General features: G+C 41.1%; 46 protein-coding genes and 1 pseudogene (1 of these 47 only partly in view). 9 read left to right on the forward strand and 38 right to left on the reverse strand.

Annotated elements, in window-relative coordinates; translation table 11 throughout:
* The 17 genes from N3A72_00220 to N3A72_00300 form a co-directional block, all read right to left on the reverse strand.
* Positions 1-1,450, reverse strand: the 5' portion of a protein-coding gene (locus N3A72_00220; protein MCX7918036.1) for a phosphodiester glycosidase family protein. The gene continues 329 nt to the left of window position 1, outside the view; the window shows 1,450 of its 1,779 coding nt (coding positions 1-1,450); its start codon is at positions 1,448-1,450; its stop codon lies off the left edge, out of view.
* Between the two features lie 170 nt (positions 1,451-1,620).
* The gene (locus N3A72_00225; protein MCX7918037.1) at positions 1,621-3,174 is read right to left on the reverse strand and encodes a phosphodiester glycosidase family protein; all 1,554 of its coding nucleotides are present in this window, start codon (positions 3,172-3,174) and stop codon (positions 1,621-1,623) included.
* Positions 3,175-3,334: 160 nt separating this feature from the next.
* Positions 3,335-5,608 carry a type II secretion system secretin GspD gene (gspD, locus tag N3A72_00230; protein ID MCX7918038.1) on the reverse strand — a complete coding sequence of 758 codons (2,274 nt, stop codon included), beginning with the start codon at positions 5,606-5,608 and terminating at the stop codon, positions 3,335-3,337.
* Positions 5,605-6,267 (reverse strand): hypothetical protein, encoded by a 663-nt coding sequence (locus N3A72_00235; protein ID MCX7918039.1) that lies wholly within the window; start codon positions 6,265-6,267, stop codon positions 5,605-5,607. Before N3A72_00235 ends, gspD begins: the two co-directional genes overlap by 4 nt.
* Positions 6,257-6,814, reverse strand: coding sequence for a type 4a pilus biogenesis protein PilO (pilO, locus tag N3A72_00240; protein ID MCX7918040.1), 558 nt, complete (start codon positions 6,812-6,814; stop codon positions 6,257-6,259). The genes N3A72_00235 and pilO overlap by 11 nt, the downstream gene beginning before the upstream one ends.
* Positions 6,815-6,834: 20 nt before the next feature.
* Entirely contained in the window at positions 6,835-8,367 is a 1,533-nt protein-coding gene (gene pilM / locus N3A72_00245) for a pilus assembly protein PilM (protein ID MCX7918041.1), read from the reverse strand.
* A gap of 113 nt (positions 8,368-8,480) precedes the next feature.
* Positions 8,481-9,755 (reverse strand): helix-hairpin-helix domain-containing protein, encoded by a 1,275-nt coding sequence (locus N3A72_00250; protein ID MCX7918042.1) that lies wholly within the window; start codon positions 9,753-9,755, stop codon positions 8,481-8,483.
* A gap of 137 nt (positions 9,756-9,892) precedes the next feature.
* Positions 9,893-10,522 (reverse strand): prepilin-type N-terminal cleavage/methylation domain-containing protein, encoded by a 630-nt coding sequence (locus tag N3A72_00255; GenBank protein ID MCX7918043.1) that lies wholly within the window; start codon positions 10,520-10,522, stop codon positions 9,893-9,895.
* Entirely contained in the window at positions 10,519-10,956 is a 438-nt protein-coding gene (locus tag N3A72_00260) for a prepilin-type N-terminal cleavage/methylation domain-containing protein (protein MCX7918044.1), read from the reverse strand. The genes N3A72_00255 and N3A72_00260 overlap by 4 nt, the downstream gene beginning before the upstream one ends.
* Positions 10,953-11,579 (reverse strand): GspH/FimT family pseudopilin, encoded by a 627-nt coding sequence (locus N3A72_00265; GenBank protein MCX7918045.1) that lies wholly within the window; start codon positions 11,577-11,579, stop codon positions 10,953-10,955. The genes N3A72_00260 and N3A72_00265 overlap by 4 nt, the downstream gene beginning before the upstream one ends.
* Positions 11,542-11,973 (reverse strand): type II secretion system major pseudopilin GspG, encoded by a 432-nt coding sequence (gspG, locus tag N3A72_00270; GenBank protein MCX7918046.1) that lies wholly within the window; start codon positions 11,971-11,973, stop codon positions 11,542-11,544. The genes N3A72_00265 and gspG overlap by 38 nt, the downstream gene beginning before the upstream one ends.
* 68 nt (positions 11,974-12,041) lie before the next feature.
* On the reverse strand, positions 12,042-13,253 hold the full coding sequence (locus tag N3A72_00275) for a type II secretion system F family protein (protein ID MCX7918047.1): 1,212 nt from the start codon (positions 13,251-13,253) through the stop codon (positions 12,042-12,044).
* A gap of 105 nt (positions 13,254-13,358) precedes the next feature.
* Positions 13,359-15,035 (reverse strand): type II secretion system ATPase GspE, encoded by a 1,677-nt coding sequence (gene gspE, locus N3A72_00280; protein ID MCX7918048.1) that lies wholly within the window; start codon positions 15,033-15,035, stop codon positions 13,359-13,361.
* 309 nt (positions 15,036-15,344) lie between these two features.
* Entirely contained in the window at positions 15,345-15,911 is a 567-nt protein-coding gene (locus tag N3A72_00285; GenBank protein MCX7918049.1) for a hypothetical protein, read from the reverse strand.
* 91 nt (positions 15,912-16,002) lie between these two features.
* A complete protein-coding gene (locus tag N3A72_00290; protein MCX7918050.1) occupies positions 16,003-16,482 on the reverse strand; it encodes a hypothetical protein in 480 nt (159 codons plus the stop codon).
* Positions 16,483-16,950 carry a zf-HC2 domain-containing protein gene (locus tag N3A72_00295; protein ID MCX7918051.1) on the reverse strand — a complete coding sequence of 156 codons (468 nt, stop codon included), beginning with the start codon at positions 16,948-16,950 and terminating at the stop codon, positions 16,483-16,485.
* Between the two features lie 15 nt (positions 16,951-16,965).
* Positions 16,966-17,556: a sigma-70 family RNA polymerase sigma factor gene (locus tag N3A72_00300; protein MCX7918052.1), complete on the reverse strand. Its 591-nt coding sequence runs from the start codon at positions 17,554-17,556 to the stop codon at positions 16,966-16,968.
* Positions 17,557-17,801: 245 nt separating this feature from the next.
* Between N3A72_00300 and N3A72_00305 the strand changes: the two genes are divergently transcribed.
* The 4 genes from N3A72_00305 (at position 17,802) to N3A72_00320 (ending at position 22,652) form a co-directional block, all read left to right on the forward strand.
* Positions 17,802-19,052 carry a TolC family protein gene (locus N3A72_00305; protein ID MCX7918053.1) on the forward strand — a complete coding sequence of 417 codons (1,251 nt, stop codon included), beginning with the start codon at positions 17,802-17,804 and terminating at the stop codon, positions 19,050-19,052.
* Between the two features lie 41 nt (positions 19,053-19,093).
* Positions 19,094-20,464, forward strand: coding sequence for an efflux RND transporter periplasmic adaptor subunit (locus N3A72_00310; protein MCX7918054.1), 1,371 nt, complete (start codon positions 19,094-19,096; stop codon positions 20,462-20,464).
* A 103-nt stretch (positions 20,465-20,567) separates the two neighbouring features.
* On the forward strand, positions 20,568-21,338 hold the full coding sequence (locus tag N3A72_00315) for an ABC transporter ATP-binding protein (GenBank protein MCX7918055.1): 771 nt from the start codon (positions 20,568-20,570) through the stop codon (positions 21,336-21,338).
* Between the two features lie 96 nt (positions 21,339-21,434).
* Entirely contained in the window at positions 21,435-22,652 is a 1,218-nt protein-coding gene (locus N3A72_00320) for an ABC transporter permease (GenBank protein ID MCX7918056.1), read from the forward strand.
* Positions 22,653-22,971: 319 nt separating this feature from the next.
* Here the strand turns inward: N3A72_00320 and N3A72_00325 are convergent, their stop codons facing one another.
* The gene (locus N3A72_00325) at positions 22,972-23,997 is read right to left on the reverse strand and encodes a hypothetical protein (protein ID MCX7918057.1); all 1,026 of its coding nucleotides are present in this window, start codon (positions 23,995-23,997) and stop codon (positions 22,972-22,974) included.
* A gap of 492 nt (positions 23,998-24,489) precedes the next feature.
* Here N3A72_00325 and N3A72_00330 point away from each other — a divergent pair, with 492 nt between their 5' ends.
* The 5 genes from N3A72_00330 to N3A72_00350 all read left to right on the forward strand — a co-directional run bounded on the left by N3A72_00330 (position 24,490) and on the right by N3A72_00350 (position 31,175).
* Positions 24,490-24,969, forward strand: coding sequence for a helix-turn-helix domain-containing protein (locus N3A72_00330; protein ID MCX7918058.1), 480 nt, complete (start codon positions 24,490-24,492; stop codon positions 24,967-24,969).
* A gap of 262 nt (positions 24,970-25,231) precedes the next feature.
* Entirely contained in the window at positions 25,232-26,560 is a 1,329-nt protein-coding gene (locus tag N3A72_00335) for a tetratricopeptide repeat protein (GenBank protein ID MCX7918059.1), read from the forward strand.
* Between the two features lie 290 nt (positions 26,561-26,850).
* On the forward strand, positions 26,851-27,441 hold the full coding sequence (locus tag N3A72_00340) for a hypothetical protein (protein ID MCX7918060.1): 591 nt from the start codon (positions 26,851-26,853) through the stop codon (positions 27,439-27,441).
* Between the two features lie 32 nt (positions 27,442-27,473).
* The gene (locus N3A72_00345; GenBank protein MCX7918061.1) at positions 27,474-28,430 is read left to right on the forward strand and encodes a hypothetical protein; all 957 of its coding nucleotides are present in this window, start codon (positions 27,474-27,476) and stop codon (positions 28,428-28,430) included.
* 78 nt (positions 28,431-28,508) lie between these two features.
* Positions 28,509-31,175, forward strand: coding sequence for a DUF1573 domain-containing protein (locus N3A72_00350; protein MCX7918062.1), 2,667 nt, complete (start codon positions 28,509-28,511; stop codon positions 31,173-31,175).
* A gap of 84 nt (positions 31,176-31,259) precedes the next feature.
* Here the strand turns inward: N3A72_00350 and glmM are convergent, their stop codons facing one another.
* The 20 genes and pseudogenes from glmM to N3A72_00450 all read right to left on the reverse strand — a co-directional run bounded on the left by glmM (position 31,260) and on the right by N3A72_00450 (position 57,550).
* Positions 31,260-32,633, reverse strand: coding sequence for a phosphoglucosamine mutase (gene glmM / locus N3A72_00355; GenBank protein MCX7918063.1), 1,374 nt, complete (start codon positions 32,631-32,633; stop codon positions 31,260-31,262).
* 61 nt (positions 32,634-32,694) lie between these two features.
* The gene (gene cimA / locus N3A72_00360; protein ID MCX7918064.1) at positions 32,695-34,305 is read right to left on the reverse strand and encodes a citramalate synthase; all 1,611 of its coding nucleotides are present in this window, start codon (positions 34,303-34,305) and stop codon (positions 32,695-32,697) included.
* A gap of 184 nt (positions 34,306-34,489) precedes the next feature.
* Positions 34,490-34,966, reverse strand: a complete 477-nt coding sequence (gene nrdR / locus N3A72_00365) for a transcriptional regulator NrdR (GenBank protein ID MCX7918065.1) — start codon at positions 34,964-34,966, stop codon at positions 34,490-34,492.
* Positions 34,967-35,008: 42 nt separating this feature from the next.
* Positions 35,009-35,797, reverse strand: coding sequence for a segregation/condensation protein A (locus N3A72_00370; protein ID MCX7918066.1), 789 nt, complete (start codon positions 35,795-35,797; stop codon positions 35,009-35,011).
* A gap of 107 nt (positions 35,798-35,904) precedes the next feature.
* Positions 35,905-36,891, reverse strand: a complete 987-nt coding sequence (trpS, locus tag N3A72_00375) for a tryptophan--tRNA ligase (GenBank protein ID MCX7918067.1) — start codon at positions 36,889-36,891, stop codon at positions 35,905-35,907.
* Positions 36,892-37,029: 138 nt separating this feature from the next.
* Positions 37,030-37,686, reverse strand: coding sequence for a site-2 protease family protein (locus N3A72_00380; GenBank protein MCX7918068.1), 657 nt, complete (start codon positions 37,684-37,686; stop codon positions 37,030-37,032).
* A gap of 201 nt (positions 37,687-37,887) precedes the next feature.
* On the reverse strand, positions 37,888-39,201 hold the full coding sequence (locus N3A72_00385; GenBank protein ID MCX7918069.1) for a sugar ABC transporter substrate-binding protein: 1,314 nt from the start codon (positions 39,199-39,201) through the stop codon (positions 37,888-37,890).
* Between the two features lie 56 nt (positions 39,202-39,257).
* Positions 39,258-40,343 carry a CehA/McbA family metallohydrolase gene (locus tag N3A72_00390; GenBank protein ID MCX7918070.1) on the reverse strand — a complete coding sequence of 362 codons (1,086 nt, stop codon included), beginning with the start codon at positions 40,341-40,343 and terminating at the stop codon, positions 39,258-39,260.
* A gap of 635 nt (positions 40,344-40,978) precedes the next feature.
* A pseudogene (locus tag N3A72_00395) lies at positions 40,979-41,068 on the reverse strand (prepilin-type N-terminal cleavage/methylation domain-containing protein).
* 89 nt (positions 41,069-41,157) lie between these two features.
* Complete coding sequence (locus N3A72_00400; protein MCX7918071.1) at positions 41,158-42,996, reverse strand: Na+:solute symporter; 1,839 nt, start codon at positions 42,994-42,996, stop codon at positions 41,158-41,160.
* Positions 42,997-43,050: 54 nt separating this feature from the next.
* Positions 43,051-46,071 carry an endonuclease/exonuclease/phosphatase family protein gene (locus N3A72_00405; protein ID MCX7918072.1) on the reverse strand — a complete coding sequence of 1,007 codons (3,021 nt, stop codon included), beginning with the start codon at positions 46,069-46,071 and terminating at the stop codon, positions 43,051-43,053.
* Positions 46,072-46,085: 14 nt separating this feature from the next.
* A complete protein-coding gene (locus tag N3A72_00410) occupies positions 46,086-47,201 on the reverse strand; it encodes a hypothetical protein (protein ID MCX7918073.1) in 1,116 nt (371 codons plus the stop codon).
* Between the two features lie 17 nt (positions 47,202-47,218).
* Positions 47,219-48,535 carry a hypothetical protein gene (locus N3A72_00415; protein MCX7918074.1) on the reverse strand — a complete coding sequence of 439 codons (1,317 nt, stop codon included), beginning with the start codon at positions 48,533-48,535 and terminating at the stop codon, positions 47,219-47,221.
* A gap of 58 nt (positions 48,536-48,593) precedes the next feature.
* Positions 48,594-49,796 (reverse strand): glycogen debranching protein, encoded by a 1,203-nt coding sequence (locus N3A72_00420; protein ID MCX7918075.1) that lies wholly within the window; start codon positions 49,794-49,796, stop codon positions 48,594-48,596.
* A gap of 79 nt (positions 49,797-49,875) precedes the next feature.
* Positions 49,876-51,084 (reverse strand): alkaline phosphatase family protein, encoded by a 1,209-nt coding sequence (locus N3A72_00425; protein MCX7918076.1) that lies wholly within the window; start codon positions 51,082-51,084, stop codon positions 49,876-49,878.
* 159 nt (positions 51,085-51,243) lie between these two features.
* Positions 51,244-52,680 (reverse strand): Ig-like domain-containing protein, encoded by a 1,437-nt coding sequence (locus N3A72_00430; protein ID MCX7918077.1) that lies wholly within the window; start codon positions 52,678-52,680, stop codon positions 51,244-51,246.
* A 98-nt stretch (positions 52,681-52,778) separates the two neighbouring features.
* Positions 52,779-54,170 carry a hypothetical protein gene (locus N3A72_00435; GenBank protein ID MCX7918078.1) on the reverse strand — a complete coding sequence of 464 codons (1,392 nt, stop codon included), beginning with the start codon at positions 54,168-54,170 and terminating at the stop codon, positions 52,779-52,781.
* A gap of 277 nt (positions 54,171-54,447) precedes the next feature.
* The gene (locus tag N3A72_00440; GenBank protein ID MCX7918079.1) at positions 54,448-56,685 is read right to left on the reverse strand and encodes an extracellular solute-binding protein; all 2,238 of its coding nucleotides are present in this window, start codon (positions 56,683-56,685) and stop codon (positions 54,448-54,450) included.
* Positions 56,686-56,704: 19 nt separating this feature from the next.
* The gene (locus N3A72_00445) at positions 56,705-57,076 is read right to left on the reverse strand and encodes a hypothetical protein (GenBank protein MCX7918080.1); all 372 of its coding nucleotides are present in this window, start codon (positions 57,074-57,076) and stop codon (positions 56,705-56,707) included.
* A gap of 66 nt (positions 57,077-57,142) precedes the next feature.
* Positions 57,143-57,550, reverse strand: a complete 408-nt coding sequence (locus tag N3A72_00450; GenBank protein ID MCX7918081.1) for a bifunctional nuclease family protein — start codon at positions 57,548-57,550, stop codon at positions 57,143-57,145.
* Positions 57,551-57,671 lie beyond the last annotated feature (121 nt).

The raw sequence follows: 57,671 nt of genomic DNA on the forward strand, positions 1-57,671 counted from the left end.
TGGAACCGAATAAACATTTCCACCAATTCTGTCCTTTTGCAAAGACGCCGTTAAGTGAATGCGAAACGACGGTGCCAACTTGCACACCCGGATATGAGCTTACAATTCCGTAATTAGTTCCCGGACCTAAATGTGCAGCAGTCGAAGCAATCGTCATAACCGTTGCGCTTGAATAAAATGTACTAGTTTTACTCATCGGTAATACATTCACCATAACCAATCCATTAGCTACATATCGTTCCGAACTATCTGACGGATAATTTACTACCCCTAATCCTTTAACCCAAAGGGTTGAAGAACCGCCTCCGTCTTGATTAACCGCAAACTGTGCTCCGAGCGAATCTCGACAGAAATAACCGAGTTGATCATAGGTCATCCCAACACTATTACTCGTTCTACCATCAACGACAACAAAATAAATATATGTTGAATTAAACGCAACTGCAGTTCTCGGATGGACATCAATGTTACCAGCCCAATCCGCTGACGGAACCTGACTGCTTACCACACAATATACGCCTCCACCAATACCTGCATAAGCTTTCCCCCAATCTTGATCAGCAGGTAATGGATATTGTCTAGTAGTCGGAGTTCCATAATCTTTAACATGCATATAGACCCGCACTTCCTGACCAACCGTACATTGGCTTAGCAGCGTGGTTTTATTTCCATGTCCGGAAAAAACTACACTATCAAACGGTATCGGAGTGGAACCCAGGAATTTCCGAACTTGCACAACATTACCTCTGGCATACGATGTTCCTTGCGGAAACGGTAAATTCGGTCGATCCATTTTAACCACTACCTCAACACCACTATTATCAGTATACGTATGCGGTCCATAGAGCGGTGTATAGAGAACCAAATCGTTTGTACCTCGAGTCCAGTTCAACCGAGTTATGGTCGCAGTACTCTGAGCAAACGCAACTAATTGCGGGAAAACATTTGGTACATCACCGTTTCGAACATCACCACCCAGAAAACAAGTTCGATTCAATTTCCACACGAACCCGCTGCCACCGTATTCGATATACCGTTTTGCAAACCAGCCACCTTCGATTGTCCCACCGAATGCAGTGCCTGCACTATAATTATAAAAATCACCATTAATCGCCGCAACCACTTGTGACCGATTCCCCCAATAATTTACAGTTCCTTCACCCCAATAATTAATCGTGTCATCGTAGCGGTTTGCCATTAAGCTTACACTTTCACGACCGTTATATGGTAATCCGGTTTTGTTCAACCGGCCGCACGCAGTTACACTATCAATGATACAATTCGTTGAAGCGCGACTCAACCGGGTAATAAAAATCCGATTTGGTCCTGCAATGGTTAATGATGAATACTCTATTCCTGGAGCTATCGGAATCCAATTTGCAAATACCATACTGCTTAATATCGAAAATAGCCCAAGTATAGTTCCTAAAATAATAAAGTTTTTTCTCATAGCAATTACTCCTTCTATATTTGAATTTGAAAGTATTTTATTTTTGCAATTATAATATACCTAAAAAGATGATTGTCGCAATATAAAACTGTATATTTGCCTTCCATAGGCGGGATCCTATCTCTTCTGCTCTTTGTTTCTTTCGTTCCTTGGTTTTTCGGTTCGCTGATTTAATATTTCTTCCAATCGTTTATTTTCCCCGCAGGAACATATTCCAGATTCTCTTCTGCCGTCCATCCCTCAGTATCCGCAAATTTCCATTTCCACCAGTTTTTCCCGGTTGCATAGATGCCGTTAATCGAATGCGAAACGATTCTGCCGGTTATTCCACTCGGTGCAGTTGCAATAACGGCATAATTCGTTCCAGGACCAAGGCGAACTTCAGCATTCGTTTTCGCCATAACCTTGTCACCGGTTGAGTAAGTAGAAGTTTTACTCATTGGGAGGATGATTGCCATAACATACCCATTAGCTACTGCTCGTTCAGTTCCATCAGACGGATTATTTTTAACCTGCCCGTTTACCCAGAGCTCGGATGACCCGCCGCCATCTTGCGCAATTGCAAATTCCGCTTGTAGCGTATCAACACAGAACTTCGCTAATTCGGTAAACAACATCCCTTCATTCGTTCCCGGTCTATCACCGTCAACAACAACAAAATAAAGATAACTACTATTGAATGCAACCGCGGTTCGTGGTCGGCGAATCGTGTACTGAGTTTCACTCCAATTATCAAACCATGGTTTACTGCTCACCACGATATAAACCGCTCCGCCAATACTTGCATATACTTTACCCCAATCTTGGTCGTATGGTAACGGAGCTGGGATGTTCCATTTTTCTGACGTTGAAATCCCCCAATCTTTTATATGCATATAGACTCGCACTTCCTGACCGACCGTACACTGACTATTGAGATAACTTGCTGCGGTTCCGTGACCGGAAAAAACTACACTATCGAACGGAATCGGCGTTGACCCTGCATTTGGTCGAATCTGGCTGACCGTTCCCAGCGCAAACCACGTCCGTTGCGGAAACGATAAATTTGGTTGAACCATCTGGACTAAAACTTCTGTTCCATTGTTATCGGTATAAGTATAAGGACCGTATTGTGGCGTATATAAAACCAAATCGTTCGTGCTTCGGGTCGTATTCAGTTTTGTTATTGTTGCTGAGTTCCCGCCAAATGAAACTAATTGTTCAAACACGCTTGGCGCATCGCCATTGCGAACATTTCCGCCTAGATAACAGGTTCGGTTTAATTTCCAGAAGAATCCGCTATTTCCGCCATATTCCGGAAAACGTTTCGCAAACCATCCGCCGATAATCTGACCGCCGGAAGGAACCCCAGTCGTCGGATTGAAATAATCACCGTTAATTGCTGCAACAATTTGCGTGCGTGGTCCCCAATATTGCACATACGAAGTTGTACTACCCCAATAGTTGATTGTATCCTGATATCGGTTAACCATACTACTTAGCACTTCGCGACCGGAAGCTAATCCGGTTTTATTTAATCTCCCTTGGGCAAGTATAGTATCAATCACGCAGTTGGTTGAATCGCGATGCATCCGAGTTACATAGACATTAGTCGGTCCGGGCGGCACATACGTTAGAAACTGCTGATAATCTATTCCTGGAGCAACTGAAGTCCAATCAGCGAAAACCAAATTGAATTGCGTTAATAGGAGACATACCATGATATAAGTTAACCGTCTTTTCATATCTCACACCCCATTCGTTGATTTCAAATAAATATTATATCACTAAGTGAAGTTAACAATTTATGTTTAGTGGTATGGAAAAAATGAAGGGCGAACTATTCATGCGTCGTTCGCCCTTATCGCTAGGCTGGAAAAATGTGGGAGATAACAAGCGTTACATTTACTTAATGTTTTTCATCTTTTCTGAATTCAGTTTCGAAATATCCTTCGCTGATAGAGAATTCAGTTCATCGGCGGTGCGAACCACATGCGGGGTTAGAAACACCAAGAGTTCAGTTTTCTCTTTTATGTTATTAGTGCTTTTAAATAAATGACCGAGTATCGGCAAGCTGCCTAGAATTGGTATCTTATGCACGGTTTCAGTCCAATCATCTTTCATTAACCCGCCGATGATTACCGTTTCACCGGTTTTCACCATAACTTCAGTACTCGCTTCGCGATTTGCAATCACAGGCGCATCGAAATAAGTGGTTTCTTCAATTTTGGATATAATCGGATGGATGGTCATGGTAACAAATCCATCTGGATTAATATGCGGAGTAACGGTCAGCGTTATCCCGACATCACGGTATTGATAGCTATAATAGATTGAGCCGGTATCGGTTACCTGTCGGCTGGTTAAAAACGGTACTTGTTCCCCGACTTTTATTGTTGCCGCAGCATTATCACTGGTTAAAATTCGTGGTGTAGATAAAATATTCAATTTACTATCTTTTTTCAACGCTTTAATAATCCCTTGAATATTTTTATTTGTTATGGAATAGGTTAATCCTTGGGTAATTGAACCAAGGTTGAACGACGTTGATGCCACGCTACTCACCCACTCACCAAGTATTTCGCCGGATGGAAATATCGTCCATTCAGCACCAAGTTGCGTCTGGTCATTCAGTGTTTTTTCAGCTATCAATACTTCAATCAAAACTTGCGGTCGAGCAAAATCGAGTGAAGAAACTAATTCGCGCAATCGAGCAAAATTTCGTGGAGAAGTAATAAAAATCAACGAATTAGTATCTTTATCCGCAGCAATTCGCACCTGACCGAGCAATGTATCTCCTTTAGCCACCGCTGCGGTTTGTGTAACGCGAGTAGTTGTTATATTTCTCAAATTGGTACCACCAGTCCCGGATGTTTGCGCCTGGGTTCCACTCGCTTGTAACAAATTAGTTAACATTGTAGCTAACGTTGCGGCATCACCATGTTGCAAGTGGATGACAAGCGTTCCTTCCGGTTCAGTTTCGTCTTGGTCGAGCTTAGCAATCAAACCTTCAATTACCGCCATATCCGCTGCAGGCGCTGAAACTACTAAAGAATTCGTCCGGGTATCAACCGCTATTTTTACGGTTACCCGCGCTCGCGCCATTGCCGCTTCTGCTGCGGTTGGTTGGCTGGCTCCAGCTGTTCCTGTTTGCCCAGCAGACGTTCCCGGTGCGCCCGGTGGTCCGCCCATAAACTGTCGGAAAAATTGACCGGGACCACCACCTAGTGCGCCAGTACCGGTTGTTGTCGTAAGTGTATCCGATTTAAACAAATCATTGAGTATGGTAGCGAGTGCCTGCGCATCCGCATTAACCAATGGGAAAACCCGAATCTGGGTTACACTCGTTTGGGGAGCATCAAGTTGTTTGATAATTTCGGCAAATCGCCGAACATTCGAAGCGATGTCGGTGACAATTAACGTATTGCTACGTGCATTTGCTGATAAATCGCCTCGTTTCGGCATCAGATTTGCTAAATCGCGTTTTAATTCTGCGGCATCAGCATAGGATAACGGGATAACCTGAGTGATAAACTCATCACTCGGTTCGATAGTATTTGGGTCTGAGCCAACTCGAACTTTTACTTCCGCTTGTTTCGCGGCATCGATAGGAACAATTTTTAAAACGTTATTTACCCGAATCGAAGTGTATCCTTTTACTGCCAGTGCTGAATTTAATGCAGATAATGCATCTTCAACCGAAATATCCTTTTCGCTTAAAATTGTTATATCGCCGGAAACTTCGGCATCTTTAACCACAGTGCATCCGGTAATATTACTGATATAGCGCAAAACCTGTTCCAGACTTGCGCGTGTAAACCGAAACGAAACCTTTTTCACCATTTCAGATTCTCGGTCTGGAACTCCGCTCATTTTATTACTGGTCGAAGTGTCAAGGTTCGAAGACTCAAGTTTAGGCGACTCTGCTTCTGAAGAAAATTGGCTATACGTTGATTCTAGCGCCAGGGTGTTTTCGGATGTCGGGTTCATTTTAGATTCAACGACTACTGGCGGTGCAGATTGAGTATTCACCTCAGGCTCTGCCGCGAATATACCGGCTGCACATAAAGTTAATAATGAAATGCAGATACAATTTTTTACCCCACGACGAAAGGCAACGCGTAGGTTAAAATTCAATGTCCGCGCGCAGGGATTCGTTTTGTGTAATATTCGTTTCATTTTAATTCCTCCTCTTGTTGTAGCCGCCGTTTACGTAACCGTTCTTCTAGACTATCGCCTGGCGGTAAAGGCATAGTTACAGCACCGGAAGATACGGTTTCAGTAGTAGGTGTAATAGTTTGATTCTCTATATCTGATGTATCTCCTTTTTCTGGGACTTCAGTGCGTATAGTACCGGTTCCGGGAATAGGAATTTGGTCTCCGATATAATAAGTTTTAGTCTGATTTTTCTTTTCCAGAACCACTTTATCGAAATCAATCGTGGTAATTGAATAATCAAGGAGTTGGTCGTTTACTTTCAGATAATTGGCATCACCGGAGTTCAAATTTTCAACTAAAACTAGATATTGTGTTCCATCGTAAACGATACCGGTTATGGTTAATTTCTCCGGTTCGATAACCCGTTCGATAATTGGAATCGCCGGTTGGATACTTCTGCGCATATCTGGCGGTGTGAAAATATCGGATTCAATTATCTCGGCCATGAGGTCTGGTTCGGTTTTTACTTCTGCTGGAATCACACTCGTTCCACTTGGTGTCGAGCGAGACAAATGTTTGTTCGCATCCGATGCTGTTGCCGATGTCGACTTGTTTGCGCACCCGAAATAGAATAGTGTATATCCTAACAGTATAATCAGAGAATATTTTTTATAATTCATTATTACCACTCGTTGTCGTTGATTTTTGTTTCGGAGCTGATTCCGCACGACTTAATGTAGCTACGGTAATATTCGCAGTAATTTCTTTCAAAAGGTCTTTAGGTTTAGCAATCCGGATTCTATTAATTCGCGCGATTGCGCTCGGCTGTTCTATTTGTGCAATAAACCGACAAACGGTTTCGAGATCGCCGGTAATTTCAACTTCATAGTTCAACTCTGAATGAACGCCCCGATTCTGAATAGCACCCGGTCTGACTGAAGTCATGATAACCCCAGCGTCACTTGCCCAGGATTCCAGGTTCTCTAAAAAATAAGCAGTAGCATCAGTCTGATTCAAGATTGTTCCTTGCGCATATACCATTAATCCGGGATTCGATTTCAACTGTTTAGCTTGGTTAATCCGGGTTTCTAAAGTTCGAATTTGACTGGTAATTAAGTTCCATCGTTCAATATAAGGTATGACGAAATAGCGATACATTAAGACAATAGAAATAAACAAAACCATCACCAACACCATTTTCTTTTCACGAGATGATAAAGTTAGCATAGTGGGTTCAGTTCCTTATCTTACTTCTTTCGTTCTTCCGTTTTGATATATTTCAACGATAACCCGAATTCTATCGGATACGTTGGGTTTCGTTTTGAAATCCGGCAATACAATAATCTAATACTGGCAAATCGGTTGGATTCATTGAGTCGTTTTAACAAGTTCGATACCGCTTGCGTCGAGCTTGCTAATCCGGATAAGGTAATATCTTTCGTGCGGTCATAGGTCATAACCTGCAGATAAGCGTCATCCGACCAATTGACAGATATGCTGTGCAATATTTCAAGAACGCTCGCTGCTTCCTGCTTCCACGTTTTAATCGTTGAGAGATTAATATTACTTTGCTCCGATTGGATAATAAGAGGCCGATATACCGCATATTCGGATTGCAATCGAACCAGTTGTTTTTGCTTATGCAAGAGCAATCCTAATAGGATAACAATAATTATTGCAGCTAGTCCAAAACCTATCGCTACCTGGCGAATGTAAACCGGTACATGGAACGGTTCAACGGCAAACAATCGCGGTTGGTTTAAATCACAATATTGGTCGGTAACCCCTTCTGGAAGGATACTACCAAACGCTGTGATTGCACTTTGTTGTTTTTCCAACAGACCATTGGTTCCTCGTGATATCGTAAGACAATGAACCGTACAATGTAATTGTTCGGTTACTGCTTGTGCTACCTGTGGCAAATAATTTCCTGCTCCACAAAATAGAACTTGTTTCGGACTCGGTTTCCCCCAGGCTAGTGCGTATGATTCCAAGTTACGTCTTAATTCAAATATCAACTGATTAACCCAGTTTATCGCTTCCGGATTCGTATAATCAATTAGGGTCAGGGGATGTACCGTTTTTCGTTCATCCGATTCCGTCTGAAACCGCTGTCCTAAATCAGGCATAGATTCTAATAAGGCTTTGAATCCAAAAGATGCACTTCTAGTATAAATAACCCGTTTATTTTCGATGACCATTATTTCCGTTTCTGTAGAACCAATATTGACCACTAACCACAAATCAGGTCGTGGTTGTTCATATTGGATAGCCCGATTTAATGATAATGAACTCAATTCAATCCGATTGAGTTTTAATCCGGCAACCTTGCATACGTTCCGATAAAACGCAATATCGGTTTGTTTTGCAGTGATAACCATGATTTTCTGTTCGCCGGGTTCCGTTTTCTGAAGAATAAAATAATCAGAAGCAACCGAATCAAGTGATGCCGGAAGTTCTCGTTCTAATTGCAGCTCGAGCATTTTGGTGGTTTCCAACTCGCTACCAAGAGGAAGCGTGAATTCCGTGGTTAAAACGTCAGCTCGGGGTAAGGTGAAGCGAACCATTCGCGTTTTAATTTGTTCTTTTTTCCAGAGTGCTGCTAGCCATTTCCCAAACGATTCCGGTTCAGTCCGGTTTAGCGTTGGAGGTATCGGAACAATCAAATGTTTCTCAATTACCGGCTGGTCATGTTCATATCTAACTTCAACCAAGGTTAATTCATGGCGACTGATATCTACACCAACTAGACGTCGAAATTGTTTTTTCTGGTTAAACATAATATTTACCAATCAACGAAAGAATAGCATATCCACTGAACAGAAAATCTAAACAACATTGACAATTGTATCCTGTGTTTCCTGCCGTTGTTCAGTGCATCAAATTCAACTCATTATATTCCCGGTCCTAAATCAGAAATATCCCGATAATAGAGAATTCTAATAGGAACCACAGCTCGGTCTATTACTGCAATTAACCTCGTATACCCGGATTTATTCGTTAATCGGCCTAGCGATTGAACCGTAAATTGTGACGACCGAACAGTAACATAATCACTTATCTGCTGAAACGATGTTTTCCCAATGGTTTCCGCCAACTCACCGAGATTCTTAAACGCACCACTGGTTCCATTCCGTCGTTCAATGATTTTTTCCGCAATCTCAGCGGTTATTCCGGGTAGAAATTGTAACGTTTCTTTCGATGCAGTATTGATATTAATTAATCCAGGTAATTTCTCGCGTTCTACTACCGTTATATAATCTACAATCGCACCGAACTTCTGGTTATTAATTCCGGTAACATTTAACAGGTCACCGAGACTACGAAACCCGTTTCTTCTCCGGTAACTGATAATATTCGCAATATCGGCATTCGATAATCCATATTGGGTCAATTGCCGTAACTGTGACCCGGAAGCTTGATTGATATTAATCCGTTGCGTTCCATCCAGCGCTACATTCATATCATACGAATATATGGTTATATAGGGATACCATCCGCGATCGAGTTTCCCATCGGCATTATCCGGTGGAAAATTCGTATCGCCATCATTTTCGTTCGCATCTAATAGTCCGTTCAAATTCGCATCTTCACCAAAAAGGATTTGTGGTGTTATCCCTTTAACCAGCAACAACTCTTCAAGGGTATCGAACGGTCCATTCTTACACTTATACGGCGGATTCAATTGCGTATAATATTCATCTTTTGCACCATAAGGAGACGCTTTTGCGGTTGCTGATCGCCAATCAATAATCGAATCTGCAATGATTTCATCCGCTTGTGGTAACCGTAATAGCATTTCTTTCGGCGCTGAATTGATGTTCAATTTCGAATTTTCATCGGTTAACCCAAACCCTTGCTTAGCTTCAGGGGAGGTAATGTCCGGGAAAAAAAGTGTATAGGTTCCTTCTCCTACCACGATGTTCTGAAATCCATCGGAATTCACACGCCATCGGCTGGTTAAAGTTCCGATTGCAGTCGAATCTAGCGCTACTTCGGCAATCGCTCGTTCAATTCCGGATTTGGCTATTTCGAACGTTTTGAGTTTATCAATTCCATTCGCAGCAATTCGATATTCGACCACCATCGAACGACTAAACGACATCGCTACGACCGTTAAAATGACCATAATCCATAACACGACAATTAAGATTATTCCGCGCGCCATACGTATCCTGTTCGGTAGTATTCAAAAGTTCTCCTTGACTTCGAGCCAGCTTTTGCCAAGAATTCCTCAGATTTATCTGTGGCGTTTTTCAGTTGTATAATCTCGGCTATACTTTGGACAATCTTTCTTTATATCGGCTATCCTTTTGGTAATCGTATCGCGGTTGTAAACCAGTTTAGCATCTGCGGGGTTTCAATATCTGGTGTCGCAATTGTTATCATTACCGCTTTTGGTAATATTGTGGTATCAGTCCATTCCGATACCCAGGTGGTATCATTGGCAAATTGAAACCGGAGACTTTTCACCTCGGTTGAAATTAACTGATAATTTATATCGGTTGATTCAGGGTCTGTAATATGCCGATTAACGATGCGCAATAACCCGACTGTATTCGTATTCGGAACAGTATCAATCGCATACTTGATGATCGCTTCATCGGAAATGCCCGATACCGTCCAATCAATGGGTTGATTGGTGCTGATAAATTGGATACTATCTTGATAAATACTTCCATCTGAATAGGTAGTTGCGGTAAATTGCCAGCTTGGTGTTGTGCTCGAAACGCTCGCGGTTAATAAGTCATTACGGATGGTATCAAGAATCACCCGCGCTCTCTGATTTTTTTCTGCAATAACCATTCCTTTTTGTTTCGATTTCAAACCTGCAGCAAGGGTGCCATAAATTGCGCTCCCTACAATCACCGCTATCGTAATCGCTAGCAGCAACTCGATTAACGTGAATCCTTTCGAATTAATCCGAAATTTCATGATGATATTTCACCACGGTCGGCAATAAGTTTTGTTATCGTTAATGTTCGTGTCGTATTATCTTCAATCCAAGAAATCGTTAGGTTAATTTGTAGTAAATTATCGAGTTGAGTTGTAGCCACGTTCATTTGCCAAGTGAAATCCGGATAATCTGGTCCGAAATCACCAGTTCCGGATTGTAAAGCCAAAAAAGATTGCAATTCTATTTCTGTTATTTTTTGTTCCGCTAAAAATCGGGCTATCGTAGCTTTATCCGAGACACGAACCGCTCGTAATCCAATTGAAAATGCCTGAGATATCAATACCAATCCGACAACAACTATTACCAGCGCTATGACCACTTCTAATAGGGTAAACCCGAATTCAGATTTCGGATTTTTACCCAACGAAATTTTAACGAAATCTGGGCGAATTCCAGCTATTGACTTTTTCATATCGCGGTATCTGTAGCTTGGATGGTTGCTAATCCGGTAATTCCGGATATTGTTATTTGCCGTTGTTCATTATCACGGGTGCTGAATATAACCATCACATCGTTTGAAGTGCCGCGCGGGGTAAACGAAATAGTAACAACCCCTGATTCTTGCGGTTGATTTTGGTCGAGTTGAATCGAAACGAACCGCACCGTTGAATCAAGCGAAACCGGTTGTCCCCACCTATCTCCAGAAGATGTATATTGCCCGGCAATTCCGGTCGATACATTTTCATATGTTAGCCAATACCTTTGCTGGTCTAAATCGCAAGTTAATCGATAATTTACTCCTTGCATAACCGCCTGCGACCGTGCATAATTCGCATACGCAACCCAATCTCGACATGCACTATCTAATCGCGTCCGATTCGTGAACCCACCAAAATACGGGACCGTAAAAATTGCAATTACACCGATAACCACCAAAACCACCGCAAGTTCAATTAAGGTAAAACCTTGAAGCGATGGCCATGCAATGCCCCTAGTGTTTTGTCGAATCAGATGGCGCTGTTCTACCGTTGCATTGTGTCCGGAGAAATTACCGTATTTATTTCGTTTCCGTCGTTGCCCAATTCGTAATATCATCGGAAGTCCCATCCTGTCCATCCGGACCAAATGAATATAAATCGTATCCATTAACATTATGGGTTCCAGGAAAAACATAGACATACGCATTCCCCCAGGGGTCAAGCGGAACATCCTTTTTTAGATACGGTCCCTTCCAATTTTTAGGCACTGGCTCAGTCGTTGGTTGAACTCGCAATGCTTGCAATCCTTGTTCCGTAGAAGGATAGGTTCCGTTATCCGCTTCATACATATCTAGTGCCGTGCTGAATAGCGAATCGATCTGCGTCCTAGCAGCTGCGATACGCGCTTGTTCGGTTCGGCCACCAAACCGTGGGATAACCAGCGCAGCTAACACTGCTAGAATAATCACCACCACCATAATCTCGATGAGGGTAAATCCTTTTTGATTCATACCTTCTCCTTTAGGTTTTCGAATGGGAGCAACTACGAACGAGATAATATCTCGTTCGTAGTTGCTCTCTATTTAATCATACTATTCAATGAAAAAATCGGTAGTAACATCGAAATAACAATAAATCCTATAATACATGCCATACAAATTATCATAACTGGTTCGAGTAATGAAACTAAAACTCGAACGGTATTATCGACTTCAGTATCATACGATTCTGCAATTCTTATCAACACCTCTTCGAGATTGCCGGCTTCTTCTCCGACCGCAATCATTTCTACTACAGAAGGCGGAAATATTCTGCTTAACCGCAACGGTTCAGCTAGCGATTGGCCTTCGCGAATACTGCCTGCGACTTCACCAATTTCCCGCGCAATAATTTCGTTTCCGGTAGCGTCTTTAACTGATTGTAATGCGGTTAATAACGGTATTCCACTTCGCAGTAAGGTACCAAGTGTCCGACAGAATCTAGAAACCGCGATTTTAACCACTATATCTCTAACGATCGGCAGAACCAACTTAAATTCATCAAATCGATATTTACCGGATTTTGTTTTCACCCAACGACGAAATAATATAATACTTCCACTGATAACCAATAGGAGCAGAATCCACCATGACCGTAGCCAGCCGCTGATTGACAACAAGATGAGCGTTGGAATCGGTAAACTTTGCCCTAAATCAGCAAATAAAACGGCAAATTTGGGAATAAAAAACGTTAATAAAAACGCTACGGACGCCGTGCCAACAATGAATAATAATATTGGATACGCTAATGCTGCTTTAACCCGAGCGATTAAGTTCTGTTCTTTTTCTAAAAATTCTGCTATCCGACTTAATACCGATTCTAAACTACCTGAAATTTCTCCGGCTTTAACCAGATTAACCTGCAATTCAGAAAAAATTTTTGGATATTCCGCTAATGCATTCGCTAAACTACTCCCAGCAACAACAGAATTTTTAATCTGCTGGATGATCGTTTTCCAATATGGGTTCGATTGCTGGTTAGTTAACGTAGTGAGTGATTTGGTTAAAGGCACACCAGCATTCAACAAATCCGCTAGTTGTTTCATAAACCTGGATACATCTGCTTTTCGAACTCGTTTTCTCAATAAATACTTCGAACTCCGTTGATCAATAGCTTCCTGAGTGGTTAACTCCAGCGGAGTTAATCCCATTCCCGATAGCCGTTCGATAACCGCGGCTCGACTATCTCCAACCAACACTCCGGTAACAATTTGTCCAGTTCGATTTTTTGCTCGGTATAGAAAGTTCGCCATAACAATTCAACCTACATCAGAATATCGAACATCGTACTCCGCAATACACTTCGCTAGAGTATATTTGTTTGATATTAGGATTTTGGGATTTCGTTGTATCGCAGTTTATTCTTCTTTAGTTACACGGAGTACCTCTTCAATAGTAGTTAATCCCGCACAAACTTTTTGCCAACCGTCATCTCGTAACGTTTTCATATTTTTAGTTAATGCCTGCCGTTTGATTTGGCCCGCCGTCGCATGGTGTACAATCATATCTCGAATATCATCATCTACCAATAATAACTCAAATATCCCCATTCGCCCGCGATACCCGGTTTTTTTGCAAAATTCACACCCTTTCCCGCGATATACCCGGTTGGTCTGGTATTGGGCAAAATATTCTTCAATATCTTTTCGGTCAACAATCTGTTCTTCTTTACAATGCTCACAAATACGGCGGACTAACCGTTGCGCCATAATTCCTTCTACTGACGAAGCGACTAAATACGGTTCAATTCCCATATCAATCAAGCGGGTTATTGAACTCGCCGCATCGTTGGTATGTAAGGTGCTAAATACGAGATGACCGGTTAACGCTGACCGAATTGCGATATCTGCCGTATCCCGGTCGCGAATTTCTCCAACCATAATAATATCCGGATCGTGTCGAAGTATTGAACGAAGCCCTTGTGCGAAATCAAACCCTATTTTCGGTTTTGTTGGAATTTGAAGTATCCCTTTTAATTGATATTCAACCGGATCTTCAATCGTAATAATTTTTTTATCATCTGAATTGATTTCCGCTAATGCCGCATATAGCGTGGTTGATTTTCCACTGCCGGTCGGACCAGTAACAAGAATTATTCCATGCGGCCGGTCAATTAACTTCCGGAATCCGGCATAGGACTGTTCATCCATGCCCAAATCTTCCAAACCGAGAAAAATCGCACTCCGGTCTAACAAACGCAGAACAACACTTTCACCGTGAATTCCCGGAATTATCGAAACGCGAACATCAATTTCTTTATCGCCAGCCCGTAATTTAATTCTACCGTCTTGTGGCAACCGTTTTTCGGCAATATTAAGTTCTGCCATAATCTTGATGCGCGAGATAATCGCATGCTGAAATAACTTTATTTTCGGCGGCGTTACCGCAGAATGCAGTATCCCATCTATTCGATAGCGAACGCGAAGTTCATCTTCAAACGGTTCGATATGGATATCACTTGCTCGGTCGCGAACAGCTTCTAAAATAATCTGGTTAACAAATTGTACCAACGATGCATCTTCAACCATTTCCAACGATTCTCCGTTTTCCTCTCCAGCGCCCGGTAATACTTCAAGATTCTGCCCGCTTTCTTGCAGCAGTTGGTCCATACTTTCCGCACCAATACCATAGTATTTCTTTAATAACCGGTCGATTTCATTCGAATTACCTACAACAGGCTGGACATCGCAATCTAAGAGAACGCGGAGTTCATCTACTGCTTTCAGATTAAGTGGATCAGAAGTCGCTATAACGAGGGTGCCATTAGTTCGTTTTATAGGAAGCAGCTTTTTCCGCATGGCAATTTTTGCCGGCACGGAATTGATAGTATTCTGGTCAATACTTATTTGACTTAAATCTACATATTCTAATCCTAAAAATTCTGCTACCGCACGTAATAACGTTGATTCAGAAATCAGTCCAAGTCGGAGTAACGCTTGACTAATATGTTCTCCTGAAGACTTCGCAGCATTTTGTGCGATGGACAACTGTTCCTGGGTGATTAATTTTTTTTCGAGCAACGTTTGTTCTAGCATATGTTAATATATACGGTATTTTGACCCAGCTATAGCTATTCGACGGAACAAATTTCTACCGAATGGTTAGTTCAATTTTAGTCGTAAGCTAAGAGGAAACAAATATCTCTTAATTCGTTCATTCCGCTTTGCTTCTACCCGTCTTCAGTTGAGGTTTCTTTCCGATTTATCAGGAGTATTCACTAACCATGACATCGAAGACTTCGCCCCCGGTTAACCTTTGTTACTGCAGTATTTGGTACCTTGTGGTAAAAAAACACCTATCCTGTAGTTTTGGTTGGTTTGAAGTCTTCGATATCTCAGTTTTCCTTAGTTATTGCGAGTTCGCCCGCCGCCGCTGTCTCGATTACCACGACCACCAAAACCACCTCGAGCGCCACCGAATCCCATACCACCCATACCTAAACCCTGAGTAATAACGCCATTGAGGGTTAACTGCGCTTCTTGCTGGATAGTTAATACTGATTTTAAATTTGTTTCTAGCTCTTCAGTTTTCTTTTTGATTTCAGCAGCTTTCGCTTTGAGCCTATCTAAAGCTTGTTTAATCGCTTTATCCGATGCTTTACCCGATTCCAATAGATCGCGGAGATCCTGCCGTAATGGTTGTAATTCCTGCATCGAGCTAAACCGATAACTGATTAGCGCTTCGATTTTCGGCATAATCACTTTCGCTTCGTCTGCGGTTAGTTTAACATTTGTGGTTGACCGTTCAATCATTCTCGCTTGAAATTGCGCAGGGTCAAATCCGCCCGGTCCGGGACGCTGAGTTTCGCTCGGTGGTGGTGGCGGCTCTTGCGCCATAACCAGCACAACCCCAATGAATAGACTGACGACTAAAACACTGGTTAAAACTTTTATGGTTCTATTACATTTCATAACGTTCTCCTTATTACAAGGTAGCGGAAATCCGAAGTACATAAGTTATCTCATAACCTTGCACCTCGTCCCTACCGTCTGGTATTGAATTTTACCGTGGAGGTGGGGGCAAAAAATCTCGGGATGGCGGTGGCAAAAACCGTCTGGTGGTATCATTTCCTAATCGTTGCCGCCGTTCCATCTCGAATTTCTTCCGCTCCATCTCCATTTTATCTCGAAACTGTTTATATTTAACCTTCTGTTCCGGGGTTAAGACCGACTCGATTTGGGTTTCCACCTCCTTCCGAATAGAATTTGCCTTCTCCCGGAACGGAGCTAATTCTTGTTCAATCCGTTTCCGATTCGCTTCGAGAATATTTTCAATTTTATTCACTTGTTCTGGAGTTAAGTTTAGCTGCTGTTTCAAATCAGTTATAAAATTTTGCGGTCTAGGTGGTGGTCCACCTCGTCCACGACGACGCTGTTCCATTTCATAGCGCTGATATACTTGTCCGCTAAGGAACCCTAAAACATCTCCAATTAAAAACACTGCTATGATAAATACAATCCATTTAAGTTTAGGATTTGCCATTTAGCTTGCTCCTTCCGTTTTCGTCTCGGAAGATGGAATAAGGATTTCTAACCCACTGCTCGCAGATAATTCAGTATCTTTGGTTAGATAACTATCAAGAGAAATATCAGTCTTTTCCCCAGGAGTTAGATATGACTGGGCAATGAAAACGAAAAATATCACTACGACTACCGTAGCTAATGCCGGAAGTGGGTTCGGTAACCATTTGAGAATTCGTTCATCTTCCCAAACATGGAGTGGTTGAAACTGTTCAGTGCGTAATCTGTGAGAGATGGTTTGCCAGAGTTCAGGTTCCGGAGTTAATTCTGATTCTTCAGTATATACCTTATGGATTTTCTGCCATGCAGTAAGTTTATCGCGACATAGCGCGCATTCCGATAGATGTCGTTCAATCTTCCGACGTTTAGTTTCGGATAGTTCATTATCTACATATGCGGATAGATTTTTCAACCAATATTGATGTTTCATAATGTAAGTTTAATCCTATGTCTTTATTTCATTATAAATCTCGGATAATTCCTGCTGGAGTAATTCGCGTGCGCGAAATATTCGGGATTTAACCGTTCCAATCCGAACGCCAAGAATTTGTCCGATTTCTGCGTAACTTAACTCTTCAATTTCGTTAAGATAAAACGTTTCAGCGAACTCCTCCGGTAATCGGTTAATCGCCTCTATAATCTTTTGACGTAATTCCCTCGTTGTATGTTCCTGTTCAGGATTTGGTTTTGTGTCCGGAATCCGTTCGAGGACGAATTCGTTTTCCGGAGACTCATGATCTTGTAAGGTATATATCACCGGACGATGCCTGCGTTGTCGCAGCATATCCCGGCATTGATTTATGGTTATCCGATATAGCCAGGTAGATATTTTCGACTGAACTTGAAAATTCTTTAGCCCACGAAACGCTTTAATAAATATTTCCTGGACCGCGTCGTTAGCCCACTCTTTATCTCTTAATAGTCGGCAGGATAAGGTATATACCTGACTAGAATATTTCTGATAGAACTCAGTATACGCGGATTCGTCGCCCGCCTGACATCGTTGAATTAATTCTCGTTCCTTGGAGGTTTTCAATGCCGCTTTCTTTCCCTTATTTAATGTTAGACGAAATATTCCTGTCTTTGGTTCCGGTAAAATAAGGCTAATTCCGCTACCAAATAAGCCCGGATCGCAGGTAAAGGAACATTTTCAGTTATAAATCTAGTCTGAGTTAGGGAACAATTATAAAAATAGATTCGTCAAAATAGATAATTTCGTTAAAAAAACAAATTCGATATACCTATACCAATATAGAGTTATAAGTCTAAGGAGTTCATTCAGTGAAACGACATGTTCTCTTTGTTATACTCATGATTTTCTCAGCCGGATTTTATTCAAGTGGAGAAGGAACAAAACTATCCTTATCCGATTGTTTGGAAATAGCTCAAAAGAAACATCCATCCTTAATTAGCGCTAAAGAAGCAATTACCATAGCCACTGCTCAACAAAAACAAACTATCTCCGCTTACTATCCACAGGTCAATGTTACCGCTCAATATAATCGAAAAGAAGTAGCTGAAACTAGTTCTGATGATGCATATGCCGGTTCTGCATCAGTTGCTCAACTTATCTATGATTTCGGGGTTACTCCGGCATTGATACGTCAGGCAAATGAGAATATTAATTTAAAACTAATCAACTACCTTGATACTGAATTATCTATATTTCTTAATGTGAAAACTGCTTATTATTCAGTGTTAGAGACACAAGAACTGGTAGCTATTGCCAAGGAATCGTTGGATAATGCGAAATTGCATTTAAAATTAGCTGAAAAATCTTACACCGTTGGAAAAGGAACAAAACTGGATGTAATGAAAGCAGAAGTTGCGGTTGCAAATGCAGAATTAACTCTAGTTACTGCACTTAATAATCAAAAAATTGCTATTAGTACATTATTTAATGCCATGGGAGTAGAACCGAATACGGACGAACCCATCGAATTAATAGAAACGCTATTTTCCCCGATAACGACTGCATTATCAACGTTCATTACGCAAGCGCTACAAAACCGACCTGATGTTCAAAGTCTAATCCATCAGCGAAAACAACTCCAAGCGAGTCTCTTGATTGCTGAACGCGGTCATTTACCGACGATTTCAGCTTCCGGAAGTTATAACCTATCGGGAAACGAGTTTCCGTTAACTGAATCGTGGACTGCTACACTTGGGCTGAACTTTTCGTTATATGACGGCTCTAAGAAAGAAGGGAAGATCGCAGAAGCTAAATCTGCTCTTCGTCAATTGACTGCGCAAGAGCAGAAAATGATACAGGATATCCAGCTAGAAGTAACCACGAATTATTTAAATACGAAAAGCGAGCAGGAAAAAATCAATGCGGCACAAAAACTGGTTGACCAAGCTAAAGAGTCGCTCCGTCTTGCTACCAGTAGATATGAAAATGGTTTAGGTTCTATTCTCGATTTAACCGATGCACAGGTTGCGTATCGAGATGCGCGAGTTAGTCTGGCGCAAGCGATTTATGCGGCGCAGAGATCGTATGCGCAGCTACAAAAATCTATCGGACAAAAATAATCCCTAGAATTCGAGGTAAACAAAGTGAGGAGTATGAGAGAATGAACAAAAAATACTATGCTTGGATTATTGGAATAATCATATTTATTCTACTCGGGTATATTGGTTATCATTCATTATTCAGTAAACAGACGACCCCATCATTTAGAACCGTTACGGTTGACCGGGGAGATGTTGCTGAACTGGTTACCGCAACCGGAAAATTACAAGCTACCATTCAAGTTGATGTTGGAAGCCAAGTTTCAGGAACTATTCAAGCGATATATGTTGATTATAATTCTAAGGTTAAAAAAGGTCAACTTATCGCACAGATTGACCCGCGAACATTTCAAACCCAACTCGCGCAAAATAAAGCGAGTTTAACTTCTGCACAAGCTGCGGAAAAAAGTGCTGTTGCTGCTTGGGAAACGGCGAAAGCTACTGTGGCGAATTTATACGCTTCGTTAACCAGCGCTAAAGCGAATGCACAGAAAGCAAAAGCTACCCTTGATAATGAAACGCGAAATTATGAACGATATAAAAAACTGCGTGCGGACGATTTAATTTCACAGAGTGATTTAGAAACAGCACAAACCAGTTTCGAAACTGCACAAGCAAATTTCCATGCCGCCTTAGCGCAAATAGCTTCTATTGAAGCCCAGGTGACAGCAGCAGAATCTGAAGTTCATGCGGCAAAAGCTAAAATTGATTCTGCTAACGCTGATGTCAGTAAGGCAAAGGCAGCGGTAGAACAATCAGAATTGAACTTGGATTTTACTCGCATTACTGCTCCGGTTAACGGCACGGTTATTTCCAAAAATGTTGAAGTTGGGCAGACGGTTGCTGCAAGTCTATCCGCGCCGACTTTGTTTCAGATCGCAGAAGATTTAACCAAAATGCAAGTAGTAGCTAGTATCGATGAAGCGGATGTCGGCAGAGTTAAAGAGGGACAGAAAGCAATTTTTACCGTTGATTCTTATCCGGACAAGAAGTTTGAAGGAACGGTTAGTCAAATCCGCTTTGAACCGATTATAGAATCGAACGTTGTCACCTATCAAGGAATAATAGATGTAGCTAATCCAGACTTAGAACTTAAACCGGGGATGACCGCAAGTATTTCATTTGTTGTAGCAGAATCGAAAAATGTACTACGTGTACCTAATGCAGCGTTACAATTCAAACTCGCTACTTCTAGCTCAACGAAACCGGTATTTAATAGTGATTCTAAAACTGGTAGAGTGTATATCCTTGATGAAAAGAATCAGCCGAAAGAAGTAGTCGTTAAGGTTGGAGTATCTGACGGTACTAATACGGCAGTTGAAGGAGGACAATTGAAAGAAGGAGACAAGGTTATTGTCGGATATGCAACCCAGAAATCAACCGGTACAACCCCATCGCGTAGTCTCTTTGGAGGAGGACCACCGCCGCCATAACTAATACTATTACCATCCGGGAACATGAGGTGGGATTGATAAATGTTTTATCTTGTTATTTCGAATTTCGATATTCGAAATTCGTATCAATAATTTGACCGTTATGCCGCATCTAATTGAAGTAGACCGTTTAACCAAAATATATCAACTAGGTGAAGTGCAGGTACATGCGCTTCGTGGAATTAATGTTCAAATCGATACCGGTGAATTTGTTGCCATCATGGGCCCTTCCGGTTCAGGAAAATCAACGTTCATGAATATTCTTGGTTGTTTAGACCAACCGACAACCGGAAAGTACCGACTTGATGGCACCGATGTTTCCCAGTTAACTCGGAATGCATTAGCTGAAATTAGAAATAAACGAATTGGGTTTGTATTTCAGCAGTTTAATTTATTATCGCGTACCACCGCGTTAGAAAATGTCGAACTCCCATTGCTATATAATGGTACTACTAACAAAGAACGATATGACCGGGCGATGCATGCTTTGGAAATTGTCGGATTACACGAGCGCGCCTATCATTATCCGAACCAACTTTCCGGCGGACAACAGCAACGAGTAGCTATTGCGCGCGCCTTAGTTAATTCTCCATCGATTATTCTAGCTGATGAACCAACCGGTAATCTTGATTCTCGGACAAGTATTGAAATTATGGGAATATTCCAAAAGTTGAATAGTCAAAATCATATCACCATCGTTATTGTTACCCATGAACGTGATATTGCCCAGTATGCCCAACGGGTTGTTTATTTTAAAGACGGTAAAATTAAATATGATAAACCGGTAGATGAGCATCTTGATGCAGTAACCGTTCTTGAACAGATGCCGGCATCGACCGATGACGAAATGGAGTTACCGGTCAGTAACAGGTAAAAAGCTATGGTTAGGGTTATGATATCCGTATCGGTAAAAAAGTACGTTGTTCGGATTTAACAATACAATAATACGCAGATTATACTTATAATTAATATGAAAATAGGAATAACGATTTCAATCGCATATCATGCTCTCGGCCGAAATCGCACGCGAACAGCATTGACTATGTTAGGGATAATTATCGGGGTCGCTGCGGTGATAATTATGGTTGGTGTTGGACAAGGAGCGAAACAATCTATTGAAACCCAAATCGCCAGTATGGGGACGAATATGATTGTCGTTTTACCCGGAAGTATGAAATCCGGCGGGATGCGGATGGGGTTCGGCAGCGTTCAAACCTTAGTCCCGTCGGATGTAGATGCGATTATCCGCGAATGCCCGTCAGTATTATATGCTTCTCCAATGGTAAATGCTGCAGCGCAAGTTGTATATAAAAATCAAAACTGGAATACGACGTTAAATGGGGTATCTCCTTCATTTTTATCTATACGCGACTGGCAGCTTAGTGCTGGCAATGTATTTACGGATAATGATGTAAAATCAGCTAGTAAAGTCTGTTTACTCGGTTACGATGTCGCATCCAGTTTATTTGGAAACGAGTTGCCAATAGGGAAAACAATTCGAATTCAGAAGATACCGTTCCGGGTAATTGGTGTTCTTGTAGCTCGGGGTAAATCAGGAATGGGGCGGAGTCAAGACGATGTTATTTTAATGCCATATACAACATTAATGAAACGGATTTTAAATCAGTCGTATATTTCGTTAGCTTTTGTTTCCGCTATATCGCAGAATCAAATGAAAGATGCTCAAGCGGAAATAGCAGTATTACTTCGGCAACGACACCGCATTAAACCGGGTGCAGATGATGATTTTTCAATAGGGAGTCAAGCTGATATTACCGCTATGGCAACATCAACTTCAACGACATTAACTATTCTTCTCGGGAGCGTAGCTTCAATTTCTCTAATCGTTGGCGGAATTGGAATAATGAATATTATGCTGGTTTCCGTTCGCGAACGGACTCGGGAAATTGGGATTCGCATGGCGGTTGGTGCGAAAAATCGAGATATTCTACTACAATTTTTGATTGAAGCGATTGTATTAAGTGCGTTAGGCGGATTCATTGGCATTATCTTAGGTGTTACCGGAGGAATGCTTATATCACGATATGCTCAGTTACCTACGGTTATTTCTCCTATTTCTATTCTCATCTCTATCGGTTTTGCAGCCGGGATCGGCATTTTTTTCGGGTTTTATCCCGCACGAACTGCTGCTCGACTGAATCCAATCGAAGCACTCCGCTACGAATAATTCACTGGGTGTTGATAGTTTCGATTGAACTACACCTAACCGCCTGTGCGTTTGAAATAGATTAATCCTAGCTTTATACCGTTGGTAGGAGATATCCGTTGCGTATGTTTATCCTTGCGGAATCGGAGATTCAGGGTTAAACCCCAAGGATTTTGTATACACCATTGCTCTCGAGTTTAAACTCGGGGCTATGTACTCACCTGAACTGACGAACCTGCCCCTAGCTTTCAATAAGGGAAATACGAATAAGATTCATCAATAGAATCGGACTTTAGAGCATCAATCATCATTTAGTCCTCATGCACCATTTGGGGTTAAATTAGATTCTATATGAATTTATCTTCGAATCGGCCATCGGTTTAACAGATATTTCTACCCAATTATCCGCTTCAGATGCTCCTTTCCGATATGATACTTTCACGGTCGGTTCGTTCTTTAAATCACTATATCGAGCGCAAATTGATGCCGCTAATTCGATAGTACCGTTGCGATTCTCAGTGATATCGTTATAGAACCGTAAAACCGAGAACGGACTACCGGTGCCTAAAACTTCAAAAACCTCATCTGTCGGAAGAGTCAATCGCTGGATTTGTTCATTATCCGTCTGATTTCTACCAACAATAAGTTTTATTGACGGAGATAACCGAAAATGCCGGCCGTATTTTAAGAGTTTGATATCATTCAGGTTATCGATATTATGGTTAAATAAATCCCTTAACCGGGCAGCGAAACTCTTATCAGTTAATAGACATCCACCCGCAGCGCAGGGAAATTCAGTTAACCCAAGTTGAGCGGCTAACTCGATTTGCGGTTTCCGGGTTCGACCGGAGAATGCAAGTAACTGATTTCGGTCAACCAATCCTTGTTTTTCCGCATCGGTTGGCGGGAAATGCTGCGCGGATAGCGGACGCAAGATTTTTCCCTGCAATCCGCTTTCTCGTTCGATTAGTTCGAGCGTATGCCGCATCTGCGACATCGGCCGTTGCGCAAGGACTTCTCCAGTAATAATAAACGAGGCGCCGAGTTCTTCCATAATCGTTTTTGCTTTCGAGAACATCAGGATTCGGCAATCTACGCAAGGATTCATTCCCGAACCATAGCCATGTTTCGGATTTCGGATAATCGGAATATACTCTGCGGTCATATCAATGATTTTTAACGGTAAACCCAGCTGCTGACAGGTGGTATATGCGTTCGCTCCGCATCCCGCTCCTTTTTTATCGCAAGTACAGAAAATAGTCGTGAAATGCAGTACGGTTAGTTCGATTCCTTGTTTCGCCATTAAGTGCAAGGCTAACGAACTATCCAACCCGCCGGAAAGTAATAAGATAGCTTTAGGCTTCATGATAGTGATAACTATAAAAATATCAGTATTATGTTGAATTATTGTCCAATGGTCAAAAATTCAACATACGATGGAAAAGTGTTACTTTATCTATAAATTTTGACAATCTGTCAAAATTAAGATTTATCTAATCTTTGTAATCGTTATTTTATTATCGCTGTAATCTATTTTTCAAACTAGTTTACCATAAATAAATTCCTTTGGGCTATCTCGATAGTACCGCAGGCTGTCAGCCTGTAATTTATATATCGCCTGACAGTCCCGATGCTCAGGATCCTCGAGCGTCGATACCCATGAAAGTTGCGCAGACCTTTAGTTTGTGGTATAGATGATAAAACATTTTAAAAGACAAGTGGATATAATTCTTGAATAGTTCCTCCCAAAAGGAGATGAACCAAATGAATCTAAATCCACAGCATTTACAGAGAGAGAGAGAGAGAACATTGCCCTTGTTGCGGTCAACCGTTGCCGAAAAGAAAGGAAGACCGCCAGATGACCAGACTTCGCCAAGGCTTCGTCCGGCAGGGACAGCAACTTCCGTCAATTTCTCTAGCAGCCCAATTCGTACTTGAATCTGCTCTCGATTATTTCAGAACTAATTACACTAACCCTACTTGCACCATAGAAACCTGCGCAATCGCATTATCGATAACCGAACGAAGATTAGAACAAATATTCCACGATATTCTTGGGGTAACTCCGAAATATTGCTTAATCCGAATGCGGATTAAAACCGCGCTATGGTTAAAACAGAATAATCCGAGGTTGCGCATTAAAGACGTTTATCAAAATAGCGGATTTAATAATCAATCAACCTTTGCTCGCGAGTTTATGAAGATACTTCATCCAAAACGAAATATTCGGCAGATTCATCATATTAAATATCTGCTCAATAGACCGAATCATCTAAAAGTCATTTGCAATTGCCCGAAATGTAATGAATGTGACCAATGGCTATATTCAGGCATCTAATTTATCTGGGTTAATATTATCGCCGTAATCTTTGATTTCCATCGCTGTAATCGGATGTTTTTATCACCGTAATCTTGATTTCATAATCTGTATAATCGGTTGTTCATAAATCGCGGTAATCATCTTTTCTTCGCATTTTGCGCTATTTATTTCGCATTCTGCGCTATTTTTATTCTTGACAGAAGATTCTTAGAAGAATTAAAATACTCCTAGAAAAATTATCAACTTTCCGGTCTCGTTCAAGGGAAAAGGAGGTTTGGGTATGTGTCAGAAAAATCATTATCTTCTTCTGTCAATAGTAATAATAGCAACGTATGTTCTCGTATCGATAGTTTTAGCGGGAGAAACCGACACTACCTTATTCATTCAGGCAAAAGCTTCTCTCGATGCAATACAATATCAACAAGCATTAGAGCAATTTCAAGCATTTATCAGCCAAAACCCAGCAAGCGCTGATGTGCCGGAAGCTATGTATTATGTTGGAAAATGTCAGTATCATTTAAAGAATTATAACCAAGCGACGGCTGTTTTTGTCCAGTTTCTTACGAGTTATCCTTATCTTATAAAGACATTTGCCAACACATATCGTTTGTTAGGTTATTCTTATAGCAAACTAAACCAGGATAATTTAGCAATTGTTTCATTTGAAAAGTTCATAGAAGCGAATCCGAAGTCGCCCTACTGCAAGGATGCGTTATTGCGTATTGCGAACATTATGGTCCGGAATCCAGCAACATATTCTCTCGAAGACCAGATTGCAACTTACCAGAAGATTATTGATTTATATCCTAATTCTACTGAAGCAAAAGAAGCTGAACAGCGAATCGCTGGATTAAATGAACGGACAAGTAGAGGTGTCAGTTTAGCAATCCAAGATTATAATTCGGTTTATATTTCAGCATGGCGTAAAATTGAAAAAGGTAAACGATCCGAAGCTATTACTGAATTTAATAAAATAATAAACGATTCAACCGCTACTTCGCTGGCAAAGGCGCATGCGCAATTACAAAAAGCGGGGTTATTAATTGAAATTGCTAAAGGTGAAGATGTCTCTACGCCAATATCAGACATTACAACTCGTGATGCTATTCTTGTTCAAGCCCGCCAAGAATGTAAAAAAGTAAAAGACTATTGTAACGATAAAACAGTTGCGGAAAGTGATATTCCATCAATTGCCAATAAAATGTATTATGAAACGTATTGGTTACAAAGAACTCTCTCCGAAGATTGTATTATCAATTTTATTTCTCAAGAACTTACCCAAGCGTCTTCATTAACTAATTTTGGTTTGGTTCTTGAGACATTTGTTCCATTTTTCCAGAATCTGGAAAGGCATTTGGAAGCTATTAGAATCCTCGAAAAGGTTATTCTTCAGCAAAAAAATAATCCATATATAATAGTTTGTGAGGTCAAGTTACTTACTTTATATAGAAACGTTGGAGCAATGGAACAAGTAAATAATTTGGTGGAAGAAATGACTAAAAAATACATAGATAATCCTATTTACCAAAATAACACAGAATTTAAAAATATCATAGTAGAATTAAAAAATCAGATTTTATATTTGAAAAAATCTCAACAAACCGGTTAGAAAAAATAAATCAATAAAAAGGATAATAAAATATTTATCCCGGATTTTGCACTAGAGAATGCTGGTGGAATAATTATTTTGCATAGCCAATTGAATCTCTTGGTGTTGTAGAACAATATTTCTATTGCGTTGCAATAGAAATGCACTTTGTACTGTTACGAATTCTGCCAGTAGTGACGAGGTTTTCTCGCCCGAAAGTGTGGTTCTGATATATGCTCGAGGGCAGGGCAACCCTGCCTATACCTCTTCCTAATGCAAAATTTGGGTTTATTGAAAAGAGGTAAAATCCTATGAATAAAAGAAACTATTATATAATAATATTATTATTAGCATTTAGTTTATTTTTTCTATTAATACTCTTTTTTTTCTCGCGAGAATTCAATAACAAAACAGATAGAGAAATCTTAAGTATTAGCGATTTGAAGGCATTAACTAGCCATTCTGAGATTAAGTCAAATCCATCATCAACTATACTTACGACAAATGAGATGAAAAAAGTAATTGGATTTGGTGGATATGCTCGATGCACTCGTCGACGATGTCCTGGTCCAACCCCGCCAACCGATCATCCATATCCTCAGCCTGATCCGGAGGGAGCTAATTGCACACTTTGTACAGGTGCACGTCAACCTGAGGAACCACCTAACGGTGGATATAATTGTATTTTTCATCCTTCTGCGAGGTGGACTTGTGGTGAAGCAGGCAGTGTATTATATAATTGTGGAATAGGCTACAGAGGTAGAATCAACCTCCAGACCGGTGTATGCGAAAATATTGGGGATCCGTATGGTTATAGAAATTGCACAAATTTATATAGCGAATGTGATGAATGGTATTGGAATGGCTACGAATGGATACGTTATCATTATCCAAATCCATAAATCGAATAACAAATTTGGTACGGGAGGTAAATATGAAAATATTTTATAGTAAAATAGCAAATTTAAGATTTAGAATAATACCCTTATTATTTTTATTGTTTTGGGGTATTCTTTTTTTCAGTATAGCTCAAGGGCAATCTTTGAATCTTATTCCAAAAGATATAATTGAAGGCGTTGAAAATAACGATTCATTTGTAAAAGATATAACCGTTTTATATTCGGTTACACTCGGTGAACCAAATAAGAATGTAAGTCTGCCTTTCACACCGCCAAGTGCCAATAAACAATTGATACTTTGGGTAAGGAAAGATGGTAAATTTTTAAAAGAATGGTTTGAAATTTCTAGAGGAAATGATGGGAGATTGGTCGGACCATTCCACCATATATCTATTTTTAATAATGGTACAACTTTTAATTGTCAAGGTCCATATTATAGTTGTAGTACGATTTTCTCTCCTATATTTGATATTAATCTCGAAATAAATCAGATAGAACACTTCTTTTTGCGCATCTGGAAAAACACGCCTATCAAAGAAATTATCAATCAAGCGCGGACTAAAACAATTGTAAGTACAGAGCAAATAAAAGGCGAATGGGTCTCCCGTCTTAAAATTACAGATATACCTGAAATGCATATCTTACCGAAAGCATCGGCAGAAATTACGTTTAATTTAAACAAAGGATATCTACCTATAGAAACTATTATTTTCAGTGAAGATAAACTATTCGCCAAATATGAAATAGAGGAAGCCAAAGAAATTGCACCGGGAGTATGGTTCCCTCAAAAAGCCAAAGCTTATTCATTCAGAATTCCATATGTACCACCTGCCAATTATGAAGTAATTAATGTTGCAATAAATAAAAATATAAACGATAGTTTATTTTCATTATCTCCAACTTCCGCTGGGACAAGACAATCATTTTTCGAACAAACAGTTGGGATAAGTTACGATCAAGCTTTAGATCTATTTAATCAGATTTCCTTTTAGTTTTTTCGACACTTTAGAATTTATAAAAAGGTGATATTAGAATTAATTTAGTATCACCTTTTTTATTATGAATATCTTATGGATAAAAAATTTATCATTATTATTCTCATTTTTATTATATCATTAGTATTAAGTAATCTTACTTACTCCATCTCTTCTGCTCAAAGTACCGCAAATGAAATACTGGCCACCGGTTTGGGCATAAAATTCAATTGCGGAATAAATTGTTTCTATGAAGTATGTAAGCTTTTAAATGAGCCAATAGATTTGAATAATATAGAACAATTATTTAATGGAAAGAATGACAAGATTAGCATGTACGACCTTTATATTGCAGCGCAGAGAAAAGGATTAATTGCTATTGGTAAACGTATAAACTATGAAGGGCTTTTAAAGCTAAAAAGCCCGGCCATTGCATATGTTCAAGATAATCATTTCCTTGTAATCGAACGATCAGTTGGGAATAAGCTTAGAATTATTGATCCACCGCAGCTTCCCACTCTAGTAACGAAAGAGCAATTTGAATCTATCTGGCAAGGTGAAGTGTTAGTGATTTCAAAACCACTGGCAGAAAAACATCAGAAAAAACAAAAAATGGCAAATGCGCCAGATATCGAATTTGAAGAGATGGAATATGATTTTGGTATACTCGAACAAGAGCATAAAGCTACACATGTTTTCAGGTTTAATAATCGTGGTAACAAGGAGTTAGAGATTTCTCGGGTGCGTTCGAGCTGTGGGTATGCAGCTGTACTTTTAACGAAGAATAAACTTGCTCCGGGACAAACTGGCAAAATTAAGGTAAGTTATGATTCTGGTTTGCGTCAAGGAGAAGAATCGCATCTTATAATTATTAGTTCAAACGACCCGGATGAACCGCATATCTATTTAACAATAGCTGCAAAAATAAAACCGGGTACAAATGTCTTTCCGAGTCGGGTGTTTTTAGGCGATATCTTTAACAAGAATACTGTACAAAAGAAAATTTATCTAGCTAACCCTGAAGATAAACAAGTAAAAGTAACAAAATTGACTACTTCTTCGGCTCATATTTTTGCAGCAATCGATACTATCGAAACAAAAGGCACTGTTATTTCAGTTTTTCTTAGACCAAGATTGATATTAGGAAAATTTAACGAAAAACTCGTTATTGCTACTGATAATCAACAGAAACCCAAAATTGAAGTTCCAATAGAAGGAAATATCATCGGAGATATTATTGCTGTTCCATCAAAATTCTTCTTCGGACTGCTCAAAGAAGGGGAAGAATTAACCCGTAAAATTGCTTTGACCAGTGAAGGTCGCACGAAATTTACCATTAAAAAGATTGAAACTGAGGTAAATGAAACTATAGCAGATGTCGAACACATTACAACCAAGATAATCAAAGAGCAAGAGCTTTATGAACTCAGTTTGACATTGAAACCGAAAATTAAAAGTGGTAGAATTCAAGGAAAAGTTTTAGTTAATACCGATAATCTAGTTCAACCAAGGATAGAAATTCCTATCTATGCGTTAGTGCATTCCGGATTGCCAATTGCTAGTGAATCTACAATCCAAACACTTAGCCCAAAAACAGATATTAAGCCGATAGAATTAGTATTCTTTTATGTCGCAAATTGTCACGAGTGTCCAGAAGTCAAAGATGAACTATTGCCAAAGCTAAAAGGGAAATACGGTGCTTTACTTACAATAAAGAGCTATGATATTTCTGATATTAAGAATTATGAGCTATTGATTCAATATGAGGATAAGTACAAAAATACCGATAATGTCTCGATGAAACTCTTTATTGGCGATAAATGTCTAGCAGGGAAGACTGCAATACTTAAGGAACTAGAAGCGCTGATTCAGAAACAATTGGAAGTTACTTCTGGAAACAAGACGGTGGGTTTGACCCACCTTCATCAAGATTTTGGTGGGCAGGTAAATCAAACCACAACCTCAAATTTACCTGTTGTCACGTCAATTGACCGGCTGACAGCCCCGAATAAAAGCTCGGGATATTTGACCAGCGATGTTTCTTCCGTTCCAGCAGTGATTGTTAATCGATTTCAGGGATTCAATGCTTTTCTGATTGCTAGCGCTGGACTATTAGACGGGCTTAATCCCTGTGCTTTTACTACTATTGTCTTCTTTATTTCACTTCTAGCGCTAGTTGGGAAAACCAAGCCGGAACTGTTAACTGTTGGCATCTTTTTCACCCTTGCGGTTTTTCTAACGTATCTCCTCCTTGGATTAGGTGCGTTGCAGGTTCTTAGTAGTTTACGCAGCATTCCTTTAGTTCATCATATTCTGCGATTTGGAGTAGCAGAAATAGCATTCATTTTTGCAGTATTGAGTGGATACGATATTGTCGTTTATCTAAGAACCAAACAGACTAATAATATGACCATGCAGCTACCAAAAGGCATCAAAGAAAAAATACATCAGGTAATGCGGGAAAAATTTAAATTAAAAGGATTAGTTGTTGCAACATTTACAACCGGTATTTTAGTTTCACTCCTTGAATCAGTTTGCACCGGGCAGGTTTATCTGCCGACTTTGGTTTTTATGACCAAAGACTCTACCGTCAAATTCAAAGCATATAGCTATCTTTTGCTATATAACCTTATGTTCATCATCCCGCTAGTTATTATATTCCTGTTGGCATTATTTGGTGTTACTTCAACTTGGTCTGCTTCACTTACCCGCAGGAATCTGGTTATCTCTAAAAGTCTACTTGTCCTGCTTTTCCTAACCTAAGGCAGTATTCTGATTATTAGTGGGTAAACAGAATGGGCTTGACCCACCTTCGTCAAGACTTCGGTGGTCAAGTAAATCAAACCCTTACTTTACTAACTCCCGAATATTGTTACAAAGTTGCTGTGCTGCAGCTTTTGTTTTCGCTTCGGCAATAATCCGGATAACCGGTTCGGTTCCTGAAGACCTGATATGCACCCAGCTATCTCGATAGACGATTTTTAAGCCATCGGTCAAATCCTGTTGTTCAGCAGCGTATTTCTGTTTAAGTTTCTCTAGCAATACTGGGATTTTCTCCCGTGGATATGCAAATTTCTCTTTAACAATATGATATTGCGGGATACCCTGCACTAGTTCAGAAAGAGATTTCCCGGAGTTCGCTAGATATTCGAGCACCAGTGCTACTCCGGTCGCAGCATCGCGACCATAATGCACCGGCGGATAGATAACTCCGCCGTTTCCTTCCCCGCCGATTAAACAATTCTTTTCCTTAAGCATTCTGCGAGCGACATTCGCTTCCCCAATTTTGGTGCGGATAATCTTCGCACCGTATTTTTCGGCTAAATCATCATGCATCCGAGAAGTAGATAGATTAACGACGATAACCGGTTTATCTGACTTCTTACTTCTGATTTCTGACTTCTTTTTTAGTAGGTAGTCTACACATAACGCTAACGTATTCTCTTCCCCAATCGGAATCCCCTTTTCGGAAACAAAGGCTACCCGGTCAACATCCGGATCAGTCGCAATTCCGAAATCCGCTTTTACAGATTTAACTGTTCTGCTGAGTTGAATCAGGTTTTCCGGTAACGGTTCCGGATTATGCGCAAACTTGCCATCAAGCGCGCTATTGAGATGAATAACCTTACACCCGAGTTGAGCTAATAATTTGGGGATAATCACTGCGCCAGCACCGTTGCAAGTATCTAATACCACTTTAAACCGTTTCTTTCTAATAATTGCGGGATTGATAACTGATAGAACTGCTTTAATATGCAGGTCAATCGCTTTTTCAAACGGAATTATTTTCCCTAATTTATTATACGGAACATAATGGATTGCATTCTTTTCAAATAGGGCTAAAAACTTTTTTCCAGTTTCAGCATCCATAAAAATCCCATCGTTCCAGACAAGCTTTAACGCATTCCATTCCGCTGGATTATGTGATGCGCTTAATACAATCCCGCCGTCTGCTTTCAGTTTTTTAATCACCATTCCAACCGTTGGCGTTGGGCAGATTCCAATATCAATCACATCACAGCCGACTGAAACCAACCCGGCGACTACCGCAAATTTCAGCATCTCACCAGAAACGCGGGTATCCCGCCCGACAACAAGTTTTTTCCCTACCCCACCGATGAAACTACCATAAGCAGCCGCAAATTTCGCAAACAATTCCGGGGTAACATTATCTCCCACAATCCCCCGAATCCCAGCAACACTAATCATTAAGTTTCTCATTGACTAACCCCACGATAGAATAAAAAAACGAAGAAACAAAAGAACAATTTTAACTCGATTTTTAGTTTACATTTTTTCCGTTCTTATGTTCTTTCATCCTTCTATTTTTTGTTTCTTCTTCTTTTAAGAGTAGATATTCAATACTATCAACCAGCGCTTGCCAAGATGCTTCTAGTATATTTTCCGAGATGCCAACCGTACCCCATTCATTTTTTCCGTCAGTAGATTCAATCAGAACCCGGACTTTCGCAGCGGTACCGGCTTTCGCATCAAGTACCCGAACTTTATAATCCGTCAACCGCACTTTTTTCAATTGCGGATAAAACTCGATTAACGCTTTCCGAAGCGCATGGTCGAGCGCATCGACCGGTCCATCACCTTCAGCCGCAGTATGCTCGAATTTATCATCTACCCGAACTTTAATCGTCGCTTCTGATACAATCTTATTCCCCCGTTTTTCAACGATAACCCGGAACCCTTCTAGGGTAAAAAACGACCGATGTTTTCCAACTGCTTTTTTCACCAGCAGTTCAAACGTTCCGTCTGCTGCTTCAAATTCATATCCTAAATTTTCTAATTCTTTAATTCGGTTAACGATTTCTTTCGCTTCTGGAGTAGATTTATCTAATTCAATCCCTAATTCTGCCGCTTTGAAATAGACATTGCTCTTCCCGGCTTGGTCGGAGACCAAAACTCGCCGGGTATTTCCAACCAGTTCCGGACGAATATGTTCATAGGTTTCCGGATTCCGTTGAATGGCACTAACGTGGATTCCGCCTTTATGCGCAAACGCACTATATCCAACATACGGCTGTTTATCGTTCGGAACCATATTTGCAGTCTCAGCGATAAACCGTGATACTTCGGTTAATCGTTTGAGATTTTCTTTCGGGATACAATCGATACCATATTTTAAAATCAGATTCGGGATTATACAGCATAAATCCGCATTTCCGCATCGTTCACCAAACCCGTTCACGGTCCCTTGAACATGAACAATTCCATGTTCAACGGCAATAATTGAATTCGCTACCGCTACTCCACTATCATTATGCACATGGATACCCAGCGGGATCGAAACCGTCTTTTTAACTTCAGTAATGATTTTAGCTAATTCATTTGGCATTGTTCCGCCGTTTGTATCGCAAAGGACGAGCACTTCAGCGCCAGCATCAGCTGCAGCTTGTAAGGTTTTAATCGCATACTGCGGATTGCTTTTATAACCATCGAAGAAATGTTCCGCATCATAGATAACTTCTCGGCCTTGTTTTTTTAAATAAGAAACAGAATCATAAATCATCTCGAGGTTTTCTTTAGGCGTAACCCGGAGCGCATCGCGCACATGTAAATCCCAGCTTTTTCCGAAAATCGTTACTACCGGCGATTCCGCTTTCAACAACGCAATAATATTCGGGTCGTTAGCTACTGAGTTTTTCGCATGGCGGGTGCTCCCGAACGCTGCAATTTTAGCGGTTTTTAGTGGAATATGTTTAATTCGATTAAAAAACCCGGCATCTTTCGGATTCGAACCAGGCCACCCTCCCTCGATATAATGAACACCAAATTCATCCAGCTTTTGCGCAATCCGGAGTTTATCTTCTATCGAATAACTTATCCCTTCCGCCTGTTGACCATCGCGTAAGGTAGTATCATAAATTTTTACAGTTCGCATAGTGGTTTTCTCCTATGTTATAAGTTCTTAGAGTATCATTGCGAAAACGCACGTTATCCCGATGAAACTATCTAATTTTTCTAGGGTTTTCTGCCTGTGGTTTATAAGTTTTAGTTCATCGTTAAACTTTAAAAAACTATAAACTTCTCAAATAACGTTAACCCCGTTGTATTTGACACCAGCGCTATTTTTTATTTCTTTTCTTTCTCTTTTTACCTAATAAAGCCTGCAGTTCACTTAAGAAATCTTCGGTATCTTTGAACTCCTGATATACCGAAGCAAATCGGACATACGCTACATGGTCAAGATTTCTTAACCGTTTCATCACCAATTCACCAATACGACTACTCGGTATCTCCTGAACGACCGTGCTGGTTAACACCGCAATAATTTCGTTCACCATAGATTCAATCGTTTCGGTTGCTACCGGTCGTTTCTCGCAAGCTTTCTGAATTCCAGCGAGCAATTTCTCTCGTGAAAATGGTTCACGGCGTCCATCTTTTTTTATAATCATTAACGGGATTTCTTCAATATATTCGTAGGTGGTGAACCGCCGACCGCATCGTTCACATTCACGGCGACGGCGTATTGCCATCCCGTCTTTCGCTTCGCGAGAATCTATTACCTTATCTTCCGCATGATGGCAATACGGACACCGCATAAAACCGAACCTAACGGGTTAAATATGGCAAAACACTACCAATTAAGGCGATGTAACTTCTTCCAATTCATTCATCTTATTTGCTTCATTTACCTGATTTAACCCATGGAACTTTCTTTTTGTATATTTTGAGATATAGATCTCGCCGAATAACTGCGGTTGCCGGAGCTGGACATGTTTCAATCGGCACAATTCCAGCATCGCTAATACGGTTACCGCTAGTTCTAACCGACTTGCTATCGAGCCAACAAGTTCACTAAACTTCCATCGGCTTCTGGTTTTGAGTAATTTATTCAGATAATCTATTTTCGCTTCAATGGTATAATCTTCCGGGTCAATTTCACATACCGCAGGCGGTTCCATAAACCGTGACAGCTGTTTATAGGTTAAAAATAAATCGTTCACCGTAGCGGTAATCGTATATTCTTCATCTTGTGCTTCATAGAGCCGGTGGTTATCCCGCATGAATATCAGTTCACGGGCTAACCGTTTCCGATCAAGTTCCATCGCCAGTTCTTTATATTTCTTATATTCCGCTAATCGCGCTAGCAACATTGCTTCCGGGTCGAATTCTTCAACTTCCGGCGGCAACTCAGGTTGCGGTAATAATTTCTGGGATTTAATATATATCAGGGTAGCCGCAATAACCAAAAACTCACCGGCAATATCTAAATCTAACGAATGCATCATCTGGATATATGCCAAATATTGTCCGGTAATTTCGGATAATGAAACCGCGCATATATCCATCTCATTTTTTCGAATCAAATGCAGTAATAAATCAAACGGACCCTCAAATACTTCTAGCTTAACCTGATACGATGCTGCCATAGCTCCTATGGAAACCCCAATAAATCATTCAATCCTCGATAAAATAGATTAATTGATTTAGATTCGCTTTTAGATTTATTTAACATTTGGATTTTGACATTAGGAATTCACCGAAGGTGCATTGCTTTTCGCACTTCATCCATGGTTTGCTCTGCTACTATCGTCGCTTTTTTCCGTCCCTGTTCCAATATATCCCACACCTGCGCTGGGTCTTTCGTTAACTCGGCGCGTCGCGCTTGATGCGGCGCTAATGCGGTTATTAGATATTCAGCCATTTTCTTTTTATCTTCAACGCACCCGATTTCCGCATGCACGCATTTATGCTGAACTTCCGCTGTTACCTCCGCTGGAGAAAAGATTTTATGGAACGTGAATACATTACAAACTTCCGGATGACCCGGATCTGACCGTTTCACTCTTGCCGGGTCGGTTATCATGGTACTCACTTTTTTCCGAATTATATCCGGGGTATCGGATAAATAAATTGCGTTATCATAACTTTTACTCATTTTCCGATTATCTAGCCCTAATATTTTCGATTCTTCCGCTAGAAGACATTCCGGTTCTGGAAAAATTTCACCATAGAAGAAATTGAACCGACGCGCGATTTCCCGAGTTAACTCAATATGTGGCTGCTGGTCTATTCCAACCGGAACCGCATGCGCTTTATAAATCATAATATCTGCCGCTTGTAGCAACGGATACCCAAGAAACCCGAACGTAGATAAATCTCGACCGGTTAACTGTTGCATTTGTTCTTTATACGTTGGGACACGTTCTAACCACGGTAGCGGCGTTAACATTCCTAATAATAACGCTAATTCTGCATGCTGTTTGACTTGCGATTGGATGAATACCACGCTTTTTTCCGGGTCAATCCCTGCGGCTAGCATATCGATAACCATATCCAAAGTATATTCCCGAATTGGACCAATCCGTTCATAGTCAGTGGTTAACGCATGCCAATCTGCTATCATATAGAAACATTGATAATCTTTCTGTAATCGTACCCAATTCTGCAACGCACCGCAATAATGCCCTAAATGCAGTTTCCCAGTTGGTCGCATCCCGCTCAATATCCGTTTTCGTTCCATACTTCTTCAATTTCCTTTCTGTGTTTTACCCTTAAATCACGTAAAACGTAACGTACAGTGTTGATTGAGATTTATCAACCTGTAATATCGTATATAATCTACGTTACGGCGATTCTAACTTTAGTATTATCCTTAAGTTCAAAATAGTACTGGAAAAATTAACATCACAATATGTAAAACCACTTTAAAAACGATATCGAATACCCCTAAATATAATAAAGCGAATACTATAATTATACCAAACGGTTCTAATCTCGCATATTTTTGCGATAATGGTGTTGGTAATAGCCCCATAACGATACGAGAACCATCTAATGGCGGAATCGGAATAAAATTAAATGTGGCTAATAGAACATTGATAAAAAATAGATACGCAAAGATTCTAGCGAGTACATCAACTACTTGATTTTCGCCAATCATCATCGGTAATCGACTTAAGATTACTAGCACAACGATACCGATACAAGCTAATAAAATATTCGCCGCTAATCCACCGAGACTAACCCAAATCATATCCCGTTTGGGATGCCGTAAATTAAATGGATTTACCGGAACAGGTTTCGCCCAGCCGAACACCGCTTTTCCGCCGGTAGTTATCGCCATAATAACCGGGAGGATAATTGTTCCAAATATATCAATATGCGGTATCGGATTAAGGGTTATTCGCCCGAGCATTTTTGCGGTCGGATCTCCGTATTTATACGCAACAATCCCATGGCCGCATTCATGCAGAATAACCGAAAAGAATAGTATCGGTAAGGTTAAAATCAATTCTTTAATCAGATTAATATCCATAATACGTCGTCTATGGTAATTAAAAAAAGAGATTACAAAGGTTGTTTAATCCCTGTAATCCTGTCCTAAATAAGTTTATAATGTTCAAATAATATTAAAAACCAAAACGCTAGGTTTTAGCAAGATAAATGCTAAAAGTGAAAAAGAGATAAGGCACAAACGATAAAACAGTTTGGTATTTAGAACTTTGGTACTTGGTATTTATTCCGTAATCGGTTTGGCAAGAATTTTGTCTATTTTCGGCTTTAATTCATCAGCGAATTGTTTTGCGGTTTTCCGACCAAGCCAGAGTTCGTCGGTTGCTGGAATCAATACTTCATAGATTTCATGCATTTGCGGTGGCAACCGCAACGGACGCGCATAATCTGCTGCCGCATCAAGCAGAACGTGAATATGTTCCGGCGGTAACGTCGGGTCAATAAACACGGTTGATTCTGCAATACTTTTAATCGCAGGGATACCACTAGCAATTTTGGTACTGCCGAAAAAGGATTGTCCTGCCGGACCACCGAGATATTTGAGATATTCCCATGCTTCGTTCGGATGTTTACTTCCGGTAGGAATAACCATACCGACAGTGAATAGAACCGTAGCCCGGGTTTTTGGTCCCTTCGGAACCGGAGCGACATCCCAGTTAAATTTCGCCTGCTGCCGCAATAAACCGATCATCCAACTGCCGTTAACATACATTCCGAGTTTACCCGCTGCCATTAAATCCAGTGTCCCCTGTCCGGGTTGCTGCGACGCAACTAACGACGGAGCAACTTTATGTTTGGTTCGCATATCCGCAACGAACTGCAACGCTTCAACCGCTTCCGGTTTGTTGATAATACAGGTCTTCAAATCTTCACTAACAATTTCACCGCCATTCGCCCAAATCCAATAGATGAACGAATCTAACCATGGTTCCGGTGAAAAACCATATTGGTCAATTTTTCCATCGCCGTTGATATCTTTGGTTAATTTTTTCGCTGCCCAAAGAAACTTATTCCAATCCCAACTTTCATCCGGATAGGGCACTCCTGCTTTATCAAACATATCTTTATTATAATATAATCCGAATACAGTAAAATCGCGGGAAACCGCATAAATCTTCCCTTGAAATTTTAACATTTCGACTACCCGCGGATAGTATCCAGAAAAATCAAAATCTTTTGATTTTGCTAAATAGGGTTCTAACGGTTGTATTGCTTTTTTCGTGGCGAAAATCGGTATCTCATCATACGCAAGATAAGCTGCATCGGGCGGAGTTCCTCCGGCAATCATCGTTTGGAGTTTCGCATAGTATTGCGTTGCTGGAATATCAATGAATTTAACTTTGATATTCGGATACCGTCGTTCAAACTCTTGAACAAACGGGCGGCGGAATATCTGCGTCGAACTATTATCCCAGGTGGTTATGGTTAGAATAGTAGGGGATTGTCCTGTATTAGTTACATCTTTTTTGGAACAACCGAATATATATATTATTATAATGATACAACCAACCAATAAAATCCGATAATTTTTTTTCATAAAAATCCCTTGCGCCAATTTCAGATAAGATAATTTTGCTGTTCTATTGTATCATATTATTTAGGTAGATAGCGCCATTTGCTGGACTCAACTGTGTTCGGTTGAATTTTGACCCAGATTGGACTCGACCATGCTCGATTCCAATCCGATTGAATAGTTTTAACAAAATAATAATGTTCTTTAATTTCCGTTGGAGTCGATAACGAAAATTGCCAGATATAGCTGCTGGTATTAATATTAACTGTAGTTACCACTGACCCATTATGATACAGTAATATTTGCTGGAATCTATCGTTCGTATCGTGGTCATAAACTGAAATATAAAAGTTGAGCGAACTCGGATTCGTTAAAGTTGTTCCCATCCATGCATCATTGAGTTTGAATGTTAACTCGAGATTCCGGTCATGGGTTGAATACGTTCGATGGTTCCGATGCGCATCCAAAATATCCGATTTGGTTAATGAAGTGGCAATAGCAATCGTCCAGCACGCGAGCCCGAAATCGGATGTAGCATCACCCCAGGTGCCATCGTGGGTATCTTGGGAACCATCCGTTCCGATATGCCAACCGTTATTTAACGCAATGATATACCGCGCTTCTTCGTTATAAGCGGGGTTAGAATATGGTGGAGTTCCATCCCAACGGACTTCCATCGCGTTCAATCCGACATCTGCGGTCGAAGAATAGCTAAGATTATTAAACACTGCGGTTGATGGATAAGTCGGATGATTAAATGTTGCACTCGCACCACTCGCTTCGAGTTCTTTATAGAAATCATTGATTGTCGTAGTAGTAAATATAGAATTTGCTTCAAAGATGCAACTATGTCCATTATTAGATGTCCATTCCTGACCGGCGATAGCTACAAATACTCCATCCTGATTGAACATAGCAGCTTGCGTTCGGATATCATCGAATTCAGATTGAGTTAACTGGGTATGATGGTCAGTTATCGCCAGGAAATCGAGTTTTGCGGAATCCCGCGCATACGTAAACGCACTCGCTGGTGTCCCAATTCCATCCGAATAGGACGTATGCGCATGCAAACTACCAACATAAAAATGATAGGTCGTACCAAAAGTAATTGAAGGTATAACTATAAAAAATAATACAGTGAGCTGATAATACCGAAACATTACCATATTCCGATATTTAAAGAGATACCGGCGGATATGGGATTTATTACACCCGCCGGTCTATTGTATAACCAGCATTATTCAACGATTCCACTCACAAACGGCCGAGCACCATCGGTTGACCGCGGACAACGGAGCACATCGCCATTACTCATCGTTCCATTAGTTGGGTCATAGGTGAGCGCGGAAGTCTGTCGGTCACCACGAATATAAATATCTCTTCGGTCACGGTCAGGTCCGCTACCCCAAATACGCCATTCACCAAAAACTAACCGATGCCAATCCGGATTGGGTGGTGGTTGATACCAGTAGTATGCGTTGGCAGAACTATAGCAATATCGTTTTGACCCAGGATGAAATCCGGTATACTGCGGGATGACATAAAATGGGTCTTCCGGTTCTTTGGTAATATAAGCAATCGGTGTCGTTATCGAAAGTTTCTGTGACATAAATTGTTCGTTGGTTCCTCCAGAGCCAACAAATGGGTCTACATGCCAAACATCCTGGTATCCACCTTCATAGGCAATCAGCATCATTAACGGATAATCATTATGGTCAACATAATATGCTTCAATTGCAGTCGCTAATGTTCGCATTTCTCCTTTACTTCGCGAAACTTTCGACCGGGTCTGTGCTGCTAAAAAGTTCGGAATCGCTATAGCTGCTAAAATCGCAATAATCGCGACAACGATTAATAATTCAATTAGGGTAAATCCTTTGTTATGTCTCATATATTGTTCACCTCCCTTTAATTATCGTTATCGGTTGTCGGTTATCAGTTGTCAGTCGTAAAGCTGAAAACTGAAAACAAACAACTAAATTAGCTATCCCATTTTTCTTCCGAAAGTCGAGTGTATAAGAAATAACCGCCAGCAATAGTAATAAGCACTAAGATCGTACCGAGTAGTTTCGCTCCAAGAATCAATTCTCCGATACCGAACAATGCGCTATATATAGAAATAACGCCTACAAGATAATTCAGAAGATTCTTTTTCGTGCCGGTACTTGGCAACGGAATTTCGCTCCCAATTTTTTCTCGGATTCGTCTCCAGCCTGGTCCGCCAGGATATACGCGTTTATAGAACTCAATCAATTTTTGTTCATCAACCGGTTTAGTTAAAAAGGTCACGGTTAACCAGACCACAACGCACACCGGAACTAAAATTAAGAGATTTTCTGGAAATACCAGTTTATTCAGATATTGCACGGTATTCGCAAGCCATGCCGGCATCGAGGATAACGCGGATTCGGTCATATATCGTGTGGTAAACCAGTCCATCTTGAATATTCGGAGGAAAAATGCGGTGAAAAATGAAGTTGCTAACGCGGAAATTTCACTCCACGCATTAATCCGCCACCAATACCAGCGAAGAATATACACTAATCCGACTCCTGCAACAATTTGGGTTAATAATTCCCATGCACCAACAATCGATTGCATTAAAAACGTCATTCCAGCACCGCAGAGTGCGATAATCAACGTGGCAACAATGGAAGCAAGAACATAATGTTTTTCTGTCGCTTGTTTCTTAATAAACCGACGGTAGAAATCATTGATTAAATACGATGCGCCCCAGTTCATTTGGGTATCTACGGTTGACATATACGCCGCGAGGAACCCAGCTAACCCAAGTCCTAAAACCCCTACCGGAAGCACTCTCATCATAACTTTAATATATCCTTGTTCCGGGTCGGGTAGATTGGGAAACATTACTGCAGCAACTAATCCAACCACGATCCAAGGCCACGGACGTAAACAGAAATGAGCGATGTTATACCAGAGATACCCGAGCATAGCATGCTTTTCGTTTTTAGCGGAAATCATACGTTGCGCTGCATATCCACCGCCATCAGTATTCCCGCTAGTCCACCATTGGAAACCAACATAAATGAGAAACCAACTGATTGGCATCATTGCTCCTTCAAGACTTGATGGAATCATCGCAATCATCGCTTGTTCTTTCCCTGCGCCATAGAATTCGGTTATTTTTTGCAGAATGGTCGGCATTCCTCCCATCGCAATTACCCCGAGTACCGCCGTGATGATCGCGATAGACATCGCGAGAATAAACTGAAAGAAATCGGTTATCATAACCCCACGGATACCCGCTAATGCGGTGTAAATAAACGTTAGGAAAAAACAAAAGGTTACCGCCCAGAATTTGGTGCGCGGTGTATCTGGCAGACCGAGGGTAACCGTGATAATTTTCGCCATTGCGAGGTTTACCCAACCCATAATGATGCAGTTATAGGGTATCCCGAAATACAGCGCACGGAACCCACGTAGTACCGCTGCGGGTTTTCCGCTATATCGGAGTTCAGCGAGTTCGGTATCGGTCAAGATATTTGCACGGCGCCATAAGCGCGAAAAGAAAAAAACTGCAAACATTCCCATTAACGCACCGTTCCACCAATACCAATTCCCTGCGATTCCCCGCCGAACGACAAGTGCACTAACCGCTAACGGTGTATCTGCCGCAAACGTTGTCGCCACAATTGATGTACCGAGAATCCACCATGGTGCACCTTGCCCAGAAGCAAAATACTCTTTAACAGAAGTGGTTGACTTTCGTGAATGCCATAACCCTAATCCAATAGCAAACACCATATATCCGATAATAAAAATCCAATCTATTGTATGTAAATATCCGACAACCATTTTCTCCTCCCCTAGGATGCAAGGATTAAGTATCAAGTATGAAATACGAAATTATTATTGCTCTTTTCTTTTATTTCGTATTACAGAGATATCCTGTTCTGCGGTATTTGTATTTTGCATATCATCAATACTCGTCCGAAATTCAGATAATTCTACTGGGATATAGTCATCTTCTAAAAAATAGACGTCATCAAACCACGCAGTCGCATTGGATAACGTAGAAAGTAAGTATATATTAAAATGGGTATAGGTCGCACCTGCAGGAATATTCTGTTTTCCAATTGTTCCTGTTAAGTCTATCCATGGTGATAGACTGGAATTATTGCTTATGGTTATATACGTAGATGTAATTCCTAGGAGATTATCACTTGCATTATACCAATATAGCTGAATTCCCGCTTGTGCATTACCGTTAATGGATGTAGGCGCACAATATGTTCTTAGCTTTGCACCATACCGATAATTTTTAGCAGTATCAATAGTAATCGGAATAATAACTGGACTCCCCGGACTACCGACTTCAGCGAACGCTTGATAATTCCGCCGAAACTGATTGCTTCCCGGTGGATTCATAATCCAATAACTCGTTGTCGGTGAAACATAATAGGTATAAACCTGCCGAGCGTTAGTAGTGCTCGTGCTCCGTCGCCAATAAGCGCCATACTCTACATACGCGCCGCCGGCATCATCTCGTCCTTCAAAATTGTTATTGATAATCAGGTTTTCCGGTATATCTTGTTGGTTCTCAACCGAAATATCATCAAAAATCACGAATGACCCCGGATTAGCACTCTCGATAGATAGAACCACCCGCAGCGCCGCTCCCGTTGACGGTACAGTATACGTTCCCGATAATTCTGACCAAACCACAGAATTCCCACTCGTCTGTAAGGTTAAACTTCCAAGCGCATTATCCGAATAATATGCTGAACTGTTCGCTGTGTAGCATTTAAATTCGAGATTAACTTTTCCGGTGGTAACATTTGCCCATTTAAGCCATCCGGAACAATTATAGGTTTGCCCCGGAGTAACCGCAATAAAGTTACTAAACCATTTATTGATTTGCGTATTCGACGTACTTCTGCAATAAACGGCATAACTTCCGGAATGCGAATCAGTCGTAACTTTACATAATCCGGCATCTGATGCAAACCAAAATCGAGCGCTATCTCCACTAACGAATTCAAACCCGGAATTATATATCCGATTCGGACTCGGAATATCCGGTTTTACATATCCACCACCAATGATTAATGCAGTGACCGGTCTATGGTCAGAGGCAACGGTAGCGTCACCGTAACTAACCACATGTGCTTCTTTTACGGTTGTATATTGTGGAACCACAATATGGTCAATTCGCACCGTCGGGTTTGGATTGCTGACAGTGTTAATAAACCCAAACCCGCTTACTCCAATCGTATCGACATATTGTGTTTGCATCCGACGAAATGGATCGCTATTACTTCGTGCATTCAAATCGCCTAGCAGAATTTTCGGTTCAGGAACTTGACTCATCCATACTAAACAGGAGTCTGCGCTCAATTGCCGTTCGGACTCATCATCATGTGCCCAATGGGTAACAAAAACATTAACGATGGTTCCGTTAACATTAACCGCTGCCCATAAACAACCACGCTGTTCACTTCCCAACGTTGGTTTAATAGTATAGTTCGAATACGATATTATCGGATACCGACTCAATATCGCATTACCTATTCTGATACTAAAACCATAATCAACATTTGCTCCAAAAGCACTATACCAGGTACCACCTAGTCGAGATTGTAATCGTGCACGAATTAATTCTACCTGATTATCAAACGGAGAATAATATAGATTCCAAATTTCGTTTAACCCGACGATATCAGGATTTTCATCAGCAATCACATCGGCTACTCGATTAACATTATAAACTGAATCCGTTCCTTCGCAATGATGAATGTTGTATGATAACGCCCGAACCGTAAACGAACTCTCCGTTTGATTCGTTTCCTGAAAATAGACATCATCAAACCAGCCGGTAGCGTTAACTGATACGGTATCGGTATTAAACAATCGCACTCGTGCAGCGACCGCACCCGCTGGCGGTGAAACGACCCCACTATCTAAATTCATCCATTGGCTAGTATTATTTCCATTCGTTGCAATTGCAGTTATACTAATCGTATCATCGCTATAATCCATCCATTCAACACGCACTCCGATGTTTCCAATAGTCACTCTACTCCATTGCAGCCAGCCGCCGAACCGATAGTTTTTCGTTGAATCGATAGCGATATATCCATGATTACTCCCTTCAGCGATATACCATTCTCGAATAAAATTCGCTCCACTAACTTGTGTGATATATACGCTGGTAGTTGCTGAACGATATAAGCCACTCGTTAACCCAGCATAAGTTACGCTGGTATTCCTTCTCCAGAAGGCAGGATAGGTTCCATCAATTCCTTTAAAATCGCCGTTGATAATCAGGTTATCCGGCGGAGTTCCTGGCGTCGGATTTTCTACCAATACATCGTCAAACAACACCCACGCACCAGCGTTTGCATTTTCAGTCGCGAGATATACATCCATACACCGTCCACTGGATGGCACGGTATAATTCCCAGAAAATTTAACCCACCCGCCAGTAGAATTCCCCGTTGTGCTTAAGGTGAATTCGCCCACTTGGGTTCCAGGAACTCCGTTCGCATCGTAGCAGCGGAACCGAGCGCGAATCGTTCCTGCAGAAACGTTATCCCATTTCATCCATACCTGACAGGTATATGTTGCGCCGGGAGTCACCGCAAATTTCTCCGAAGTCCAACTATTGATTTGACTAACATCCGCACTGGTCACATAAACCGCCGCATTCCCTGAATGACCGATACCTGCTCCACTCGTTGCATAGCAATAGCTCGTATTCGAGCGCGTCCAATGTCGGGCGAGAACATTCCCGCTTCCCCATAAATATTCAAATCCGCTATTCAACACACGATTTGATGCCGGAACCCAGGAAGCACCGAGCAATGCAAAGAGCCAAATCAGTTGTATAACTTTACCATTTACTTTGAATATGCGGTCTTTATACATCATATAAACATATAATCCTAGAACGCTATTTTCGCTTCTGCATTTTTTGAACCATAGGAGACGGTTACCGCTTCTCCATTCGTTCCTTCCAGAATTCCGTTACCTGGAATCGGGTTTCCTGCAACAACTTGAATCACGTTCGTATTCTGAAACACTGAACTATTCTTCCAGGTTTCAGGTAAACTGAACTGTTCTTCATCGCCGGTTGCCGTGGTAACTTTAACCGTAACCTGCTGATGCGTGCTTGCATCGGAATTAGCGTTTCGGTCTTCTACGGTTATATAGCATCCTTTAATTCCAATAGTTTCTACGGTCTCTTGATTTACGTCGGTGAACCGAACCGGAATCGGTTTCCGAACAAGCAATCGTAACGTTACAGGACCGAGCGGAAACTGATACGGTTTTTCAAACACACGTTCATCTTGCCGGTCGCGTATATTAATCACATTTTCATGAATTGCTATCTGATAACATTGTAAACTTCCAACACGGTCAGCTGACGGTGCACCAATTCCCATCCGCAACCGATATCCGGAAACATTCGCGCCCGTCGCTTCAACCTGCACGGTTAACTCATACGGCGGACTAAACTGGGCTACCTGTCCGCCTTTTCCCTGAATCGCTCCGGGAGTATACACTAACCGAGTATATGAATTCTCCGGAAAAACATTTAAGAATCGATTCTTCTCACCAACTAACCGATAAAACATTTGGTTCCCTGCAGCAACTGTCCAATTATCTGGAAATAATGATTGATATTTCTGCCAGTTCTCTGTGAACGGAGTAGCGCCACGGAGAATTATTTCACCCCAGTTTAAATCGCAGCGGTCTGTGGTCAACATAATCGAGCCAACCCGGTCATTCGGGGCAACCCCAGACCCGATTTTTTCTCCATTAATATATCCGACCAATGTCATCGCTGAAAAACTTGAACAAACCGAGAAAAACATTGCAACCAAAATAAACAAAAAAATGTTGGCATACCTAATTGAGTTGATTTTTTGTCGACAGCGTTGCATTAACACCACTCCTTTCATTGCTAATGTTTCGGTTACCTGGTTTTTTAAGTTGGTTTTACGAGCGGAGGAGAACAAGAGCGGCTTAAACCCGCTCTTGCTTCTCTCCGCTGCCAAACTCAAAAAAATAACCTCTATCGTTTCGATTTCTTGGTTCTCTTTTTCTCCTGTTCCTTTTGTTCGGTTTCTTCAGGTGGCAGGAGCAAGTTTATCGCTTTTTCAGCATATCGGTCAGCTTCCGCGAGTTTTTGATAACCGAACAGCCGTCGTTCCGGAGTAGGATTCCATCCGCGCGTATCTCCGTTTTCTGAAATCAACAGAGCATCCCAAGCGGATTTCTCCGCCGCAGATACATCCTGCATAATTTCAGGTGTTATTCCAAGTCGTTTGGATAACCGTTTAAGAATTGATAAAATATAGAGTTTCTCCCGGAGTCGGTCAGCAAGATAGTTCAATCGCGCTGCACCGGGGTCTTCCGTCCAGATACGCAGTGCGGAGTCGCGTTCGGTTCCGGCACCGTTTTTCATAAAGAGTTTATTATACGGTTTAACCTTTTTCAGATAGTTATCAACCGTGCTGAATTTAACCTCGAATTTCTTTTTCAGTAAATCATAGATCGAACTGAACCGTTGCGCAGCACTCGCAAATCCCGCTGCAGGATAGCCATACGGGTTGGTATATCCCATATATTCAAAATCGCCACAGTAGACCCACACGAACGCTTTATCATCCGTTTGTCTTTCAATTTCACGGAACCCAGCTTCAACATCCGCTAATGTTCGTTTATCAGAAAGATAAGAAAAAATCACGCCCATGCGCGAGAACTCTCGTTGTGCGGATAAGCCGATGATCGTTCCATCGACGCCAATAACTTCTACCGGATGAGTTCGTTCCATCCAACTTACCGATGGTAATTGGATAGCATCAACTTCCGGATATATTTCCATAGTAAAATTTCCATAGGTTCCGAGAATCCCGAAATTTAACTTCTTTGCTTTTCCCCATTGGTATAACCGTTCTTCAAACAGGAACCAATTTAAATCAAACTCTTTTAATATCGGAACTAATGACGGGTCCCAAACAAATTCCGGTGGGAAAAATCCTTTGGTTTTGACCCCAAAACATTCCTCAACTAACTCCTGATGTTTTTGAATATGCTTGCGTATCCCTTCATAACTAATTAATTGCGGGATAGCGTTCGGATATAACGTTCCACTAATTTCATATCGCCCTTCTTGCAATCCACGACGGAGCCGTTCTATCATTTTCGGAAAGTTATCACGCAGATATTCAATGGTGGGACCGGTAATATTGAAATTAACGGGAATATCTTTATGCTTTTTCTCATAAATATCCAACGTAGCGGAATATCCTTTCACAACTAACGGTTCATTCCCCGGTGGTAACCGGTCCATCTGAATATTTCCATGATACAACGTGCCGATATACATACGAAGATAACTCCTTTTTATATTAAGATTGCTTTAGTTAGTATTTTGGTTAATTCATTTAACCGCTTTTCACATGGTGAAAAGCATAAAGATACATTCCCGCAGACCATGCTTGCCAGCGCGCCCCCATCGGTTCGCCAGTAATCCCATGCGCCCATTCGGTGAACTCCCATTCACTTCGAATCCCTTTTTTATTTAATTCCGCAAGTTTTGCTAATTGCGTTGCTGCTTGCTCTTTCCTACCCGCTTTAACTAACGCTGCTATATAGAACCCACCGATAAATGGCCAGATGCCACCATTATGATATTGGTTCGGTAAATTCAAATTATTATTCCGATAATATTCCCGCCAATCTTGAGATCCGGGAACGACCGATGGATATACCGCTTTAACCGGATATGGTAAATTGACTCCAACCTGACTAAAATAATCCAGAATTTGAACCGCTTGCTCCTTATCGGCGATATTAAATAAAATCGCTAAACAGTTTCCTAAGGTATCGCAGCGGTCCGCATATTCCCGAAACGAAATATATGGTAAATAATATGGACGCCGAAATAATTCAGTTGCTAATTTCTCGTAAACATAAAACCGTTGGCAGGAAAGTTTTTTTACTTCTTCAAAACGGTCAACACTGCGGTCAATCCAGAATAATAAATTCAATTTATATTTAACCTCATCTGCTAGTTTCCGATAATTTTTATTCGGTTTCTTTTTAAGTACTTTCATTAATTCAGCTGCTACCATTAACGACCGATAATAAAGAACATTGACATAGAGTACATTCCCGCGATTGGCAAATAAATCTGCCCAATCGGAAGCTTCACCGGATTCCAGCAATCCGCAACAGTTTACGTCCTGATACTGCAACCAGAGTAGCGCTTGTTCAAGAACCGGAAATATTTTGCTTATCAACGTTCGGTCTTGATATATTTCATAATACCGATTTAATCCGATAATAAACCAGAGGGTGCTATCAATAGTACCCGCATCACCAAAGTTTTCTTGATTCGAGGCGATATCTACAAGATTCGGGATTTGCCCTAATTCCGAACGATGGTTCGCTAATGTTTCCAAGGTTAACCGGAACGGTTTCTGGAATTTCGCTGGTTCCGCTGCCGTTGCCCCGAGAAACGTGATCATACTATCCCGCGCCCAGATATGCGGATACCTCTCAACCGCTGCTTTTAGCCCGATTGGCGTTAGGTTTCGCTCGAGCACTTCAATTGCTTTTTGTTCCGCTAGTTCAATCAAACCCATGAAAACTGAAGTATCCGAATGGTAGCGAATAACCTGAATAGAAATGCTGTTCTATTAGCACGATTTGCTACCATTCGTGTTATTCGCGATACTTAATAAATGCATCTTTAATTACTTTTCCATCAACCGTTTTCGCTGGTTGAACGCCAAAGAAATATTCAATCGTCGGCACAATATCAACGTTTTCTGCATGGTCAATTGTTACCCCCTTTTTTATCCCTGGCCCACGGAGAATCAATATCGTATGCTGTTCAGGCGGACGACCATGTAATCCACCTTTACTTCCCGCATCAGAAATACAATATCCTGGTTTCGGAACTACCGCATAATCGCCAGAACGCGGTCCGGTATGATATTCTTTTCGAAGTTTTTCGGTATCCCAAAGTTCGACTCCTTCAATATTTTTCAGGGTAGTTTCAAATAAAGTTAACCGTTCAGGAGTTAACGGTTTCCGCAGATAAATTAACCGTGACCCCGCAGCTAGCACAATAAGTTCAGTATCATCTTTCATTTCACGTTGATTCGTTGCAACTTTAAATCCCGCTCGTCGTAATGCTTCTGCTGGTTCGAGTGTCGCCTGTTTCTTTTCGAATTCTGACATCCCATGGTCTGAACTGATAACAATCAGGGTTTTATCATAGCGTTTTTCTTTTTTTAAAAATTGGATGAGTTTGCCTAGTTCAGTATCAACTTCCAGAACGGCATTCCGCATTTCCGGACTGAACGGTCCATAGGTATGACCAACACTATCGGTTTTCCCATAAATCGCAGCAATAAACTGAATCTGATAATTCTTGATTAAATCGATAATCGCTTCCGTGGTTCCTTTACTATTATCATAGCCTACTGAACGGTAGAGATCGACACCACGGTTCTCTAACATGAAATGATTGACTGCCCCGGTGCTAATTCCGGATTTTTTTAAGGTTTCGCTAATCGTTTCCGCTTGATTATCCCGTGGTCCGCCAATAATCCTATCGAGTTCTTTCACATAATGGGAATTATGACCTATCCCGGTTGTTCTTGGATATGAACCGGTAACCAACGAAGTCATATTGGTGGTTGTTGTCCACGGAAAAACACCAACTACATTTTTAACTCGCACTCCTTCGGCGATAAGCTTTTTAATATTCGGCGGGGAATACAGTTCAACATAATCCGGACGAAAACCATCACTGGTAATCAGAATTGCATAAAGCGTATTACTTCCAAACGAGAATGAATACGTCAGTGCTATGAATATTATTGAAAATATAAAACCTATCAGAGCAGATTTCGTCATTTTCATATTTTTTATATCCCTATGAACTGTTGAACGATTAAAAAAGGAGCTGACGTATTCTGTTTTGTTCAGCTCGAACCCGTCAGCTCCCGGCTATGCATCACTCAGATTCCGCTCACTGGAATTTGCTTAACCCCAATAAAATAAACAGTATCTGGCGACACATTATTCATACAACTCACCAAACGGTATCATCCGCTGAAACATAACTGATGGCGGTTCATTCGACAACGGCGCTTTAGTTGCGATAACTACTACGGTTGCTGTCCCAGTGAATCCATCGTTATCTGTAGCAGTTATTATCGTTGTCCCCAGTGATAATGCAGTAAATAACCCGGAATTTGCATCTATTGACCCAACGGTCGTATCGCTACTTGTCCAGGTATATGGTTGACTTCCACCAGTAGCGCCGAAAATCTGCGTTTTCCCAAGACTAATATTAGCGGATGCTGGCGTTACCTCAATTACCGGCGGTAAATCTTTAAATACGACATCGTCATAATACGATATCGCTTCTCCATCGGGCGGTTGAATTGCAGTTGACGCATTCCAGAGAATAAACCGCGCATATTTCGCGCCAGCAGGCGGTGTTGCGGTCGCAATTAAATACGTCCAGGTTACATTGGTGGTGGTAACGATTATCGACGTGTTTGGCGGCGTTATCAGGTCAGCGGATTGACCTGTAGTCGATACCGCATCATTATTGAGTGTGGAGTCCTGTCCATTGAACCAATGAATTCCTATCCCTGCAGCGCCAGCGGTTATATTACTCCACATCATCCATCCGCCATATACATATTTCTTGTTTTCTTCAACTGCTACTAAACTTCGAGTAGCACCTTGGGCGTTGTACCACATCCTATATCCTGCAGCGGTACTCTGGCGAATCCAGGTACAAGCAGTTCCGGAATGGAATGTATCTTTTGTCCACGAAGCACGGGGTTCACTTGTATTCCTTCGCCAATAGGTGGGATATCCTGAGACTTCATAGGCTTCAAACCCAGCGTTATATAATAGATTCGGGTCATTCTCGGTTTGCATTTTCACTTCATCAAAAATCACCCATGTTTCAGTATTCGCTCCAACCGTTCCAAGAAATATATGCGCACAAGCACCATTTGACGGTATCGTAACCGAACCAGTCAATTTAACCCAATTACCACCGGATGAACCTGTGGTAGCAATCGCTATATAGGTTCCGACAACATTTGTTGGTAACGCATCGTCATGAACAATAACATTCATCTGGATTCCATTTGCGGTCGTACATCCGTCCCATTTCGCCCATACACTGCAAGTATACGTTGCGCCGGGTTTAACCGCAACCCGTAACGCTGAACTCCATCCGGTATAGGTTAGCGTCGGTGATGCTTGAACGAATAATGCGCCGTTTCCGATACAAGCATCGGTCGTGGTACGATTGTATTGATTATCTGCAGGAAATCGGTTCCAACGATACGCAAGAACTAAACCTGTTCCCCACCAGGTATCCTGGTCAAATCCAGGGTTTAAAATGCGATTTGCACTTAGTCCAGCAGCATAAACTTGAGCTGATGATATCACTAACCCTATGATAACTAAAATAAATAACAATTTTTTCATGTAGATTTATCCCTCCTTTCACTACTTATATATTAATAAATTCTTTTTTTAGGTAGGAATTATCCGGCTGGAATTCCTAACTATCAGTATAGTTTAGGTCAAAACGATACTTCAAACAACTCATTGCGTGCTCGATATCCAGCGGAACCCTCAGGTGCTATCGGCGCATCCGTCGTTAGGATCTGGACTGTTGCAGAACCGGTGAATCCGTTCGCATCCGTTGCGGTAATGGTTACTGTGCCAACTCCCTGAGCGAGAAATACTCCAGTGGTACTATCAATATATCCTATCGTAGTATCACTACTTTGCCAGGTAAACGGAGCTGCGCCACCGCAGATGACCGATGCAGAAGCAGTAGCTCCGCTATACGCAACATATGCGGTTATCTGACCAAACCCATCTATCCTATTATTATTGATGCCAATCGGATTTCCGCTTGCGAGAAAAGTAGTGCTCTGCCCAGGATTCATTTTTATAAATGCCGGAACAACGGATAAACTCGTTGACACAGAAATTGGTGTATCACTGATAAACACGTTGTTATTACAATTGAATAACGTTCCAACAGTGGTTTGTGCGTCAAACAGTTCCGTTACTAGAATTGTTTCAGTATCACCGCTGGTTGTCCAGAGCGTAACTTGCGTCGTATCTCGTATAGCGGAATTGAACGAAAACGGATTAAGCGCTTCGACTTTGATATACGCCCCGCTTGATGGAATCGTAGTTAAACTATCTTTATTCGCATCGCAGAATTCTATTGGAATCGGGTTGCGAACAACTAATCGGAACGTTAACGTTGCACCACTGGTAAATCCGCTATATGAAATTGCGTGTAACGGTATATTCTGCCCATCACGGATACTTATCATATTCGGTACGCCTTTAACCCATTCACCAGTAGCAACGCTAATCCGAGTAGAATTATAAAATTGATATGCATAGAGTCCAGTTCCTGAAACTTGAATTGGTTGGCCGAAATCGTTGGTTCCACCCTGTCCACCGAATCCGATTCGTAGAATTGAAAATCCAGCTTCCGGTGTTGATTCATATTGCAGCTGGATATTTTTAGCCGTTGCAGAAAAATCTATCGGCGTTTGCCAAGTGGTATCGCTAGCGGATGCTCCATAAAGAATACGACCAAACCCATCGTAGGCCATAGCTCGCAACACATTGTCTGTTCCGGTCACGACATTGTATACACTGCCACTGCCGCCGCCGACCCGCCAATCTGCAGGAAACCCTGCGGGATGCGTCTGCCAATCTTCAGAATACGAATGATACGGTTCACTCAAATTATCCCAATCGCAATTTGCATTGTTCGTGGTAATCATCAGACTACCCCATTTATTATTATACGCAACTCCCATAAGCAATTTTTCTCCGTTAACATATCCAATGACCGTTTTGGCTGCGTATCCTGATGAAATCAATATCACCAACAGTAAACTATACCAAAAAAATAATACTCGTCTACTCGTTCCTAACCCCATAGTTTTCCCTCCTTTCATCCCGAGTTGATGTTGGTGGACTACGTTAAACTTATTCGGTATCCTGATACAATTAACAGTATTTACCTAGCCGATTGTTATTTGTCTATAAATTGTATCATTCGGCGTACTCAATAGCAAGATATTTCGGTAGGAATTTATACAATATTCGTTTGTTTTATACAAATATAGTTCGAATTTCAGAATATTTTGACCTTATTGCGGTATTAGTTTAAGCATTCGATGCGGCTTAATTACCCAGTTTACTTTTGATTTACGGTTATAGCGATGCGATCATACCTTGGAGATTAAGGCGATACCGGCTAGGAGTAACTCCGGTAAGTTTCTTAAATACCATGGTAAAATAGCTTTCATCATTAAACCCAACTTTTTCCGCTATTTGTTCAATATTATATTCGGGGTTACCGAGTAGCCGTTTAGCATGTTCGATTCTGGTATGGGTCAAATATTCGGTAAAGGTTTGCCCGGTAACTTCTTTAAACAAAACACTGAAATGGCTCGGCGATACATGCACGATATTCGCTACCGTATCCCGCTGTAAAGGTTCATGTAAATGCAATGTGATATATTCAATCGCTCGGGTTATCGGCGGAGTATGCATATGCCGGTGTATCGTTTTATGCAATTCTTCTGCAATCGTATTGAGCGCATCCTTCGGAGATTTTTCTCGCCGTAAACATAAATGAACTTCACGTTTAATTAGCTGAGTAACTACCGGATAATGCGGTATCTGTTGACGCGCTCGACCGGTTGGTAATAATTCCAGCATCTGGCTATAATATGGCCGATGCAATAATACATCCGAGTTCGTATATGCTGATTTTCGCGCAGGACATGTCCATCCTTTAATAGCGAAATCAACTACCGCATCCGGTGATAAAAATTCAGTAATAAACCGCCAGATTTTTTCCGGCTCCTGAACCTGTTTGGGAATGATATATCCATGTTCACCAATAATCGGTATACTGTATTTTCCCCGCGGACCTACGGGTAAAGGCACAAATCCGACTTTGTTTTGCACCTGCGAACTAGTCCAATTCGCTTGTGATAATATTCTTGGCCAGCTGCGTAAATAAATTAAATGCCGATTTAAAAATAATCGTTCGGTTTGTGATTCCGCTAAATAGGGGGTATCAGGCGGTGCTAATTTATATTTATAAATTAAATCCGTCATAAAGGTTAACGCTTCTATCGCTGCTTCACTATTGATAATCACTTTCCCAGAAACATCGAATACATCACCACCATTACACCAGAGAAATTCAAGAAAATTGCAGGATAAATTTTCAAACTGTGACCCTTGAAATCCAAACCCATATAGGGTAGGGTCGGCTTCGTTCTCGAGGATGAGCTGTGCGGTGGCGACCAATTCTTTCCAGGTTTTCGGTGGCTGACAATGATATTTCTCCAATAAATCTTTCCGATACACTAATATTCCGACATTAACATATTGGGGAATAGCATAAATCACACCTTTATACATACACTGCTGTAAAGCAACATCTAGATAAAGTTCGCGAACACTGGGAGTGAAAAACCGGTCTAACGGATGAATCAACCCCTGCTCCGCAAATTGCGGTAACCGATATAAATCAATCGGCAATAAGCTACACGGGGTCTCGCCTTTTTCGAATTTCTCGATGAGCAGATTATAATCATAAACACTTTCAATTTTTCTATCTAAAATTTGAACTGGCATTTCCGGATGTTGCGCATTATACTCAGCGATACGCCGGGTAACCATCCGCTCTTCTTCCGCATCAAAATACAGCATCTCCGGAATAACCACGATGCTCTTTTCGGGTTGGTGAACCGTTTCTCGAACGAACATCACTGGTTTCTCCGTTACGCTCGGTCTATCAGCAATGACAATCCCAGTAGTTGAAATCGTATAACTTTTCCCTACCAATTCATGGGATACCCCACGATGTTTCAAAACCATAATTTTTCTTAATATCTGGTCGTTTTGCGTATGATACCGAAGGAGAATAACTCCATCCGCTAAATCTACTAACGGATGATTTATTCCTTCACTATTTTCGGTTGCGGTTAGTAGGGTTACCCCCGCATAATTACGACATAAATTGATAAGTTCGGCTAAACTACGCAATGAGACCAAGCAGGGGTATGCCGATAAAAGATGCATATCATCTAGCACAAGCCGCTCCGGACGGATTGAACGAATGAGTTGGATGAGGTGTCCTCGTAAAAGTTTAGCGCTTTGTTTCCGTATCGGAATCGTTTCAAATTTAGTATAGGTCTTATCATTTTTTTTATGAATTAAAAAAAATAATTCTTCTGGCTGGCTCGTTTCACGAAATGAAATAAATATATTTTTAGTTCGAACTTTTTTATTCGGACTGATAAATTGTAACCCCAGCCGGGTTTTCCCCGTTCCACTCTGTCCTAAAACCAGATAGATACCCGAACGAATCAGTCCTCCACCAAGCAAGCTATCGAGCTGCACGTTGCCGGAAGAAAGATATACTGTTTTCATATAAGGTTCGTAGGGAATATTAAGATGTAGCAGAAGGTTTATTTGAATTTTCTGCTGATGTAGTTTGAAGTTGTATGGATGTACTTTGTGGTTTTGTGGGTTCTGTGTGTTCTGATTCCGGTTGGGCTTGTTCTGGCGAAGATGGCGGCGTTTGGATTTTCGTTTTCAATCGCGCTGCTTTATTTGCAGCGATTCTCTCCTGGACAAGTTTCATTTTCTTCTGCCAATCCATGCGATAATATGGACAGGGGCGTGTATCGCTACTCAAATCCCGTTCAGGATAGGTGCAATAGATTAATGGGGTTCCACCTGAAGAATCTTCCTGAACTTCTTTGAGATAATAATAGCAATCAGCTAAAGCACAATGGACTCGCCATTTTTCAGTTTTCATAATCCCTGATGAACTAACGTCTTGTAGGTTTATGTTCTTTCGTTATTTAGTGCTTTCGTTTTTAAGTTAATCTTCTGAGGCAACTTGGTCAAGCACTTCTTCATTAACATAAATCGGCGCTGAACTACGCAACGCTAATGCAATGGCATCACTCGGTCGCGAATCGATCATTAACTCCGTTCCTTGTTGGGTATGAATAAACAATTTTGCATAAAAGGTTTCAGCTTTCAAATCATCAATCACAATCCGTTCAAGTCGACCGCCAAGTTGAGTTAGCATATTTGCTAGTAAATCATGCGAGTAAGGACGCAACGTAGGGATATTTTTTACTTTAATATAGATCGATTGCGCTTCAAACAACCCGATGACAATAGGCAAAATCCGGTTCCCGTTTTTTTCTTTCAAAAGTATCACTTGCGGTTGATGCCAATGGGATTCATCAATCCGAATTTCATAGAGTTCCATCTCTACCATAGGCTATCAGTTTAATCAAATCAATTTTTTAGATTATATATTTTAATTTCTCCGAACTCGAGCATAAACGAACGAAATCAAACCTACTATATACCGATAACTCATCGCTCTCTTTTAGTCT

The organism is bacterium (assembly GCA_026416715.1).
In the GTDB taxonomy this organism is placed as follows: domain Bacteria; phylum UBP4; class UBA4092; order JAOAEQ01; family JAOAEQ01; genus JAOAEQ01.

Bases quoted from the DNA above. Each gene is read 5' to 3' on its own strand.
- N3A72_00225 (MCX7918037.1), bottom strand. From the start codon at position 3,174: ATGAAAAGACGGTTAACTTATATCATGGTATGTCTCCTATTAACGCAA.
- gspD (MCX7918038.1), bottom strand. From the start codon at position 5,608: ATGAAACGAATATTACACAAAACGAATCCCTGCGCGCGGACATTGAAT.
- N3A72_00235 (MCX7918039.1), bottom strand. From the start codon at position 6,267: ATGAATTATAAAAAATATTCTCTGATTATACTGTTAGGATATACACTA.
- pilO (MCX7918040.1), bottom strand. From the start codon at position 6,814: ATGCTAACTTTATCATCTCGTGAAAAGAAAATGGTGTTGGTGATGGTT.
- pilM (MCX7918041.1), bottom strand. From the start codon at position 8,367: ATGTTTAACCAGAAAAAACAATTTCGACGTCTAGTTGGTGTAGATATC.
- N3A72_00250 (MCX7918042.1), bottom strand. From the start codon at position 9,755: ATGGCGCGCGGAATAATCTTAATTGTCGTGTTATGGATTATGGTCATT.
- N3A72_00255 (MCX7918043.1), bottom strand. From the start codon at position 10,522: ATGAAATTTCGGATTAATTCGAAAGGATTCACGTTAATCGAGTTGCTG.
- N3A72_00260 (MCX7918044.1), bottom strand. From the start codon at position 10,956: ATGAAAAAGTCAATAGCTGGAATTCGCCCAGATTTCGTTAAAATTTCG.
- N3A72_00265 (MCX7918045.1), bottom strand. From the start codon at position 11,579: ATGATATTACGAATTGGGCAACGACGGAAACGAAATAAATACGGTAAT.
- gspG (MCX7918046.1), bottom strand. From the start codon at position 11,973: ATGAATCAAAAAGGATTTACCCTCATCGAGATTATGGTGGTGGTGATT.
- N3A72_00275 (MCX7918047.1), bottom strand. From the start codon at position 13,253: ATGGCGAACTTTCTATACCGAGCAAAAAATCGAACTGGACAAATTGTT.
- gspE (MCX7918048.1), bottom strand. From the start codon at position 15,035: ATGCTAGAACAAACGTTGCTCGAAAAAAAATTAATCACCCAGGAACAG.
- N3A72_00285 (MCX7918049.1), bottom strand. From the start codon at position 15,911: ATGAAATGTAATAGAACCATAAAAGTTTTAACCAGTGTTTTAGTCGTC.
- N3A72_00290 (MCX7918050.1), bottom strand. From the start codon at position 16,482: ATGGCAAATCCTAAACTTAAATGGATTGTATTTATCATAGCAGTGTTT.
- N3A72_00295 (MCX7918051.1), bottom strand. From the start codon at position 16,950: ATGAAACATCAATATTGGTTGAAAAATCTATCCGCATATGTAGATAAT.
- N3A72_00310 (MCX7918054.1), top strand. From the start codon at position 19,094: ATGAACAAAAAATACTATGCTTGGATTATTGGAATAATCATATTTATT.
- N3A72_00315 (MCX7918055.1), top strand. From the start codon at position 20,568: ATGCCGCATCTAATTGAAGTAGACCGTTTAACCAAAATATATCAACTA.
- N3A72_00320 (MCX7918056.1), top strand. From the start codon at position 21,435: ATGAAAATAGGAATAACGATTTCAATCGCATATCATGCTCTCGGCCGA.
- N3A72_00325 (MCX7918057.1), bottom strand. From the start codon at position 23,997: ATGAAGCCTAAAGCTATCTTATTACTTTCCGGCGGGTTGGATAGTTCG.
- N3A72_00330 (MCX7918058.1), top strand. From the start codon at position 24,490: ATGACCAGACTTCGCCAAGGCTTCGTCCGGCAGGGACAGCAACTTCCG.
- N3A72_00335 (MCX7918059.1), top strand. From the start codon at position 25,232: ATGTGTCAGAAAAATCATTATCTTCTTCTGTCAATAGTAATAATAGCA.
- N3A72_00340 (MCX7918060.1), top strand. From the start codon at position 26,851: ATGAATAAAAGAAACTATTATATAATAATATTATTATTAGCATTTAGT.
- N3A72_00345 (MCX7918061.1), top strand. From the start codon at position 27,474: ATGAAAATATTTTATAGTAAAATAGCAAATTTAAGATTTAGAATAATA.
- N3A72_00350 (MCX7918062.1), top strand. From the start codon at position 28,509: ATGGATAAAAAATTTATCATTATTATTCTCATTTTTATTATATCATTA.
- glmM (MCX7918063.1), bottom strand. From the start codon at position 32,633: ATGAGAAACTTAATGATTAGTGTTGCTGGGATTCGGGGGATTGTGGGA.
- cimA (MCX7918064.1), bottom strand. From the start codon at position 34,305: ATGCGAACTGTAAAAATTTATGATACTACCTTACGCGATGGTCAACAG.
- nrdR (MCX7918065.1), bottom strand. From the start codon at position 34,966: ATGCGGTGTCCGTATTGCCATCATGCGGAAGATAAGGTAATAGATTCT.
- N3A72_00370 (MCX7918066.1), bottom strand. From the start codon at position 35,797: ATGGCAGCATCGTATCAGGTTAAGCTAGAAGTATTTGAGGGTCCGTTT.
- trpS (MCX7918067.1), bottom strand. From the start codon at position 36,891: ATGGAACGAAAACGGATATTGAGCGGGATGCGACCAACTGGGAAACTG.
- N3A72_00380 (MCX7918068.1), bottom strand. From the start codon at position 37,686: ATGGATATTAATCTGATTAAAGAATTGATTTTAACCTTACCGATACTA.
- N3A72_00385 (MCX7918069.1), bottom strand. From the start codon at position 39,201: ATGAAAAAAAATTATCGGATTTTATTGGTTGGTTGTATCATTATAATA.
- N3A72_00390 (MCX7918070.1), bottom strand. From the start codon at position 40,343: ATGGTAATGTTTCGGTATTATCAGCTCACTGTATTATTTTTTATAGTT.
- N3A72_00400 (MCX7918071.1), bottom strand. From the start codon at position 42,996: ATGGTTGTCGGATATTTACATACAATAGATTGGATTTTTATTATCGGA.
- N3A72_00405 (MCX7918072.1), bottom strand. From the start codon at position 46,071: ATGATGTATAAAGACCGCATATTCAAAGTAAATGGTAAAGTTATACAA.
- N3A72_00415 (MCX7918074.1), bottom strand. From the start codon at position 48,535: ATGTATATCGGCACGTTGTATCATGGAAATATTCAGATGGACCGGTTA.
- N3A72_00420 (MCX7918075.1), bottom strand. From the start codon at position 49,796: ATGGGTTTGATTGAACTAGCGGAACAAAAAGCAATTGAAGTGCTCGAG.
- N3A72_00425 (MCX7918076.1), bottom strand. From the start codon at position 51,084: ATGAAAATGACGAAATCTGCTCTGATAGGTTTTATATTTTCAATAATA.
- N3A72_00430 (MCX7918077.1), bottom strand. From the start codon at position 52,680: ATGAAAAAATTGTTATTTATTTTAGTTATCATAGGGTTAGTGATATCA.
- N3A72_00435 (MCX7918078.1), bottom strand. From the start codon at position 54,170: ATGGGGTTAGGAACGAGTAGACGAGTATTATTTTTTTGGTATAGTTTA.
- N3A72_00440 (MCX7918079.1), bottom strand. From the start codon at position 56,685: ATGAAAACAGTATATCTTTCTTCCGGCAACGTGCAGCTCGATAGCTTG.
- N3A72_00445 (MCX7918080.1), bottom strand. From the start codon at position 57,076: ATGAAAACTGAAAAATGGCGAGTCCATTGTGCTTTAGCTGATTGCTAT.
- N3A72_00450 (MCX7918081.1), bottom strand. From the start codon at position 57,550: ATGGTAGAGATGGAACTCTATGAAATTCGGATTGATGAATCCCATTGG.